Here is a 56,329-nt window from a genome sequence, read left to right on the forward strand (position 1 = left end):
CGAGAAACAGCGGTAGCGCTGCAGGTGATTCGCGTGACCATGCCGGTGCCAGCGCTCGCACTGGCAATGAGGGCAGCGTCGGCCCGCGGACCGGCATTGTTCGATCAGGGCAAGCACCTGGTGCAACCCGGCCGCCGGGCGCAGGGCGTCGAGGACCTGCAGCCGCTGGGGCTGGTTCAGTGCGGGCAAGGCGGCAAACCACTTCGTGAAGCGAGGTGCTTTCATGGTCGACCCGTATCGATGGCGATACGGCTTGGACCGAGAATGAGCTCAGCAGTTCAACCCTCATCCATAGCTAACGGTGACAGCGCCAATAAAAAAGCCGGCGTCGCGAAGACGCCGGCTCTCGCTTGTTCGGCCAGCCGATCAGTAATCGTAGCCGCACATGTCGCGCAGACACGCCGTGCGTTCCGCGGCGCATTCCGCTGCCGGGGTACCGCCGGCAACGCAGACACGGTAGTCAGACGCGCAGTAGAACTCGCAGCTGGCAAAGGCCGGTGCGGCGGCGGCGCCCAGGCCGATGGCAAACAGCAGGGTGGCAAGTTTCTTGTTCATACTCTCTCCTCATTCATGATGCAAGGGTGTTATTGGTGTGAAGCTGCGCCGTTGCGTCGCAGTGGCTGGGGACCGGGAAGGGGCTCAGGCTCCCGCGGTCATGCTTAGAATCAACCTCTGCCGTATGTGTGTCAAACCGGCATGCATATATATGCTTACCTCATAAGAAAAGCGCATTCAGAAGCTGGTCTTGTGATTCATGCAAGCCTTGCGGAACTGCCAGATTTTTGTGTCGTTTGTGCAAAACCACACAGGCCGCCGGGGAATATTGCTGACGATTAAGCTAGCTGAACTGTTATACTGGCGCCCCCCGCGGACACATCGGCTTGCCTGCTCAGGCAGTGCGGTCCGCATGCAGACTGGTATCCCAAATGATCGACACACAGGCGGCCCTCGCCGCGGAACCCCATGGCATTGCACAGGACGAGCTCGATCCGCTCCAGGTGCATTTCCAGAACGGCATCGCGCCGGACGAAATCGAGCAGGTTTTCCACCTCAAGAAGGCCCAGCCCATGCTGTCGGCCTTTTCGGCGCTGTTCCACGGCAGCCAGGACGGCGTGCTGGTGCGCCTCTTGGTGCTGCGCGAACTGGCCGCCGACACCGCCAGCTCGGCTTTCAGCCGCGCCGACATCAACCAGAAGCTGGCCTACCTGATCCCGGAAAGCCTGGAAACGGTGCTGAACCGCCTGCGTACCCATGGCCTCCTGGCCTGGGACGCGCCGAGCGCCGTCTACCGCATCACGCCGCTGGCGAGAAACGTGTTGTCCGCGCTCGATACGCTGCTGGCGCTGGGCAAACCCGAGGACGACGAAGCCGAGATGGGCTTCCTGCTGTCCCAGGTGGCCGGCGCCCAGGCAGTCGGCGGCGTGACGGTCGAACAGCTGAAACACCTGCTGGGCCGCCTGGTCGAACTGACCGAGGAATTCCGCGATGCGATTGCCTCCGGTTCCGAATTCAAGCTGCGCAATTCGCAGGCGAAGTGGCACATGGCCTGCGACTGGGTCGAGAAGGGTTCCGTGATCCTGCGCGCGATCACCTCGGACGAACGCGCCGATTCGGCGACGCACAAGGCGGCGCAGGCCATTGGACGGGCACAGAGCGCGCTGCTGAACATGCAGGGCATGTTCTCGCGCGCGCTGAACCAGATCGAACGCCAGCGCGTGCACCTGGGCCAGTCGGGCCTGTCGACCACCGATGTAAAACGCTGGCTGCTGGCGCACGAGGATCTGGCCAGCCTGGCCGAAGGCGCCATCGACCGCCCGGTGGTGCCGCTGTTCGGCACACCGGCCGAGATGATCGACGTCGCCGAGACCGAGCTCCTGGCGGAACGCGCCGTGGTCGTCGGCCCGAAAGGCCTGCCGAGCGGCCAGGATGCGCCGCTGACCATCGACGACAACCCTGCCATGCAGGCCGAACTCGACGACTGGATCAACAAGCTGGCCGACTTCGCCAACCTCGGCAACTTCCCCGAATTCTCGGACACCGGCCCGAAAAAGGTCCAGCTGCACGAGTCGCTGCTGCCGGCATCGTTCGCCGTGGCGTCCTACCGCGCCTCGCTGCTGCCGCTCCTGGGCGACGCCTCCGAGGCCAGCCTGCAGGGCGCCACCGCCGAACTGGCGCGCCTGCCGGTGCGCTTCGAGGCGCGCGACGAGTTGATCCAGCTCGACGACCCGGAAGTCGCCGCCATGTCCTTTGCAACCCTCTCACTAGATCTCGAAAGCGGCACGCCGAATGAATGACGATGCACAAATCCTGATTGCGCGCCTGCTCACGCACCAGACCCTGCGCCGCGACGACAAGATGGTCAAGCGCGCGCTGTCGGACGAGACCTTCCGCGGCGAAGTCGACAAGCGCCTGCTGGAGTCGGGCCTGAAACTGCTCGACAACGTGTACGCCGACCACGTCACCATCGCCCTGCACCGCAACGTGGAACCGAAGATCTTCGGCGCCAAGGACATCTGGCAGAACAATAACTTCGGCCTGACGCGCGACGGTGTGGCGCTGCTGGTGGTGCTGTGGGCGCAGATCATCCTGCCCAAGCGCGAGCGCCAGGAAACCCATACGAGTTTTGCGGACGACCAGAGCGACATGTTCGACAAGGACGCGCCGATCCCGCGCGCCGAAGATGCGTCGATCGGCATTTCGTACACGGCGCTGCTGTCGGACTTCGGCGACAAGCTGGGCAAGAAGACGCGCATGGACATGAACCTGGGCGTGCTCTCGAAACTCGGGTTCATCGAACGCCGCGGCGACGTGATCCTGGAAGGCCCGCTGCTCGACCTGATGATGGACACCGACCTGCTGAAGGAACGCATCATCAACGGCGCCCTGTCCGACGTGTTCAAGCGCGCGCCGCTGGCCGTGGTGCCGCGTAAAGCGCCCGGGTCTGCCAATGATGCCGCGAACGACGCCGAAGCCGACGCCGAATCCCTCGATAATTGAAGCTGAGCGAACTGAGACACCATGTTCCACATTAAATCACTTGAGCTGGTCCACTGGGATTACTGGCAGCGCATCAAGAACATCCCGCTCGACGCCAAGATCATCACCATCGCCGGCCAGAACGGCTCCGGCAAGACCACGCTGCTCGACGCCCTGCGTACCCTGTTCGGCCTCGACTGCTCGATGGGCCGCACCTATAAGCACTATGCGCGCCACTCGGGCCAGCAAAGCGCCTGGCTGCGCGCCGTGGTCGACAACAAGCCGGTCGGGCGCCAGCTGTCGAACCGCCCGTTCCGCCACTCGGGCTTCTTCGCCGACGACGAAGTGACGCTGTTCTGCCAGGTGCAGAAGAACGGCGGCGACTGGAAGCGCCAGTACCTGATGCGGCCGGGGAATGTGCAGATCGAGGAAGTGACCGAAGCATCGGACTGGCTCGGTGTGGAAAACTACCGCAAGCGTCTGGCCTCTGCCGGCCTGTCGCCGGCCATGTCCAAGGTGCTGGCCCTGGAGCAGGGCGAGACCGACAAGCTGTGCGAATACGCGCCGCGCCAGCTGCTCGACCTGGTGTTCCAGGTCTTCGGCGACAAGGAAGTGCTGGACGCCTACGACGAAGCCAAGCGCCACCAGCGCGACACCGAGACGGAACTCAAGCGCTTCGAGGCCGAGCTGGAAACCTCGCGCATCAATCTGGAAGGCCTGCGCCTGCGCGTGGCCAACTTCCACCAGTGGGAAGACCTGAACAAGGAAAAGGGTAGCCTGCGCGAAGAAGTGCTGCCTAGCCTGGAGTACCACGAGGCGCGCGAAAAGGCGGCCGCCATGAGTCGCCACCTGCGCGAGCAGCGCAAACCCATGCTGCAGGCCGATAGCCAGCTGGCCGAGAAGCGCCAGGCGCTGGCCGCTCAGCAGCGCGCGCTGACCGACTCGCAGGCGCAGGAAACCCAGCTGGAGGGGGAAGGCACGGTATTGGCGTCGCGCCTGACCGCCATCAACCAGAAGCTGAAACCGCTGGAAAACCTGCTGGAGCAGAAGGAACGCCTGCAAAAGCTGTCGGCGGAAGCCGGCGCCGACATGGCCGAAGTGGCCTCGCAGCTGGAAGAAAAAGAAGCCGAGCTGGCGCGCCAGCGCGCCGCGCGTGAGGCGGTATCGAGCAAGATCGCGGTCGAGATGCAGACCATCTCGGCCCTGCAGGGCAAGAGCGCCATGCCGGAGCCGGAAGCCCAGCGCCAGATGCGCCGCGCCCTGCGCGACGAGGGTATTCCACACGCCATGCTGTCGGACATCGTCGAAGTGACGGATCCGAAGTGGCAGGGCGCGGTCGAGGGTGTGCTCGGCGGTTACGCCTCGGTGGTGCTGCTGGAGCGCGCCAAGGATGCGCCGGCGGCCTACCGCCTGGCCGAAAAGGAACGCTATCGCCACTTCATCGTGCCGGACTGCGTCGACGCGCCGAAGATGAAGGACGACAGCCTGCTGTCGGTGGTGAACTTCTCGGCCGCGGCGCCGTCGTGGCTGATCGACCAATTGGCGCGTATCGACCGCGTGGATTCGGTCGATGCCGGCTTCAAGTCGGGTTCCGACGAATGGATCACGCCGGACGCCTACCACCGCGAACGCCGTGGCGGTCGCTCGCTGTACGTCGAGCCATCGCGCTACCGTTTCGGCGCGGCGGGCAAGACCCAGCGCCTGGAAGCGATCCAGAAATCCCTGCCTGCGCTGGAAGCCAAGGAAGATGCGCTGACCCTGGCCATCAGTAAACTCGCCGCCGAAGTGGGCGGCCTGAAGGCGCGCATCGCCGGCGTCGACGCAGCCAAGGAGCTGGCGGCGCGCCAGGCCGAATTCGAGGAAGCGACACGTTCGATCGCACCGCTGAAGGCCGAGCGCCTGGAAGTGGGCGCGCGCCTGGGCGAACTGCAAACCCTGACCAAGAACGCGACGGTGGCGCGCACCCGCGCCGACACCGTGTGGCAGAACGCGCGCATGGCCTTGTCGGAAGCGGAAGCGGGCCTGCGCCTGAACCACCGCCGCCAGATCGAGCAGCGCGCCGAGCACGCCAAGGCCTTGCTGGGCATGCGGCGCGAGTGGCGCACGATCCCGGCCAACTGGAAGAACCCGGTGCGCCGTGCGGCCCTCGTGGCCCAGCACCAGAATGCGCACCAGGTGAATTTGCGCCTGTCGTCGCTGGAGCATGCACTGGCGCGCGACGACTGGGAGCTGGACGCCACCGTCATCGACCAGTACGCGCGTTTGAACGAGCAGCTGTCGGGGCGCCAGACGGAGACCGAGGAGCGCCGCTACCAGAACAACCGCGCCATCGAAGCCACGGGCAACGCGCGCGGCGCCTACATCGAGCGCCTGCGCTATACGATCAAGACCTATTCGAAGAACATCAAGGAGTTGGGCGAGCTGGCGGGCATCGATGTCCAGGCCGATCCGGTGCGCCTGGAGAACGACGACGTGCAGCTGGCACAAGCCGGCCTGCACGTGCGCTTCAAGTTCGACGGCAAGGACCAGATCGGGATGAACGACGGCGAGGCCTCGGGCGGGCAGCAGGTGATGAAGTCGCTGGTGCTCTTGATTGGCTTGCTCAAGTCGGAAGAGGGTTCGGGCGGCTTCGTGTTCATCGACGAACCGTTTGCGCACCTGGATATCCGCAACATCCAGCTGGTGGGCGAGTTCCTGAAGAACACCGATGCGCAGTACCTGATGACCACGCCGCTGACGCACAACACCGACGTGTACGACCCTTCGGAACTGACGCTCATCACGAGCAAGAAGAAGAAGGACACGCAGTGGGCGCAGCCGATTTTCGTGCTGCAGCGACGGAAGGAAGAGGCGAAAGCCGCTTGATCAGTGAAGGGGCCCGGATGGGCCCCTTTTTCGTAGGGTGGACGGGTTCCCCGTCCACCCTACGGTTCCGTGTACGCATCGTTCCGCGTGGGCACGGGGTCCTGCACGGCCCGGCCCACCCTACATTGCATCGGCCGCAGGTACTGGCATTCGTAGGGTGGGCACTCGTGCCCACGCGGTCACCCACCATCAAATCAATCCTGCTTGATCGCTTTGCGCAGCTTGTGCCGCCACACGAGCAAGCCTACCGAATACGCGAGGAAGCAAGCGCCTGTCCGCCCCACATACCATGCTCAGCGCTCTCCCGGTAAATTTTGATCGGGGTGCAAACCTGCTTGTGATGCACTTTGGATAAAGCAGCATCCATATTCCACAGAAACCTGGATTCTTTATTACTATGTGCGTTATCAAGTTGAAAATTAACAACAGTCATTATTAATTGCTTTTTAAATATTTATCTAAGGTAAAATATTCTGCTGCATTACTAATTAGATATATTCCTGAGAGAAAACATGAAAGCATTATTTGCCACAATTTTCGCGACTGTCATTTTGGCAGGCTGCGCTGTTCAAGCCCAGATGGTTCCCACGGGCGGTAGCCGAGCCGATGGCACAGTCAAACTTTCGTACGACTACGGCGCACTGCAGGTTCCAAAAGTCAACCCAGCGCAGGGCATTGCTGCCGCAACGGCGCGTTGCAAAGCGTGGGGCTACACCGGGGCCGAAGCATTTGGTGGCGGTACGCGTGCCTGCGCAGACTTCTCGATGGGCAGCTGCAATGTCTACCGCGTGACGGTCGAATATCAATGCACGGGCAATCCCCCACCACGTAGCTGATACCCTTACCATCCATACCCTCTCATTGCGCCGAAAGCTGTCGAGAGGAACAGATGATGAGACAAGCATTAACGGCCCGGTCGATCGAGACCGGGCCGTTTTTCGTTAAGGGCTATGATGGTTACCAACGCCAGTGCTTATGCCTGGTCGATCGCCTTGCGCAGCTTGCCCCGCCACAGCAGCAAGCCCACCGAATACGCCAGGAAGTACGCCCCCGTCAGCCCCACGCACACCATGCTCAGCGGGCTCTCGGTAAACAGCGGCGCCTCCGCCCCCGACCCCTGCAGCGTGTACAGCTCGAACGCGATGTACAGGATGCGCGCAATCAGCACCATCGCCATCACGATCCCCAGCCGCATCGGCGGCGTGAAGTAGTAACCCTCCTGGGTATCCTCGTAACGCGTACGGCGCAGCCCGAACACGCCCCAGAACACGCCCAGCGCCGCACCGGCGGCCAGCGCCGCCAGCTCCATCGGCCGGGCAAGCACCTGGGCCAGCGGCACCAGCACCAGCCCGCCGAACACCAGCACGCCGGTGTAATGACGCGACATGATCGAGCGCTGGCGCGCCATCTGCGTTTTCAGGCGCGAGTAAATGCGCCAGACGAGGATGGGCGTCAGGGCGAGCAGGGCAAGGGTGGTGATGTTCATCGGGGTCGGAAGCGGCCGGTTGAGTCGAAGCGGCCATTGTAGCCGAGGGTCAGGCGGTGCGCCGCCACCCGGGCGGCGCATGATAAGGTTGTTCATCCACGAATGACAGGAGAACCCGACCATGATCCCAGCCACGCACGTGCCGCTCAAAATGCATCGCGCCCCGGACCCGGCCCCCGCCGAAGAGCCCTTGCAAGACCCTTTCGACGCACCGCATCCCCACCACACGCCTGCTCACGAGAACCAGAACGAGGACCCGGTCCCCGATCCGAAGCCGAGCATTCACTAATCAATCAAACGCCCACGCATACAGCACATCGAGTGCCGTATTCGTCCCGGTCTGGAACTGCAAGGTCCAGCGCGGGTTGAGTTTATAACGCAGGCGCACCAGGCTCGACGCCGTGGTCGCGCCCTGCTCGAAGCTGAGGTAAGCACGCGAGGAAATCCGCTTGCCCACCGTGACCACCGTGTTCGCCAGGCCCTCGGCGTCGCCGTTGCGGCCCTGGCCCACGCCGAGTTCGTCCACGCCCAGCGAATTGGCCAGCTTCGAGGTGATGCCGCCGGCGCCGCCCTTGCCGCCCAACAGGGCGCCGGCCGCCGCACTCAGCACATCCTTCTCGTTGCCGCTCGTGCCTTCCATGCCGTGGCCCAGCACCAGCCACGACAGTTTTTCCGAATCCGGCACCGACGGCGTCGACACCAGCTTCGCCACCGGCGCCTGCGCCGTGCCGGTCACCTGCACGCCGGCTTCGACGTTCGTCTCGCTCAGCTGCGTGCCTTCCGGCTGCTTGCGCACGGCCAGCACGTCGAGCGAGGGGTTGTCGTAGCGGCCGTTGAAGGTCAGCACGCCGCGGTCGATGGTCAGCTTCTGGCCATAGGCCGCATACTGGCCACTGGCCACGCGGATGGTGCCGTTCACGCGCGGGTCGCCGTTGCCCACCATGCGCACGCGCGCGCTGCCGGCCAGGTAGGCATCGATGCCCAGGCCGCGCAGGTGGAAGTCGTCGCCCAGGTCGGCCGCCAGGTTGATCGTGAGCGGCATTTCCGCTTCCTTCTTCTGCGGCGCGACTGGCGCGCCGCGGCCCAGCACGATCACGTCTTCGGAAATCGTCGGGCGGCCCTGCGGCGCAAACTCGATCAGCGCGCGGTCGGCCTTGAAGTTGCCGTCCAGGGCGAAGCGCTGGGCGTTGCGCACCAGGTTGGCTTCGCCGGAAACGACTACCGTGCGGTCCGGGCGCGACAGGGCTTCGAGCTTGTTGGCCACCAGGCGCAGCTGCATGGCGCCGTCGGTCCCGAAGCGCACCGAACCGTCGGCGGTGGCATTGCCCTGCACGCCTTCCAGGTACAGGCGCTGCAGCACCAGGCGGTCGCCTTCCAGTTGCGAGCGCAGCTGGCCGTTGCGCAGGCGCACGCCCTGTTCCGGCCAGCGCACGGCGAGGGCGTCGCCGTTCACGGTGCCGTTCAGCGATGGCGTGCCGATGGTGCCGCCGGCCGTCAGGTTGGCTTTCAGGCTGCCGTCGAGTTCGAGGTCGCGCTGGCCGGCGAGCGGGGCCAGCCAGGCGATCGAGGCCATGTCGGCGACCGCCGTCATGCGCAGCGGGCTGTCGGCGTCGACGCGGCCGTTCAGCATTTGCACGGTGCCGTCGACGCGCGCCGAACCGGTACGGGTGCCGTCGAGCGCCACTTGCGTACGCAGCGAGCTGCCCTGCACGTCGGCACGCAAATCCAGCGTGCGCAGGCCCAGGGCCACCGGCACGTCGGCGCCGACGATCGCATCGCCGCCTTCGCGGAACACGTGCACGCCGCCGGCCAGGGCAGGGGCGCCGTTACCGTTTGCCACGCGCATGTCGAGCGACCAGTCGGCGCCCAGGGTCAGGTTCCCCTTCACGTTTTCGCGCAGCGCCGGCGAGAACTGGGCGAGGTAGTTCAGCGGCACGCCGGCCGCCGCACCGCGGCTGTTCCAGCGCGGGCCCTGCTTGGTGAGCGAGGCGATGTTGATGGTGCCGGTCGGGAGCTTGATCACGGCGCCGTTGAATGCCAGCGACTCGGGCGAAGCCAAACCGGCCACGCCGGCGCCCGGCGCCACGCCGATCTTCAACGGCACTGGCTGGGCCAGGGTCATCGCATAGCGGCCCTTGTTCTGCAGCGTGGCCAGGGTGCCGTTCCAGGCATTCCCGCTCCAGCCGCCACGCACTTCGACCAGGGCGTCGAAGTCGTCGCTGCGGCCGGCGGCGCGCAGGGTGTGCGAGGCGCGGGTGCCGTTCGTCTGCAAGCTGGCGGCGGCGATGCGCGTGTCGCCATTCGCATAGTCCAGTACCTGGATGTCGCTGACCAGCGGGTCGGCGCCGCCACGGCCCGAGCCGAGATTCGCGCTGGCGCGCAGCGAGCGTACCGTGTGCGTGCCGGCGAACTTCAGGTTCTGGCCTTCCAGCGCGGCAGTCAGGGACGGGGTTTCCATGGTGCCGGTCAGGGTACCGTTGCCGCGCAGGGCGCCGCCGAAGTCGGGGCCGAGGGCGGCCAGCTGGCCGGCGTCGATGCGCCAGTCGAGCTGGTCGCGGCCGGCGCCGAAGCTGCCTTTCGCCGCGATCACGTTCGGGCCGATGTGCAGATCGACGTCGGTGTTCGAGATATGGCGGCGGTCGGCGTTCAGACGCGCATAGCCCCAGAACGGCGACTTCGACAGCGTGGAATCTTCCACCTTCAAATCGAGCGCGCCGCGCCAGTCGGCGCCGGAGCGGCCGCTGGCGGCAAAGCTGCCGTTGATGCTGCCCGGGAGCGGGCTGCCAAAGGCGGCCGGGTTGAAGCGATTCATGCTGCCGTTCGCCTTGACCTCGACGAAGCGCGCGTCTTCGCTACCGGCGAGCCAGGCTTCGCCGGTCACGCGCAGCTTGCCGTCGTTGGCCTTGCGCTGGGCCGCGACCCAGCCCAGGCCATTCGCATCGACTTCGAAGGTGGTGCGCGGCGCTTGCATGGTGCCGGTGACGACGCCGCTTGCATTTACTGCGCCATACAAATCGGCGCGCAGGGCGGCCAGCTGGCGGCCATCGAGGCGCCAGCTGAGCTTTTCGCCGGGGGCGCCAAAGGCGCCTTTCAGGTCGACCTTGTTCTGGCCGAGGGCAATCGTGGCATCCACGCCGCTCACGTGTTTGGCGTCGGCGGCGAGCTTGCCGCGGCCGGACAGCGGCTGGTCGAACAGGCGGCTCGGGCGCAGGGCGAAATCGGTGTTGACTTTCCATTCGGGCGCCAGCACGCCGGCGGCGTTGATGTCGGCATTCAGGTCGGCTTGCGGATAATCGCCCAGCGCGGCCGGGTTGAAGCGGCTGGCATTCGCCTTGACGTTGAAGGCCTTGTCGTCGGCCAGCTTGGCGTTGCCGGTGACGGTGATCACGCCCTTGCCGGCCAGCAGGCGTGCTTCCTCGATGTCGACGACGTTGTTTTCCAGCTTGGCGCGCGCGGCCAGGCGCAGGCCGGCATCTGACAGGTTCAGGTTCAGCGATTGCACATTGCCGGCATTCGCCACCGCGATGTCGCCGGCGATCTTGGTCGGCTTCATGCTGCCGTGGATCTGCTTCAAATCGAGGCGGTCGGTGTGCAGGGCGAAGTTGGCGGTGCCCAGGCCCTCTTCGTCTTCACCGCGCTGCACGCTGCCGCTGCCGGTAAAGCTGCCGGCGCCGCCGAGGTCGATCAGCACGTCGCTGATCTTCATTGCATCCAGGTTGCCGCCCAGTGCACCGCGCATCGCGCGCAGCGGCAGGCGTTGCTGGTCGATGGTGCCGGTGGCGCCATCATTGACCAGATTGACGCTGCCGGAGATGTTGCGCTTGTCGTCCAGGCTGGCCTTGACGACCAGGTTCAGGTCCGCCGTCGGCAGCTCGGGATTGAAGAAACCCGGGTCGATGTTCTTCGCATTGAGATCCATGCTGCGCAGCGGGATCTCGGCAAACGGCGACAGGGCGATGCGCGCCTGGCCGCCGGCACGGCCGGCCGAACCGGAGGCGTCGAGCTGGGTCAGGTTCAGGTCGCCGCCGGCATGCAGTTTCAATTGCGCCGGGGTGGCGCCGCCGGTCGGCGTGCCGCTCAAGCTGGCGTTCGCGTCGAGCTTGAACGGACGCTGGGCGCCGATGCTGCCGCCCGCTGCCAGTTGGCCCCAGGGCGTCGTGGCCACCGCATCGCTGAGCTGCCATTTCACTTTATCGCCATGCAGGCGCAGGCGGATGTTCGAGATCTCGGTGTTGCCACCCTTGCTCACGAAGGTCGCTTTCGCCAGGCGCGCATCGTCGAGCGCGATCTTGAACGGCGCTTCCAGCGTGGCCGGCATGGTGGTCGGCTCTTCCGACTCGCGCAGGGTTTCCATGCGCAGGTCGGCGGCGTGCAGTTTGCTGATCTCGATGCCGCGCGACAGCAGCTGGCGTGGCGACCAGTCGATGTCGATGTTGGTGGCGATGACCAGCTGCTCGTCGGTGCGCCAGACCAGGCGGTCGATGTGCATGGCGCCGTAGATCGAGCCGCGGATGCCGGTCATGGTGAGCTTGCCGTCGGTGGCGCGCGCGGCGCGTTCGGCGATCATCTGCAGTGTGGTCTCGCGGCCCAGGTACCAGGCGGCGCTGCCGACCAGCACGCCGGTGACGACCAGGCCGATGGCGACGCGGCGCGGCCAGCGCCGTGGTTTCGGCTGGGGCGCCTGTGGCGGCTGCGCGTGCGCAGACGGAGGGTGGTTGTTGTCGACGCTGTCCATCAGAAGGTAAATCCAAGTGAGAAGTGCAGGCGCACCTTTTTAACGGCGTGCCCATAGGCGACGTCGACGTTGATCGGGCCGACCGGGCTGCGCCAGCGCGCGCCCACGCCGTAGCCCGATTTCGGGTGCAGGTCGCTGAACTTGTCGCCGGCATTGCCGGCATCGTAGAACACGGCCACGCCCCATGGTGGGCGGAACCAGTACTGGTACTCGGCGCCGGCGGTGAGCAGGTAGCGCCCGCCGACGATGGCCTCGCCTTCGCGCACGCCCAATTGCTGGTAGCCGTAGCCGCGCACCGACTGGTCGCCGCCGGCACGGAACAGGAAGCTGCTCGGCACGCCGTCCTTGTCCTTCGAGAAGACGGCGCCGGCTTCGCCGCGCAGGATCAGGGTGCCGGTTTCGCCGACCGGGCGGTAATACACGCCGCGCGTATAGCCGCGGATGAATTTTTCGTCGGTCAGCAGCGGCAGCGGCGCCACGCCCACCTGCCAGTTCAGCGCATAGCCGCGCGTCGGCTGCAGCAGGTTGTCGAGCTTGCGGCGCGTGACGTTGTAGGTGAGCGGGATGCTGCGCGAGTAGGTGGCGTCGAGGCCGGCGACTTCGCGCTTTTCGGCCAGCACTTCCAGGGTCAGGCTGCGTTCGAGTTCCGGCGTGCCCCAGGCACGGCGCGCGGCCACGCTGGCGGTAGTCGTGATCTCGCCGCGCACGTCCTCGCGCTCGACGCCGCCGCCGACGCTGTCGTTATAGCCATCGGGCGTGGTCGGCCAATAGAAATCGGCACGCGCGCTCTGGCGCTTCTGTTCGTAGATGATGTCGCTCTTCATGCGCTTGCCGAACACGCTCAGGTCGTCGTAGCCGATCTGGGCGCGGCCGCCGGTATCGGTGGAGAAACCGAGGCCGACTTCGACGTTCTTTTGCTTGTTCTCGGTCACGCGCACCAGCACCGGCAGCACGGTCGGGCCGGGCGCCGGCGGCTTGACGCCGGTGGCGGCCTGGCCGGGGACGGCGGGGGCGTTCGGGTCGGCAGCCGGGGTGGAGGCAGATGCGGTGGCGGATGCATCGGCGGGTGCGCCCGGTGCGCCCGCAGTTGCGTTCGCAGCTGGCGCATCGTCGTCATCGTCCTTCATTTCCTGGATCTCGGCGTTGAGCACGGCGCGCATGTCGGCGCTCACTTCCACGGTCGAGAAGTAGCCGGTCTCCTGCAGGCGCGACTGCAATGCCTGGAGCGCGGTTTCGCTGTATTCGTCGCCCAGCTTGATCTTGTTCAGGTTGGTGATGATCGTGGATGGATAGCGCTTCAGGCCGCGAATGCGCAGCTCGCCGAAGCGCATTTCCGGGCCGCTGTCCATGACCACGCGCAGCGAAGCCTTGCGGGTTTCCGGGTCGACCGTGGCGCTGGTTTCCACCAGCTGCGCGCGCGGGAAGCGCGACTGCACGACTTCGCGCAGGAGATCGCGCTTGGCGCCTTCCCAGTCGGCCTGGCGGAAGCGGGCGCCGACCGGCAGCGACCAGCGGTTGCGCAGGGCCGCGGCGTCGTAGGGCGCACCGCCTTGTTCGAAGGGCACGAAGCCTTGCAGTACCAGGTCGATGTCGCTCACCAGCGTCGGCTCGCCGGGTTCGACGATGACGCGCGCCACCGGGGTGCCGCCGCTGGTATCCAGACCGGCCGACACTTGCGGCGAGTAATAGCCTTCGGTCGCGATCAGGGCCTTGGCTTGCTCGGGGGTGTCGCGCACCAGGCGCTGCAGTTGTTCGAGGTCGACGCGCGAATTGCCGCGCCAGCGCAACAGGTCGAGGTTATCCTCGAGCAAGTCGTCGAGCTGGCCGGGTGCGTCGATGCGCACGTTGTACTTGATGCCCTGGGTATCCTGGGCAGTGGCGGCCTGGGCGCCCAGGACGGCATACACGGACAGCACGATTTGTGCCAAAATCCGCAATCGCCGTGGCGCCGCTACGGTCCGCCCGGATGGTGCGAGGACCATGTCTCTCCATTCAGTGTCAATGCTGAGATCATCTTAACGGAATTGCAAAAAAGCTGGCGAACGATTAACTTCCCTGAATACCACACATGCTGCCTCCCGATACCGCCCTCGTCCTCTTCAGTGGCGGGCAAGATTCCACCACCTGCCTGGCCTGGGCCCTGCAACGTTATGAACGCGTCGAGACCATCGGCTTCGACTATGGCCAGCGCCACGCCATCGAACTGGAAGTGCGTCCGAACGTGCTGCAACAGATGCGTGCGCTCTCGCCGGAATGGGATGCGCGCCTGGGCGAAGACCACATGATCGACCTCGGCTTGATCGGCAAGATTTCCGATACCGCGCTGACGAGCAACGTCGCCATCGAGATGCAGGCGAATGGCTTGCCGAATACCTTCGTGCCGGGCCGCAACCTGATGTTCATGATGGTGGCGGCCACCGTCGCCTACCGCCGCGGCCTGAACGTGCTGGTGGGCGGCATGTGCGAGACCGATTTCTCGGGCTATCCGGATTGCCGCGACGACACGATGAAGGCGCTGCAAGTGGTGCTGAACCTGGGCATGGCCACGCGCACCAAGGTCGAGACGCCGCTGATGTGGATCGACAAGAAGCAGACCTGGGAACTGGCCGAGCAGGCTGGCGGGCAGGCGCTGGTGGACCTGGTGCGCTTCGAGACCCATACCTGCTACCTGGGCGAGCGCGGTGCGCGGCATGACTGGGGTTATGGCTGCGGTACTTGCCCGGCCTGCGCGCTGCGGGCGCGGGGGTATGAGCAATACGCGGCGGAAAAAGCCGCCCGCGGCGGATAATGATGTCGTTGTAGGGTGGGCACTTGTGCCCACGCGGTACGGCGGTTGATATGTGGTTGCGCATGCAAGTAATCGGTTGGCATACGCATCGCCATGTTTGCAGTAGGCGTTGATCAGCCGGTGAGACAGCGTGGGCACAAGTGCCCACCCTACCAAATCACACTGGCTGCGCGTGCACAACCCGATTCTTGCGCGACCGGCTCACCAGGTACCACACCAGCACCACTGCCAGCAGCGGCAGCATGAAGGGCACGATCGCCGCAGCCACCGCCACGCCCGCCACACCCAGCGCCGCCAGCAGCACCACGCCCACCCCGGCAAACACCACCGCCAGCACCACGCCCACCACGACCGCCACCACCACGCCGAGGATGGCGCCCCCGGCCCCGAACAGCAGCGCCAGCACAGCGCCGATCGGCCCATCGACCGTGTCGCCATCGATGGTGAACGAAGCATCGCCAAAGCTGAACAGCAAATCCCAGAGCAGCAGCGCGCACAGGATCAAAACGATGTAGGGGATGATCTTTTTCATGGTGTTCTCCTCGTGAGGTCAGGTGGTATGGCTCCACTCTAGGCCCGTGCCCGGCGCGCTGCGAGCGGCCTGCGACAAACGGCATGTTTGACAGGCCGGAGTGCAGCAAAGAACGATAAACACGCGCAGCCGCTTGACCATTCGTTAACCACTGCTTAAGTCTTTTGACCTTGCAATGCGCGGCTCGCCATCTATACTGACAGCCTGCTTTTGATGTAGGAGGGCCTCATGCATCCTCTCAGCACCATGATGAACTCGCCGTACCGCCAGGACTGGGCAGGTGGGGGACCGAAGGGACCGCCATCGGCGCCGCCTACCATCCCGCCCATCATCATCAATCCTTTCAATCGCGAAGCGCCGAGGCAGCCGAACATCGACCCGCTGCGCACGCCCTTGCCGCCGCCGGTGCGTCCGCCGCGCCTGCCGGGCATGCGCATCCGTGCAAAAGTCGCCTCGGCCAAGCGCGATCTGCCGCACTCGCTTGCCTGATTTCCTCTATGATCTTGCTTTGGGCGCGAGCCCGGCAAGATGGAAGCAGCGAGCAATGAATGACGATGTAAACGACCTGGAAACCGGCGACGACGACGCGCCCGTACAAGAGCCGCGCCTGTGGCAAGGCAATGGCTGGACCGCAAAGGTCATCAAGAACGAAGACGATGAAGGCTGGGCGGTTGCCATGTACAAGGATGGCGAGCGCGAGCCGGCGCTGGTCGGCCCCTGGACCATGGGCCGCGACAAGAAAAACCCGAAGCCGCTCGACGTGAATGCCTTTAACACGCTGATCAAGACGGCCTCGGAAGTCATCCGCCGCCACGAGCAGCACCTGCACGCGATGCTGCACAAAAGCACCGTGGTCTCGACGGAGCAGGGCGAGCTGAAAGTCACGCTCGACATCGTGCCGGACGATGACGACCCGTACGCGATGCTGGCCGCCACCGACGAGATGGGCGAGGAAGTGGCCAAGGTGCGCGTGGCCCCGACCTTCAAGCTGACGCCGGCCTCGGCCCTGGCCTGGATCGAGAACGATTTCCGCGCCCCGCGCTGAGCCATTCGGCAGCGGCAAAGGCGAATACGGCGCCAGTCCGGGTAATCAGGGTGGCGTCTTGTAGAAAGATCAGATGATTCTGTTCCTGGATTTCGATGGCGTGCTCCATCCCTATCCCCTCGGGCGCGCCGGCAAGCCGCTTTCGGCCTTGCCCCTGCTCTGGCGGATCCTCGATGCGGTTCCCGAGCTGTCTGTCGTGATCTCGTCCACGTGGCGCGAAGAATACGCGTTCGCCGAGTTGGCTGAATGGCTGACCGCAGGCGGGGGAGAACGTTTCGGCGCACGGTTGATCGGCACGACGCCGATCATGGACAGTCCTGACGACTACGTGCCAGGCATACGCCAACGGGAAATCGAGGCCTGGCTGGCGGCACACCATGCCACGGACCACCCCTATGTGATCGTGGACGACATGGCGGCCTACTTCGACTTGTCCTGCGAAAATCTTTATCTGGTCGACGCGGCCACGGGACTGACGCCAGCCGATGCAGACAGCATCATTGCGCGTTGCCGCGCCCTGAAGCGCAGCACCAGCTGACAGCCCCACCGTCCGACCCGGAATCGGCAGTCGGCGTGCCGCAGGCTATGCTTCGGTATCATCGGCGAGATACTGTTCTAGTTGTCTTTCGAACTTCCTGCGATCGTTGGCGTTGATATATAGAATCCAGCCGAGGCCAAGGACCGCAAGAACCGACAACAGGGCGGCAATCATGGCAATTCGACCGGCTCAACCCACCAGCACTTCGCTGATCTGGATGACCGGCTTCTGGTTGGTGTAGTTGGGAATGTCGGCCATGATTTGCTTCGTATGCGGACCGAACCCTGCCTGGAACGCCTCGACCGAATCACAGAACAAATGACCCATGGCGATGTAGGGCGCGTTCGCATCCGACGCACCTGAGGCGAGCGCGCGGTCGACCGTGTAGTACTTGCAGTGCTCGCCCATCAACTCCTTGACCATCGGCATGTGCTGGTCGCGGTAATACGCCTCGTCGAAATGGGCGTCGGGGCCGTTGGGGTACATCACGCTCACCTTGATCATGCTGGTCTCCTTGTCGGTTGGCTGAAGCGGTGAACTCATCCTGCACCCATGTGCACCGCTTTGCAAGGTCGGCACGAACGTTGTCATTCCGTCGCATCCAACACTCCCTTCATCAAAGAGTTCCTTGCCGCTGCATTCTGCTGCTAATATTTCCTCAGTGCATTACTTAGCATCTCCATTAGCCAGGCCAAGGGGAAAACCATGGAACGTCTCGACCGGCTGGAAGCGGTCCAGTCGATGCTGCTCGAAATCGGGCAGACCTCGACCAGTTGCAGCGACATCACCGAATTCATCCGCGCCGTGCACCGCGCGCTGGGCCGCATCATGTACGCGGCCAATTTCTATGTGGCGCTGTCCGATCGTGACGAAGGCACGGTGCGATTCGTCTACTTCGTCGACGAATCCGACGAGGGCCCCGAGCTGAACCAGCCGGTGCGCCTGGCCTCCCCGGACGAGTCGCCCACCGCCTGGGTCATCCTGAACGGCCGCAACCTGGTGGTCACGGCCGACGATTTCCATGCCCGCGAACGCGAAGGATCGAGCTTCGGCGCCGGCAGCGCGGCCGAGCACTGGATCGGCTGCCCGCTGCTGGACCAGCAACACGTGCCGCTGGGCGCCATCGTGATCCAGAGCTATACGCCCGAACACACCTACAGCGACGAAGACCAGGCCCTGTTCTCGGTCATCGCGAACCACGTTTCGGTGGCGCTGCAGAGCCTGCAGAGCATGGACCGCCTCGAGCGCGCCGTACAGGAACGCACCGCGCGCCTGGCGCACGAGGTGGCCGAGCGGCGCCGCGCCGAGCAGGTGCAGCACGCGCTGTACCAGATCGCCGATTTGTCGGCCAGCGCGCTCGATACCGACACGCTGACGGCCAGCCTGCACCGCATCATCGGCGAACTGATGGTGGCGGAGAATTTCCTGATCGGCCTGTATCACCCGGAAACCCAGGACTTCAGCATCCCGTATTTCGTCGACCAGAAGGACAGCGAGGCGCCGGTCAAGCGCTTCCCCTACGGCAAGGCGATGTGCTCTTACCTGCTGCACTCGAAGCAGGCGCAACTGCACGACGCCGGCAGCTTCGCGCGCCTGGTGGCCAGCGGGCAGGTGAATGAGCCGCTGGGCAACGTCGACATCGCCAGCTGGATGGGCGCGCCGATGCTGGTGCACGACAAGCCGCAGGGCGTGCTGATCGTGCAAAGCTACGACCCGTCCGTGGTCTACACCAAGGCCGACCTCGATTTGCTCGCCTTCATGGCCAGCCATGTCGCGGTGGCAATTGCGCGCATGCAGGCCGACCGCAAGCTGCGCGCCACCAAGGAATTGCTGGAAGAACAGAACGCCGCCCTGAACACGGCGCTGACCCAACTCCAGCAGGCGCAGGGCGAACTGGTGCGCCAGGAAAAGCTGGCCTCGCTCGGCGGCCTGGTGGCCGGCGTCGCTCACGAGATCAACACGCCGCTCGGCATTTGCGTCACCGCCACCAGCCACCTGGTGGAAGAACTGCGCCTGACGCGCGAGGAGCTGGCGAATGGCGAAATGACCGAGGATAGCTTGGGCAATTTCTTCGATATCGTCGACCAGTCGCTGCGCATCATGACTACCAACACCCAGCGCGCAGCGGCGCTGGTGCGTTCCTTCAAGCAGGTGGCGGTGGACCAGTCTTCGGGCGACATCCGCAGCTTTAACCTGCGCAATTACCTGAACGAAGTGCTGCTGTCGCTGCAGCCGAAACTGAAGGGCAGGCCGGTGCAGGTGGAGGTCGATTGCGTGCACGACCTGGTGCTGGACAGTTATCCGGGCGCCGTGTCGCAGATCGTTACCAACATGGTGGTCAATTCGCTGGTGCACGGCTTCGAGCGCGAGCAGGCCGGCAAGATTGCGATCCGCGCGGCGCTCGACGGCGACACGGTGACGCTTACCTATGCCGACGATGGCGCCGGCATGGACCAGGAATCGCTCGATAAACTGTTCGACCCCTTCTTCACCACCAAGCGCGGCAGCGGCGGCAGCGGGCTGGGCGCGCACATCCTGTTCAACCTGGTGACCGGGGCGCTGGGCGGCACTGTGCACGTGGAGAGCAGCCCGGGGCAGGGGCTGCGCTATGCGTTGCGTTTCCCGCGCAGCATGCGGGTGGAAAAGGTAGCGGCCTGAACCAGGGTCTACTGAACAAAAAATGGCTTACACTGGGTCCGATAGCTGATCTGGCGGGTGATTGACCTGCTGAGTCCATCTAACTAAAAACGGATAATTTTTAAGGCAAACCGATGTCGCGAGCGCTGCTCTATATCCTTCTTGGCTGCGTATTTGTGCCGCTGAATGCCCTGGCTGTCTGGGATTATCCGCCTTCGGCTCACCTGGCCATGTTTGACGCAATTGAACATCGTTGCGGTGCGTTCGATCCAGCCTTCTTCCGAAAAGAATACGAGAAGATGCTCATGACTTTCACTGACGAGGAACGGTCCGGGATAACCGAGATCCGGCAGTCGGCTGAATACCGCGAAGTGCTCACCGGAACCAATAAGGAGCTCGATGAGATGATCGCTGCGGCTGGCAAGGATGGCGAAGCCATCGTCTGTAAAAGAATGATGGAGCAGTTTTAGGTAGCGAGCGTACTACACGCACGCAGGATGGCGATCGAAGAGCCCCCATCGGCTGGCGCGTGCGCCAAGAAAATTTGTATAAAGCGAACTTTTTTTATATTTCGAGCCAAGGAACCGATTTTTTTTTATAGCCTGGATCCTTCCGCCTGGTCGTCCAGAGACTCGTCGTCCGGCGCGGGCGCATCGTTCGGCACCAGTTCAGCGCGCGCAGTTCGTGCTTCGCTCTCGATCAGGTCCATGGCGGCCTCAGGAACACGTGTCGCATATTGCTTGCGGTGGTGCTTCGACAGCATATTGTCGTTATCGAGGCAGCAGCGGACCAGCGTCGCGAGGTCACTTCCGCGGACGTCAAAGCACTCGTTGACGGCACGCACCACGCGATCATACGCAGCAAGGAATTCCGTCTCCTGGCGCAGTTCGATTTCGAGTGCCTCCTCCGCCATCCGGTAGCCGAACTCGACGCAGGGCGTGGCGTCCCAAGCCCGTTAAAGGCGATGCGCCACTTCGCGTGCCGGACAGGGGGACCGGTCACGTACCGTTCCGGGTCAAAGACGAAATGATAGTTTCCGCCGACCGGAGCGAGCAACGCAAGCTCCTGGTTGGTGAACTGCTCCCAAAGGAAGCACGCCAAGCGGATATATGCCCCATTTTTTTATACACTTCAAAGAAAATTTATATATTTGGTATTTTAGCTATGTTTTTTTGTAGGCGTTCTCAAGGTCGGGAATGGTAAGGGGGCCCCTGAAACACGCCGATTTCGCGTTTTACACAGCGTGGTCGATAGCGGACGCCTTGCTCTTAATCCTGAGTATGCGCACGTGCGATCGATAGTTCCGGAAAACCGGTTTCATCGTCCAGCGTGCGCCGGAAGCGGTGCTGGGGCAATAGCGCAACCAGGATCTCTGCCGTCGTACGCACCGTGCAGCCGGCGCAGGCATGGCCGCCGATGACGCGTCCATCTGCATCGGACACCGACATGTGCAGGTGGGCGCCGTCGGGCGAGAGGGAACCGCCCAGGGTGAGGATTTCGAGATCGCCGCGCAGCTCGCTCGGCGCAGGGCGGCCGGCCAGGCGCAGTTGCGCCACGCTCAGGCTGCCGATGCCTTGCAATACATAGGCGGCGGCGCCATGCTGGCGCAGCAGGGTTTCCAGCGCCAGGCGCAGGTCGGCGCCGGGAGGGAGACGGACGGGAAGCAGTTCCATGAAGTCGCTCGCAGGATGCGTGATCGGATGCCGGCCCAAGGCCTTGAATGGCTGGAGCATGCTAGTACCGGCTGCATGCAAGCGTCAAGCGAACTGCCGGCCGCTACTCAGCAGCGCAGTTCGGTAAAGCGATGGCGCAGGATGAACAGGTCGCGCTGGACTGTCGCCTTGGCGGCCTTGTCGACCGTCTTGTCTGCTGCCTTTTCCATGGCTTCCAGCTGCAGCAGGGATGGATCGAGCTGGCGGCATTCCTGTTTTGCAGCCGTGCTCAGCTTGAAGCGACGGTGGTATACCTCGTATTCCTCCCGCGTCATCCCGGTGATTGGCTGGAAGGCATCCGCCCATATCTCGCGATGCTGCTCAGCACGCACGTCCTTGCCGATGCGCTCCGTCCCGCTAAGCTTGTTGACGCCACGCGTCGGCGTCACGGTCAGCCGTTCGGCGCCGAGGCAGGGCTTGTCCGAATACGACGTCACCTTGTTGGCCGTGCACTTGTACATGGTGCGCGACGGCGCCGGCAGCGACTGGGCCGCGGCCGTGCCGGCCCATCCCGCAAGCAGCAGGCAGGCCAGCGCCGGCTTCAATCTGGCCATTGCCGATTGATCTCCACCGCCTTGTCCATGTTCTTGACGAGCAAATCGACATAGTAGGGATCAAGGTGCTTGCCTGCCACTTCGCGCAGGTAATCCCGCACCTGATCGACCGGCCAGGCTTCCTTGTAGCAGCGTTCGTGGCTGAGGGCGTCGAAGACGTCGGCCACGGCGACGATGCGCGCGTACGGATGGATGTCTTCGCCCTTCAGGCCTTGCGGGTAACCCGTGCCATCGAATTTCTCGTGGTGCTGGTGGGCGATCACGGCGGCGGCCTTCAGGATCGGGCGGGTCGAGCCATCTAAAATCTGCAGGCCCACGGTCGGGTGCTGCTTCATGATTTCCCACTCGTCCGGCGTCAGGCGGCCGGGTTTCAGCAGCACTGCGTCGGGCGTGGCGATCTTGCCGACGTCGTGCATCGGCGCGGCGTGCATCAGGGTTGCTACTTCTTCGTCCGGCATGCCCGAGGCCTGGGCCAGCAGGTGGCACACCTGCGACATGCGGCGCACGTGGTTGCCGGCTTCGTTCGAGCGCGATTCCACCACGTCGCCCAGGCGCAGGATCAGTTCGGCCTGGGTATCGGTGATTTCCTGGTTCAGCAGGATGTTATCGAAGGCGATGGCCACGCCCGAGCAGAACACTTCAAGCAGCTGGGCGTCGATGTCGGAAATCTCTTCCACGCCATGCAGCACCAGCAGGGAGGCCTTGCCGCTGTTGTTCGGGAAATAGCCGACATAGGTGTCGCCGTGCAGCTTGGAGATGCGGTTGCGGCGCGCGTCGTCGAGCTGGGCCAGCAGTTCGGGGCCGATGACGTTGGCCGCATCGTCGGCGCCGCCGTCGCTGCCGAAGTCGCCGATCCGCGCCAGCACTTCGTACTGGCTCTCGCCGGTGATCACGCTCGCGCCCTTCAGGCGCAGCAGCATGCTTTGCTCCAGGCGCAGCAGGGCCACGACCTGCTGCAGCAGGCCGCCGGCGAAGTCTTTCAGGTTACGCTGCTGGAAGATGTGACTGGAGGCGGCGATCACGCGCTCCAGGCCTTCGCGGTAGCTCTGCTGGACGCGGCGCGCGTCTTCCACCTTCATGATGTCGCGGTAGGCGCGCAGGGCGGCGAAGGTGGTCGTAAACAGTTTGGTCCGGTCGAGCTCGGTCTTTTCCTTGTAGTCGTTGATGTCGTAGTCGACGATCACACGCTCTTCGGGCGCCTGGCCCGGCTGGCCGGTGCGCAGCACGATGCGGGTAAACTGGTTGTCCAGGTCTTGCCGCATCCAGCGCGCCACTTCCAGGCCACTGTCCTCGCGCTCCATCACCACGTCGAGGAAGACCAGGGCAATGTTGTCTTCGCGCGCCAGGATTTCCTTGGCCTCGGCGCCGCTGTAGGCATGCAGGAAACTCAGTGCCCGGCCGTCGAGGCGGAAACGGTTCAGCGTCAGCTTGGTGATGTCATGGATGTCCGGTTCGTCATCGACGAGTAGAACTTTCCACGGGGCGAGTTTGGGAGCGGCTGCAGACAGAAAAGACATGGTGTTTCCAATACCGTTGAAAGGCGCTAGAAGATGGCGAACGGGTAAAAAGGAACCAAAAGACATTGCGCTGGATCAACAACCAGGCAATTTGATTGTAGTAGGTCTTTTGTTACTTAACAACAGGCAACGGATGAGCCGATGCGGCAAGGGTCGAAGTGTTGCCCGAAAGTCTCATTCGTAGCGTTTCTGGCAGCGTTCGCAGAAAAAGCTGCGCCGCTTGCTGCGGCCGAGGACCGCCTTCTTGAAGGGGATATCGCAGCGCGGGCAGATGGTTTTCGCGTGGGCCAGCCAGTGCTGCTTCAGTACATACTGTTTTTTCCAGCCCAGGAAATCGAAACTGTACTGGCGCGCTTCCTCGACCAGCGCGCGCAGCTTCGGCGCCGGCAGGGCGCCCATTGTCGACAGCGGGTGCACGCGGATGCGGAACAGCACTTCGTTCTTGATGATGTTGCCCACGCCGGAAAAGATGTCCTGGTCGAGCAAGGCGTCGCAGGCCAGCATGTCGGGTTGGGCACGCAGTTTCTTGCGCGCGCGTTTTGGATCCCAGGCGTCGGACATGACGTCGGCACTCCAGTCGTACAGGCTGTCGAGCTCGCCCTCGATCTCGCGTACCGAGCAGGCATAGAAGTTGAGTTCGCCGCCATCTGCCACACGTATTGACAGCCGAGGCGGCTTGTCGCGCCCCTCGTCAATGCGATAGGTGCCGAACAGCAGGAAGTGGATGCGCACCACCATGCCTGGGGTTTCGATCAGGAAGTGCTTCCCCCAGGTACGCAACGAGACGATGGTCTGGCCAACCAGGCGCGACGAATCGATGGCCCGCACGTTGCCGCCGGCCTCGACGATGGTCTGGCCGACAAAGCGGGTTGTCTGTTCTTTCAAGATGTAGAGCGATGGTCCTTCGGGCACGGTCGACCTCCTTGCGGCCATTCTGGAAGGGTTTGCCGAGCGCGGCTGTGCGCAGCTTCACAATTGGACACAGCTTTTACAGGCGCGAGACGGCAGCGCCTTCCAAACGGGCGTACTATTTGAACAGTGAAAAATCGAGAGAGAAAGGAATCGCCATGAATACCGTGATTCGCCACCTGGCTGCTGCCGGGTTGCTGGCGCTGGCCGCCGGCGGTGCCGCTGCCGGCACGACCGTCAACTACATCGAACCCGACCGCTTCTCCGACGTGCCATTTACCAACTGGGAGCGCGACGAGGTGCTGAAGGACCTGACCGATCATTTCGCGCGCCTGGGTGCGCAATTGCCGCCGGGCCAGGACCTGCGCATCGACGTCAAGGATGTCGACCTGGCCGGACGCGAGTATCCGACCCGCGGTGTACGCGACCTGCGCGTTGTGCGCAGCAACGGCGTGGACTGGCCGCGCATCGACCTGCACTACACGGTCGAGCAGGATGGCAACGTGCTGCGCAGCGGCGACGCCCAGCTGCGTGACATGAGCTTCATGGACCGCATCGGCCGTGCCAATGACAGCGATTCGCTGCGCTACGAAAAGCGCATGATCGACGACTGGTTCTATACCACGATCCTGCCGCGCGACCGGGCGGCGCGCCGCTGATACAGGCTGAGCTGATCGAGCTCAGTCGATCGAGCTCAGTCGATCCAATTCACGCGCTCGAACTTGTTGCGGAAGTCCTCGGGCATGGCCACGACCTGGCTGCTCTTGTAGTTGAAGAAGACGAAGCCGGACTTGGCCATGGCCACCAGGGTCTTGTCGCGCGGGCGGGTGATGCGGAAGGTAATGTCGCCGCCGTACTTGTTGAAATCCATCACGCCGACTTCGAACAGCAGCTGGTCGCGCGCGTGCGCTTCGGCGCGGTAGGTCGTCGCCAGGTCGGTGACGATGATGCCGGTGCCGTCGCGCTCGGTTTCGCCTATGCCGAACTCGAACAGGAAGCGGGCCCGCGCCTCGGAGATCATCGAGATCATCGAGTCGTTGCCGAGGTGGTTGGCGCCGTTGATGTCGGTAACGCGTACCGTCAGCGGCGTGGAATAGTAGTACTGGTCTTCGGGGAAGGAGAGTTGTAGGCGTGCCATCCGACGATTGTACAGCCTCTCAGGCCGATGGCCCTCTCACGATCCGGTAGATGCGCCCGTTCGCACTCACGATGTAGAGCTCGCCCGCGCCGTCGCGCCCGAAGGAGACCACCTGGCCGACGCCGGTGATGTTCCAGTCGCGCGCCTCGCTGACGGTGCTGGCGCCGCCGCCCGTGGCCAGGAAGCTCTTCAGGTAGCCGCCGCAATAATCCGAGTACAGGTAGCGCCCAACCAGCTCGGGCAGGGCGCTGCCGCGGTAGATGTAGCCGCCGGTGATCGAGCAGCCGTTGGCGTTGTTGGCGCCATGCTCGTATTCAAAGGCCGGCAGGACCAGGCCGCTGCGGTTGCAGCTGGCGCTGCCGTAGCAACGCGTGCCTTCCATGATGTCCCAGCCGTAGTTGGCGCCGGCCTGGGCCAGGGCGGCAATGTTCACTTCCTCGCGTTCGTTCTGGCCGACGTCGGCAATATAGAGCCCGCTCGTATCGAAGGCGAAGCGCCAGGGATTGCGCAGGCCCGAGGCCCAGATTTCCGGACGGGTGCCGGGCTGGTTCAGATAGGGATTGCCGGGCGGGATGGTGTAGGGCTGGCCGGCGTTGGCAGTGCGCACGTCCACGCGCAGCAACTTGCCGAGCATGACGGCCAGGTTCTGGGCATTGCCGAGCGGGTCGCCGGCGCCGCCGCCATCGCCCGTCCCAACGTACAGCAGGCCGTCCGGCCCAAAGGCGACCAGCCCGCCGAAATGGTTCGTGTACTGCGAGTGGGGAATGCGCAGGATCACCAGGCCGGAGGTGGCATCGGCCACGTTCGGCAGCTGCGAGGTGCCGAAGCGCTCGACCACGATGTTCTGCTGCAGGTCGGTGTAGTAGACGTAGAAATAGCCGTTGCGGCCGAAGTCGGGGTCGAAGGCCATCGACAGCATGCCGCCTTCGCCGCCGGTGAACACGCGCGTGCGGATGTCGAGCCATGGGACTGTGAGCGGCGTGCCTGCCGTGCCGTTCTGCAGTACGCGGATGATGCCGTCGCGCTCGACCACGAACAGGCGCGCATCGCCGCTCGGCGCGGTAACAAAAGTCGGGCTGTCGAAGGTGTTCCCGACCTGGGTCAGGGCCAGCGTGAAGGTGCCGGCGCTGTAGGCGACGGTGGCGCTGGCCGTGGCGCCGGCGGCGATTGCGACGGTTTGCGTGGCCGGGGTGGCGGTGTAGGTGGCGCTGCCGGCAGTGACGTTCGCGGCGGCCACGGTATAGCTGCCTGGCACGAGGCTGGCCAGCGTGCGCGAGGCGGCCAGGTCTTGGGCAAAGTTGTTCGGGCCGGTAACGCGTACCGCGCCGTTGACGCCGGCGGGCAGGGCATTGATGCTCACTTGCAGGCTGCCGGTGCCGGCGCCCGGGTCGGGCGCGGGATTGCCGCCAGAATTGCCGCCGCCGCCGCCGCAGGCGGCCAGCAAAAGGACGAGCAAAAGCGGCAAGGGCAGAAGGGACAGCAGGAACTTCCGTGCGCGATCGACCAGCATGATGGGTCTCCACAGGAATGGGCATATCCACGTGTTTATCTGCCAGCGTGCGGGCGCATGTAGCGCACGCTAGCGGCAGGGAAATCCCATCAGCGCTGCTTCAGGGCGCAGGCGTCGAAGTCGGTCCCTGGCGTGTCTTGGCGACCACGCCTTGCGGATTGAGCAGGATCACGAATTCGGTAAAACGTCCGTTGCCGGCCGGAGACTGGTAGAGCCAGGCTTCATAGCCGCTGTCGAAGACCACGGTTTTCGTGGCGCCCAGCGTAGCCAGCAGTTCGGCCCGGGTGGTGGCGCCGGGCACGACGGAGGCAGCGATGCGCTCGGCCGCGACCTGGGTGCCGGGCGGAACAGGGCTGGTAGCGCAGCCGGCCAGGGCAGCCAGCAGGGCCAGGGCAGGGAAGACGGAGCGGGCGCTCATGGCTGGGCCTCCGGCAGGTCGTTCATGTACTCGAACTCGACCAGGGTGTCATCCGGCCAGGCCTTGTCCCAGAGCGGCACGTAATAGGTGCGGTCGAGCAGCACCTGGCAGTCGCAGAAGGGCAGTTCCGCGCGCGGCAGGCCGCCGCCGGCATACAGGAAATGGAAGGGCAGCGTTTCGCTGCGTGCGCCGGCGCGCAGGCGCACCGCGAACAGCGGGCGCTCGGCGAAGAACAGGTAATTGCCGTTCGGGCTGGTGCAGACGTCGTCGGCGCTGGTGAGCGCGTTCGAGAGCCAGCCGAACAGCGGCGAGCTGTTCGATACCAGCCCGGCCTCGACGCCGACCCGGCATTCGAGGCGCATGTCGCCCAGGCGCCGCGTACCTGGGGGCAGGCCGGGGGTGACGATGGTGGCGCGCCAGGTCATGCTGCTGGTCTTGCGGTTGGCGAGCACGGCGGCGTCTTCACGGAGTAGCTGCTCGTTGCGCGGGAGCACGAAGCTGTTATCGGGCTCGACCGGCACCTTGACCGACAGCGTGTCGCCGGCCAAGCGCAGGGTGATGCCTGCCATGTTCACGTCGGGCGTGCGCGGCAGCAGCTGGAAACGCAGGCTGGCGGCGGGGGCATAGGCATGCTCGCGCTCGAAGCGTTCCATGCCTTTGATCATCTTGCGGTAGGATTTGTCGACCGGATCGCGCGTGGTGGTGACTTTCACAGTGGCGACGGAGGTGTCAGGAGACGTTTCCTGCGCCTTTGCCGTCACTGCCGTGGCGGTGGCGGCGAAGGCCAGGAAGAAGCTGCACAGGCGCAAGCGTGAACGACAAGGCATGGGCGGCCTCATGGTGCTCACCAGTAGCGCACGCGCCCGGTGTCCATGTGGACGAACTGCGAATCCGGGTAGAAGCCGACCCCGCCACCGTGCATCGCCATGGCGGCCTTGCGCAGTTGCGCCAGGTCCTTGCCGGGCAGGCGGATGTCGATCGCCTTGCCGTCCATGTGCATGCTGTGCTTGGCCACGCCGTTGCTGTTGGCGTGCAGCTTGGCATTCGATTCGGGCGAGCGGTAGCCGGAAATCACGTGGATCAGCGGGTTGTCGCCGAACTTGCTGCTCACTTGATTGAGCAGCACCAGCAGTTGCGGGTCGATCGACGCGACCTGGTTGTTACGGTGGTCGCGCAGGACTTTGTTCAAGTCTTGCAATGCATCGGGAACGAACTGGCCGTCGGCCCAGAACACGCTCTTCACGGTTTCCCCGGTGTGGGTGTTGTACAGGCGCAGCGTGCGTTCGCCAGGTACGGCCTGGGCAGCCTTGGCCAGCATGGGCATGCCGGCAACGGAGGCGAGGGCGAGAGAGGTTTTCAGGAACGAGCGTCGTTGGTTCATCGAAGATCCTTGCGCGAATTCAGAGGAGACCGCCATGATACCCCGGTTTCGATCATTCTGCAGGAAATCGACGCAAATGCGCCACGATGACGGAAAGATAACAACTTTTAAAGGAGAATTGCATGCAATTGCGTCAACTTCACAAAACCGTGCGTTACCTCGTCGGCGCCGCCGCCCTGGCCGGTGCGATTACCCCGGCCATGGCCCAGGTGCAAGCCACCGGCGCACCGCCGGAAGTCAAAGGCTGGCGTGCCGAAACCGTCACCGATGCGCTGCCGCGTGCCTGGGGCATGGCCTGGCTGGCCGACGGCCGCATGCTGGTTACCGGCAAGGCCGGCACCCTGCATCTGGTGCAGGGCAAGCAAGTGACCGAGGTGCCGATCGACAAGCTTCCGACCTTGATGGACAGCGGTCAGGGCGGCCTGCTCGACATCGCCATCCACCCGGCCGATAAAGGAGCCAATCCACGCGTCTACATGACGATGGCGAACGGCAGCAGCAGCGAGAACCGCACCATCCTGGTCCAGGGCATTTTCGACGGCAAGAAAGTGCACAGCGTGAAGACCCTGTTCCAGGCCTCGCCCTCGAAGACTGGCGGCCAGCACTTCGGTTCGCGCATCGCCTGGATGCCTGACGGCACGCTGTTGATGAGCATCGGAGACGGCGGCAATCCGCCCCAGCGCGTAGGCAACATGCTGGCGCGCGACCAGGCCCAGAACCTGGGCAGCCACAACGGTTCCATCCTGCGCCTGACCCTGGACGGCAAGGCAGCACCGGGCAATCCGCTGGCCAGCAAGCCCGGCGCACTGGCGGAGATCTGGTCGTATGGGCACCGCAACGTGCAGGGCATCGTGGTCGATCCCGAGGGCAAGGTCTGGGCCAGCGAACACGGTCCGCGCGGCGGCGACGAGATCAACCGCGTCGAAGGCGGCAAGAACTATGGCTGGCCGCTGCAGAGCTTTGGCCTGGACTACAGCTCGCGCGAGCCGATCGGCAAGCACAGCGTGCCCGGCATGGTCGACCCGGTGGTGGCCTGGGCGCCGTCGCCGGCGCCGTCCGGACTGGCCTGGTACACGGGCCCGGCCTTCCCGCAATGGCGAGGCAGCCTGTTCAGCGGCGGCCTGGCCAGCAAAGACCTGCGCCGCATCGAGCTCGACAAGAACGGCAAGGCCGTGCGCCAGGAAGCGCTCGACATCGGCGCCCGCGTGCGCGATGTGCGCCAGGGGCCGGATGGCCAGCTGTACGTGCTGACCGACGAGGACAAGTCGCGCATCCTGCGTATTGTGCCGACTGTTCCCGAGAAGTCGTAACGAGGAAACGGACGCCGCCGTCCATCGCTTTCGCCGATACTGGCCTCGTTCCCATGTAAAGGAAGGAAGCGTAGCGATGGACGATTTTTCGATAAACCCGGCCAGCACCGCGCTGGTCCTGATTGACCTACAAAACGGCAACATGGCGCGCGAGCTGGCGCCGTATTCGAGCCAGCAGGTGCTGGGCAGCTGTGTCTCGCTGGCCCAGGAAATGCGTGGCCGCGGCGGCATGGTGGTGTTCGTGCGCGTGTTGCTGAACGAATTGCAGATGCCGCCGTCGGATGCGCCGCTGCATGCGCCCGGCGCGCCGCCGCCACCGCCGGATGCCTCGCAATTCGCACCCGAGGCTGGCGTCGAGGCCACCGATGTGGTCATCGTCAAGCGCCAGTGGGGTGCCTTCCATGCCACCGAACTCGACCAGTTGCTGCGGCGGCGCGGTATCCAGACCATCGTGCTGGGCGGGATCGTTACGAACATCGGCGTCGAGTCGACCGCGCGCGCGGCGCACGACCTGGGCTACAGCCTGGTGTTCGTGGAAGATGCGATGAGCGGCATCACGGCCGAGGCGCACGATTTCGCCTGCAAGAACACCTTCCGCATCATGGGCAAGGTGCGCAGCACGGCCCATGTGATCGACGCCTTGCAGGCGGGCACCGGCGACGCCTGATAGAGAAGTAACAGCGCCGCCGGAACGGGTGTCCGGCGGCGGCAGGGCCGCGTCAGTTTGCCGCGTGAATCGCCGCCGTGATCTCGTACGAGCGCAGGCGCGCCGCGTGGTCGAAGATCTGCGAGGTGATCATCAGCTCGTCCGGACGGGTGTGCGCGATAAAGGCCTTCAGCTGGGACGCCACCGTTTCCGGCGAACCGATGGCCGAGCACGACAGCACGCTGTCGAGCATGGCGCGTTCGGCCTGGCCCAGCGCTTCCAGGTAGCCCTTCACCGGCGGCTGCAAACGTGACGGACGGCCGGTGCGCAGGTTGACGAACGCCTGCTGCATCGAGGTCGCCTGGAACTGCGCTTCCTCGTCGCTGTCGGCGGCAAACACGTTAAAGCCGAGCATCACGTAAGGTTTGTCGCGCTGCGCGGACGGACGGAAGTTGGCGCGGTACAGTTCGATCGCCTGCATCATCATCTGCGGCGCGAAGTGCGAGGCGAATGCATAGGGCAAACCGAGGGCGGCGGCCAGTTGCGCGCCGAACAGGCTGGAGCCGAGGATCCACAACGGCACGTCCAGGCCGGCGCCCGGCACCGCTTTGACCTGGCGGCGCGGCGAGTCGGCAAAATAATCCATCAGTTCGACAACGTCCTGCGGGAACGCGTCGGCATCCGAGCTCAGGTTGCGGCGCAGGGCGCGCGCGGTCACGTGGTCCGAACCCGGCGCGCGGCCCAGGCCGAGGTCGATGCGGCCCGGGAACAGCGACTCGAGCGTGCCGAACTGTTCCGCGATCACCAGCGGCGAGTGGTTCGGCAGCATGATGCCGCCGGCGCCGACGCGAATCGTCGAGGTGCCGGCCGCGACATAGCCCATCAGCACCGAGGTGGCGGCGCTGGCGATGCCCGGCATGCCATGGTGCTCCGCCAGCCAGAAGCGGTTGAAACCCCAGCGTTCGCCATGCTGGGCGAGATCGAGGGAGTTGTTGAAAGAAGCGCGCGCATCGCTGCCTTCGGCGATGGGCGAGAGGTCGAGTATGGAAAAGGGAATCATGAGCTGCATGATACGCCGACGAATTTTTTCTCGCTGTCCGGGTCGCAAAAACGGCCGCCGCCCCAGGGAGCGGCAGCTGCCGGCACGCCGCGTCAATATTGACCGAGAGCTTGATCCACGGATAATGCTTGCCTGTTATTCAAGGCTTTTGCGACCCCGTCCGCCGGGCTGGCGCGCGCTGCCGCCAACCAGGATTCCGATGCGTCTTTATTCCACGAATATCTTGCTCCGGCGCCAGGCCGCGCTCGCCGGCGCCTGCCTGGTGCTGCTGGCTGGCTGCGCCGGCCTGCCCGTCAATGTTCCGCCCCCATCCGCTCCCGCGCAGGCGCGGACGGGGCTCGACAGTGCACGCTTCGGCCAGATCGACAGCGCCATCACCGAGGCGATCGGCGAACGCCGCCTGCCGGGCGCCGTTTTCCACCTTGAGCGCGACGGCGCCGTGTACGAGCAGGCCTATGGCCGCTTCCACTACGAGTCCGATGCCGCCACGGTCACGCCCGACACCGTGTTCGACGCCGCTTCGCTGAGCAAGGTGCTGTCCACCGCACCCTCGGTGTTGCTGCTGGCTGAGGAGGGCAGGCTCGATCTCGAAGCGAAGCTCATCGATTACTTTCCCGAATGCGAAGGAGGCGGCAAGGAAGCGATCACTATCCGCCACCTGCTGACCCATACCTCGGGGCTGGCGGCAGGCCTGCCCGCCAGGCCGGCCTGGAGCGGCGACGATGCCGCGCACGCGCTGGCCTGCGCGCAGGCGGTCACGCATGCGCCAGGCAGCTTCTTCCGCTATTCGGACATCAACTACATCCTGCTCGGCCAGCTGGTGCGCAAGGTGTCGGGCATGCCGCTCGACGTGTTCGCGCAGGAACGCATCTTCGGGCCGTTGGGCATGCGCGACACCGGCTACCTGCCGCTGCGCCGGATTCCCGCCGCCGCCATCGCGCCGACGCAGCGCATCGCGGCGGAGGCGGGCGGCTTCCTGCATGGCGACTTGGCCAGCAACTCGGCCAGCAACCCGGCCGGCGGCCTGCTGCAGGGCGTGGTACACGATCCGACGGTGCGCCGCATCGGCGGCGTGGCCGGTTCGGCCGGCGTGTTCACGACCGCGCGCGACGTCGTCCGCTACGCGCGCATGCTGCTGGGCGGCGGCGCCCTGGACGGAGTGCGCATCCTGGGGCCGGACAGCGTGCGCCTCCTGAGCACGGTGCAAAGCCCGCCGGGCATCGCCGCGCTGCGCGGGATGGGCATGGACATCGACTCGCCGTATGCCCTGCGTCCGCGCGGCACGCTGTATCCGGTAGGCAGCTTCGGCCATACGGGCTTTACCGGCTGCATCCTGTGGATCGACCCAGGTTCGCGCAGTTTTTATGTGCTGCTGTCGAACCGCGTCTATCCCGACGACAAGGCGAATGTGCTGCCACTGTATACCCGGCTCGGGACCCTGGCGGCGCAGGCCTCCGGCGTCAGCGCGCAAGGGGCGAAAACGGGCCCGGCGTCACCCTGAAGCACAGCCCGTTTAACTTTCCGGACGGCTACCGCGCGCCCCTCCCTTGTCGACCTCTCTAGACTCGGCCTCCTCAATTATGTCATTGATATTGTTGAGGAATTAAGCCCCCAATACATTAGGAGATTGACATGAAAATGCATAAACTTTTGAAAGGCCTGCTTGGTGCGTCCGTTGCTGCGGCAATGGCGACCTCGTTCAGCGCGCACGCTCAATCGAGCAGCACCGCCGGCAGCAGCGCCGACCAGACCACCTCGCAATCGCGCGGTTCCTCCGCAACGGACGACCAGCGTTCGGGTTCGGACAGCACCAAGCATTCCGGCAAGAAGCAGAAGAAACAAAGCAGCTCCAGCAGCGGCACCAGCGGCAGTGCCGGTTCCTCGTCGGGTTCGTCGGGCAGCAGCACCGGCGGCGCTTCGAGCGGCGGCACCGGCACCTCGGGCAGCGGCTCGATGGGCACCAGCGGCAGCAGCAACTCCAGCGGCAGCGGCTCCTCGGGCACCGGCACCACCGGCACCACCGGTTCCTCGGGCAGCAGTGGCTCGATGGGCACCAGCAGCGGCAGCAGCGGCACCCTGGACAATTCGATGGGCACCAGCGGCACCAGCGGCGCCAGCGGCGCCAGCGGTTCGATGGGCACCAGCGGCACCTCGGGTACGACCGGCACGAGCGGCACCTCAGGTACGACGGGCACCAGCGGCACCTCGGGCACGACCGGCACAACCGGTACTTCGGGCACGACCGGCACGACCGGCACCTCGGGCACCAGCGGCCGCGGTTACTGACCGGCCTCGTCCAAGCCCGACAGGGCTGCCCCCGGTGGGCAGCGCATCCATACGACACCAGCCCGCGGGCTGGTGTTTTTTTGTCATTTATCAAGACAGTTGTTAATTTTTCAAGCGCAAATTTGGCGGAGTCGTGCTTTTTTGATAGCTTCTGCCGGCGTATTGACGCGCTCCAAAACTGTCGCGCCTTTTCCACAATACTCGATTGTTACCGTAAGGTATCACCTGCTGGTCACAAGTTTCCCTTAAAACTGCTATCTGTCATTCTTTTTTCCCATCCCGCAAATCATGTCCAGGCCGCATCGTGCGGCTTGATGCACTGTTGCTTTTTCTATCACAACATGTCCAGCCTCCCACGTATTCCGTTCGCCACGCCCCGCAAACTGACCACCCTGAGCGCAATTGCCGCCGCGGCCATGCTGCTCAGCGCCTGCGGCACCGTCCAGGTGCAGCCGCTCACCGATACCGACGTGCGCCAGCAGGCTGCCGCCGACCGCCAGGCCGCCTTTGCCGATGTGCCGCCGCTGGCCGGCAAACTGTCGATGGATGAAGCCGTCGCGCGCGCCCTCAAATACAACCTGGACCGCCGCACCCGCCTGATGGAAGAAGCGCTGGCCATGAACCAGCTCGATACCGCGAATCTCGACATGCTGCCGCGCGTGATGGCGAATGCCGGCTACACCTGCGCGACGAAGACCTGATCACGCGCAGCGTCGATTCGGTCACCGGCCTGCCGTCGCTGGCCAATCCCTACATCTCGTCCGAGCGCAGCCGTCCTGCCTACAGCCTGGGCACGACCTGGAACATGCTCGACTTCGGCCTGTCCTACTATGGCGCCAAGCAGGCGGCCAGCCGCGTCGGCATCGCCGGCGAGCGCCGCCGCAAGGCCATGCACGTGCTGGTGCAGGACGTGCGTTCCGCCTTCTGGCGCACCGTCAGCGCACAGAAGCTGCGCGACGAAGTGCGCGGCACCATCGACCTGGCCGAAGGCGCGCTGAAGGATGCGCGCAAGGTCGAGGCCGAGCGCCTGCGCTCGCCGGTCGACACCCTGCGCTACCAGCGCCAGTTGCTGGAAAACCTGCGCCTGCTGGAAAGCATCGAGCAGGAACTGGCCAGCGGCCGCATCGAACTGGCAGCCCTGATCAACGTGCCGCAAGACACCGCGTTCGAGGTGGTGGAGCCGGCCGATAGCGCCGACCCGACCATGCTCGAAGTGCCGGCCAGCCAGATGGAAGAACTGGCGGTGACCCAGAACGCCGACCTGCGCGAGCACTTCTACAACACCCGCATCGCGCTCGACGAAACGCGCCGCACCATGGTGCGCATGTTCCCGAACCTGTCGTTCAACTACGACCTGCGCTACGACTCGGACAAGTACCTGATCAACAACCGCTGGAACGAAGCCGGCGTGCACCTGTCGTACAACCTGATGAACCTGTTCACCGGCCCGGCCCAGAAGCGCCTGGCCGAAGCCGGCGTCAAGCTGGCCGACCAGCGCCGCGTCGCATCGCAGATGACGGTCATCACCCAGGTCCACCTGGCGCGCCTGCAATACCAGATCGCCTACCGCCAGTACCTGCGCGCCGACCAGATCTGGCAGGCCGACGCCAAGATTTCCGAGCACGTCAAGAACCGCGAGGCGGCCGAGGCGCAAAGCAAGCTGGAGCAGGTTGCCAACGGCACCACCGCCATCCTGTCGCTGCTGCGCCGCTACCAGTCGCTGGCCCAGCTGCAAAGCGCAGGCAGCCGCCTGCAGGCCACCGTCGGCCTCGAGCCGGTGCTTGGCAGCGTCAGCGAACTGTCGCTCGAGCAGCTGACCGGCGAAGTCGGCAATTCGATGCGCAACTGGAGCAAGGCATTGACCAAGCCGGTCGCCGCCCCGGCCGATGCTCCTGCCGCCGCCCCTGCTAAATAAACCCGGAGAAGTCATGCACACCACTGCCCGCGTGCTGGCGCGAGCGGCCCTTGCGCTGCTCGCCAGCATCAACCTGGCCGCCGTGGCCGCGCCCGCATCTGCACCCGCACCGGCGCGCGCTGCGCTGGAAAAACAGGATATCCGCGCCCAGCTGTCGCCGCGCCGGTACACCACCGTCGCCGCCGAGATCGGCGCCAAGGTCAGCCGCATCGCGGTGGCCGAGGGCGCCGGCTTCCGCGCCGGCCAGACCCTGGTCGCCTTCGATTGCTCGCTGCAGCAGGCGCAGCTGCAAAAGGCGAAAGCGGTGCTGGCCGGGGCCGAGCGCACCTTCAGCGCCAACCAGCGCCTGGAAGAGCTGCGTTCGGTCGGCAAGGTGGAACTCGAAGTCTCGGAAGCCGAGGTCGGCAAGGCCAAGGCCGACGTCGCCGCCAACAACGTGCTGCTGTCGAAGTGCACGATCGCCGCGCCGTTCGCCGGCCGCGTGGCCGAGCAGAAGGTGCGCGAGCAGCAGTACGCGCAGCCCGGCCAGCCGCTGCTGGAAATCCTCGACGATTCCGTCCTCGAACTCGAATTCATCGTGCCGTCGCGCTGGCTGGCCTGGCTGAAGCCCGGCCATGCCTTCCAGGTCCAGATCGACGAAACCGGCAAGAGCTACCCGGCCAAGGTGCAGCGCATCGGCGCGCGCGTCGACCCGGTCAGCCAGTCGGTCAAGCTGTCGGCTGCGATTGCCGGCAAGTTCCCGGAGCTGATCGCCGGGATGAGCGGGCGCGTCGCCATCGCGCCTGCCGGCCAATAAACAAAAAGATAAAGCACTAGTCCAGAATCCACACACGTCCTGCCATGAACAATCTTCGTCCGCTTCCCTTCGCCCTCGACCCGAATCCGCAGGAAACCGCCCGTCCGGCGCGCCGTCCGCTGCAGCGCCGCGCCCCGGCGCCGCTGGCGCTCGAGCAGCGCGTGATGTTCGACGGCGCCGCCGTGGATGCGGTGGTGCGCGCCGCCGCCGATGCCGCGCCCGCAGCCGCCGACGCCGCGCGCGACCACGCGAGCGAAGGCGAGCGTACGCTGGCGCCGGCGGCGCTGGCCGCCCCGTCCGCACGCAGCGTGCAGGCGGAAGCGAAGCGCGAAGTGGTCTTCATCGAGGACAACCTGCCCGACTACCTGAAGCTGGCCGAGAGCGCGCGCCAGGGCGCCGAAGTGGTGGTGCTGGACCACACCCAGGATGGCCTGCAGCAGATGATCGCCGCCCTGCAGGGGCGCCAGGTCGACGCCATCCACCTGGTGACCCACGGCGCCAACGGCCAGGTCGACCTGGGCAGCACCCGCCTGTCGGCCGACAACGTCGACGCCAGGGCGGCCCAGCTGGGCCAGTCGCTGTCGGCCGATGGCGATTTGCTGCTGTACGGCTGCAACGTGGCGGACGGCGGCAGCGGTTTCCTGGACAGCCTTGCCCGCCACATGGGAGCCGACGTTGCTGCCTCGCTTGACACCACCGGTTCGGCCGGCTTCGGCAACTGGACCCTGGAAGCGCACAGCGGCAGCATCGAAACCGCCGAACGCGCCTTCGACAGCGCCGGCTGGCAGGGCGAGTTGCAGACGACCGTGTTCGATGCGGAGCGCCGCGGACTGAACTTCAGCGGCGCGGTCAAGGAAGATCCGCTTTCGAGCGCTACCGGTCGCAATAACGGTGACGTGATGCGCTTCAGTAACGTGATCAGTTTCAACAATGGCGCCGTGGTGATCGACGCCATCGTCACCACGACCCTTAACAGCAACGACATCACCGTCAGCACCTACGACTCGCAGGGTACGCCGGTCCCCGATGCCGACGGTTATTTCCAGCCGCTGACCAGCGTGAAAACCGCCGGCGGCAGCGTCAGCTTCAAGTTCGACTTCGTCCTGCACGGCACCACGACCGCCGTCACGCTGCAGAATTTCGTCGTCAATTCCTACGACATCGACAGCTCGGGCGACAACAAGGTCGACCGCCAGTTCCAGGAATTCAAGGGCTTTTCGCGCTACGAACTGGCGAAGAGCACCCAGCTGAGGGCGGTTCCGCAGGCCGACGGCTCGGTACGCTTCGAATACAACGCGGCCACCTCGCACAACAACGAAACCGATTTCTATGCCGGCGCCTACAGGGTACAGGTGTACTACGATTCGGCCAGTTCGATGACGATCCGCAGCGGCGCCACCGGCTACCAGGGCGCCAGCTTCAGCAGCGCCGCGACTGCCTATTTTTCGCTCGAATTCAAGATACGTAGCTGGGGCGCCGATCAGACCGACATCGTCGGCACCCCGGCGGCCAACCTGGTCTACAGCAACACCACCTTCACCGAGTCGGCCGACGACGACGGCAGCATCACCTCGACCGCGCTGATCACGCTGAACCACGGCACCTTCGCCGGCACCGACGGCCAGACGCTGCTGGGCGTGGACTACGCCAACCTGCCGGCCGGCCTGTCCGCCAGCGTCGTGCGCCAGAGCGACAACACGGCGCTGCTGAGCTTTACCGGGAGTGCCGCCGCCCACGCGAACGCCAACGACGTCAACAACTTCGGCGTCATCTTCGGCAACGCGGCCTTTGCCAGCGGCAACGCCGGCGCCGTCACCGGCGCCACCCGCAACGACCTGGTCATCAACTTCGAAGACGACACCATCGTGCCGGTCATGATCAAGGGCCAGAGCTTCGACTACGCCGAGAACCGCAGCACGAATGCCATCATCGGCAAGGTGGTGGCCACCGACAACGTCGGCGTCACCGGTTTCCGCTTCGCCAACAGCGGCAACAGCCCCGACCTCAGCGCCGACAACCGCTTCCGCATCGAAGCGGACGGCACGATCCGCATGACCGCGATCGGCGCGGCCAGCGCCAGCAACGACTTCGAGGCCGCACCAGACGGCACCTACAGCATCCAGGCACGCGACCGCGCCGGCAACTGGTCGATCGCCCGCGATGTCGTCCTGAACATCACCAACCTCGACGACGGGACCCCGTTGTTCAGCTCGGGCGCGGTCGCGAGCGCGCCGGAAAACCAGAACCTGCTGTACACCGTCCAGGCACGCGACAGCATCGAGGCGACGAATGGCGTCGTGACCTATGCGCTGGCAGGCGGCCCGGATGCCTCTCTCCTGCGCATCGACAGCAGCACCGGCGCCGTGACCCTGATCAGCGGCAACCTTGACTACGAAACCAAGTCCTCCTATTCGTTCCAGGTACAGGCTAGCGACGAGAGCAACAACACGAGCTCGCGCGCCGTCCTCGTCAACGTCAGCAACGTCGACGAAGTCGGCCCGGCCTTTACCTCGCCGGCCAGCGTTGGCGCCAACGAGAACCAGAACCTGCTGTACACGGCCCAGGCCACGGACAGCGTCGACTACACGAACGGCGTGGTCAGCTACACGCTCGACGCCGGCGGCGACGCGGCCCTGCTGCAGATCGACAGCGCCAGCGGCGCCGTGACCCTGAAGGGCGGCAACCTCGACTTCGGCGGCAAGACCGGGTACAGCTTCACCGTGCGCGCCGTCGATGCCAGCGGCAACGCCACCCTGCAGGCGGTCACGGTCAACGTCACCGACCTCGACGACGTGGCGCCGGTGTTCGCTTCCGCCACGAACGTGACCGCGATCGAGAACCAGAACCTGCTGTACACCGCGCAGGCACTGGACAGCATCGAGTCGACCGACGGTGTCGTGCGTTATGCGCTGCGCCCGGGCCTCGATGCCGGCCTGCTGGACATCGACAGCGCCAGCGGCGCCGTGACACTCAAGGACGGCAACCTCGATTACGAAGGCCAGCGCGAATACCGCTTCACCGTCGTTGCCCTCGACGCCAGCGGCAACGCGCGCGAGCAGCAGGTGACCGTCGCCGTCGCCAACGTCGACGAAGTGGCCCCGGCCTTCTTGGACACGAGGACCAGCGCGGACGAAAACCAGAACCTGCTGTACACCGCCCAGGCCACCGACGACGTCGACTACACGAACCGCGTGGTCAGCTACGCGCTGCAGGAAAGCGGCGACGCGGCCCTGCTGCGCATCGACAGCGCCAGCGGCGCCGTGACCCTGGCCGAGGGCAACCTCGACTTCGAAAGCAAGCCGGAGTACACCTTCACCGTCGTCGCACGCGACGAAACGGGCAACGCCAGCACCCGCACCGTGACCGTCCTGGTCGCCGACCTGAACGAGTCGCCGGTTGCCGCCAACGCCAGTGCCACGACCGCGGAAGACACGGTCCTGCGCGGCCAGTTGCCCGGCTATACCGACCCGGAAGGCGACCGCGCCGAATACTTCCATGTCGCGCCGCCGCAGCACGGCAGCGTGGAGATCGCCGCCAACGGCAGCTACGTCTACACCCCGGCGCGCGACTACTTCGGCGCCGACAGCTTCGCCTACAAGATCGACGATGGCCGCGGCGGCTCCAACACCTACCGCGTCGACATCACGGTCACGCCGGTGAACGACGCGCCGGTGGCTGGCCCCGCCACCATCCGCACCCCGGAAGACACGCCCGCCAGCGGCAATCTGCCGCGCGCCGTGGACGCCGAAAACGACCCGGTCAGCTACTCGGTGGCCACCGGCCCGGCCAAGGGCGAACTGGTGCTGGGCAGCGACGGCAGCTACACCTACACCCCGCACGCGAATGCGAACGGCAGCGACAGCTTCGTCTACCGCGTCAGCGACGGCGCCGACAGTACCCTGCACACGGTCACCATCGTCATCGACCCGGTGAACGACGCCCCGGTGGCGCGCGATACCGCCGTCACGACGCAGGAAGACACGCCTTACCGCGGCCAGCTGCCAGCTGCGACCGATGCCGACAACGACCCGGTCAGCTACGCGCTGGCGCGCGGGCCGGCGCACGGCCAGGTCACGGTGGAACGCGACGGCCGCTACGTCTACACCCCGGCGCTCGACTTCAACGGCAGCGACAGCTTTACCTACCGCGTCAGCGACGGCCAGGGCGGCAACAACGTGTACACGGTGGCCATCACGGTGAACCCGGTCAACGATGCGCCGCTCGCCGCCAACGACGCCTTTGTTACCGCCGAAGACCAGGCGCACAGCGGCAACCTGCCGGTGGCGACCGACTTCGACCGCGACCCGGTGGGCTACGCGGTGGCCCAGGGGCCGCAGCACGGCAGCGTGAGCATTGCGCCTGACGGCCGCTACACCTATACCCCGGCCGCCAACTACAACGGCGCCGACCGCTTCACCTATACCGTCAGCGACGGCCAGGGCGGCAGCAATACCTATGCCGTCGAGATCACGGTGACCCCGGTGAACGACGCGCCGGTGGCCGGCCCCGATGTACGCGGCAACGCAACCGTCGGCCTGCCGATGGCGCCGGTGCTTGTGGCGCCGTTCACCGACGTCGACAGCACCGGCATCCGCTACGACGCCAGCCTGCCTGGCGGCGCCGCACTGCCGTCCTGGCTGAGCTTCGACCCGGCCACGCTGACCTTCAGCGGCACGCCGCCGGCTGGCGCGCTCGGCACGGTCGAGGTACTGGTGCGCGGCAGCGACGGCGCGCTGGACGCGACCACCAAGGTGACGATCACGGTCGGCAATCCGGCCGCACCTGGCCAGCACGCCAGCATCGACCTGATGACGCGCGACACCGGCAGCTCGCCGAACGACTTCATCACCGCCGACGGCGGCGCAGGACGCACCGTTACCGGCCGCATCGACGCGCCGCTGGGCAGCAACGAAGTCCTGCAGGTCTCGTTCGACAACGGCGCCAGCTGGACCAGCGCCACCGTCCGCGGCGGCAACTGGACGGCGCAGGACAACGGCGCCCATAACGCCGACTGGACCATCGTCACCCGCGTGACGAATACGGCGGCCGGCCTGTCGGGCCCGGAAACCACGCGCAACGTGACGCTCGACCGCGAAGCGCCAAGCGCGCCGACGGTGGACAGCATCAGCACCAGCAGCACCACGCCGACCCTGACCGGCCAAGCCGCCGTGCGTCCGGGCGAAACCCTGAACGTCAACGTGAACGGCCAGGACTACACCGTGCCTGTGCAGGACGGCCGCTGGAGCCTGGACCTGTCCACGGCCCAGCCGTCGGCGCCGCTGCTGGAAGGCCGCAGCTACGACGTGGTCGCCACCGTGACCGACGCCGCGGGCAACAGCCGCAGCGGCGACACCGCGGGCGTGGTCAGCGTCAGCGCCCCGGTGGTGCCGCAGCTGCCGCCGCCGCAGGTCGTCGTCGCCCCGGTGTTCACGCCGGCAGTGCCGGCGCTGTCCCCGGTATCCGAGCCGGCGCCGCAGATGCTGGTGCGCGAAGCCGTGGCGCCGGGCAGCGTGGTCGGCGGCGATTCGCTGCTGCTGGGCGGCGGCTTCGGCGTGCGCGCCGCGGCGCCGGACTTCGTCGACGCCCTGCGCGGCGCGGCCGAACTGTCGGACGTCTACACCCGTTCGGAAGGCTTCCGTACCGTGGTGGCAAAGGCCGAAGAGCCGGCGCTGGTGCTGTTCCAGGGCGTGCCCGACCAGTTCGTGGACGCCGGCACCAAGCTGTCGATGTCGGTCCCGGCCGATGCCTTTGCCCACACCCAGCCAAAGGCCATCGTGCGCCTGGCCGCGGTGCTGCAGGATGGCCGTCCGCTGCCGACCTGGGTCCAGTTCAATGGCCAGACCGGCCAGTTCACCGGCGAGGTGCCGAAGGGCCTGAACGGCGAACTGAAGATCAAGCTGATCGCACGCGACCTGAACGGCCGCGAAGCGATTGCCCTGTTCCGTATCAACGTGGGCGAAGTGCGCGCGAACGGTGACGCGGCGGCAAGCGGCAAGGCGGGCCTGACGGAACGCCTGAACAAGGCAGGCCAGGGCAAGGCGGCAACGCTGCGCGGCCGGCCATGATGCATAGTTGCAGTAAGCCGGAGTAGATCGGAGTAATTCGGATGGACAGGATGGACAAGGCCCACGATCCGCTGGCGGCGCTGGTCGACCTGGCGCACCGTGCGCGCCACGTGGGAGAAGCGGTCGAACTCGACTTCCTGGCGGTGAACGGCAGCCACGCGCTGGCGCCTTATCGCCAGGCGGCGCTGTGGTTCGCCGACCGTGGGGTCTGCGCTTTATCGGGCGTGGTCCAGATCGAAGCGAATGCGCCTTATGTGCAGTGGCTGGAAAAGCTGTGCGGGGCGCTGGGCGAGGCCGGACCGGCCCAGGTGACTGCACTGGATGCGCCAGGCGGGCAGGGCGCCGAGTGGGGCGAATGGCTGCCGGCCTACGCCCTGTGGCTGCCCATGGCGGGCGACGCGGCGCAGCAGATCGCTCCGGGCGGCCTGCTGCTGGCGCGCGAGACGCCCTGGCGCGACGATGAGCAGGCGCTGCTGGCCGAGTGGGCCGACACCCTGCGCCATGCCTGGCGCGCGCGTCCGGCCGCACCGCGCTACACGCCGGGCGCGCTGCTGGCGCGCCTGCGCCTGCGCCGCGAGCACGAGCGCGCAGTACAACTGCCGTGGTGGCGCCGGCGCGCCGTGCAAGCGGGTGTCGCCGCGCTGCTGGTGCTGTGCTGCCCGGTGCGCCTGAGCATCCTGGCGCCGGGCGAACTGGTGCCGGCCAATCCGGCCGCCGTGCGCGCGCCGCTGGAAGGCGTGATCGAAGGCTTCCACGTGAAGCCGAACCAGCCGGTGAAGAAGGGCGACCCGCTGTTCGACTTCGACCAGGCGCAATTGGCGAGCCGCGCCGCCGTGGCCGAGCAGGCCCTGTCCACGGCCGAAGCCGAATACCGCCAAGCCTTGCAGCAGGCCCTGAACGACGGCAAGTCGAAAGGCATGCTGGCGACCCTGCAAGGCAAGATCGAGGAAAGGCGCGCCGAAACCGGCTTCCTGCAAGGGCAGTCGGAGCGCGCCCGCGTGCTGGCGCCGCGCGACGGCATCGCCCTGTTCGACGACCCCAGCGAATGGATCGGCCGTCCGGTTGCCACCGGCGAGCGCGTGATGCGCATCGCCGCGCCGGGCGACGTCGAGGTCGAGGCCTGGCTGCCGCTGGGCGACGCCATTCCGCTGGAGCCGGGCGCCGGCATCACCCTGTACCTGGCCTCGGATCCGCTCGATCCGGTGGCGGCCACGGTGCGCTATGTCGGCTACGAAGCCCAGCCGCGTCCGGACGGCAGCTATGCCTACCGCGTGCGCGCGGAGCTGGCCGGGAAGACGGCGGCGCGCGTCGGCCTGAAGGGCACGGCCAAGCTGTCCGGCGCCTGGGTGCCGATGGCCTACTGGATGCTGCGCCGCCCGCTGGCGACGATCCGCCAGACGCTGGGCTGGTAAATCATGCACGCCGCGGCACCGACTCCTAGCGCGCATCCGGGCAAGCCTGCCGTGTTCAGGCTGCCCGCGCTGCGCGAGGAACTGAACCTGCATCCGGGGCCGGCCCTCGCCAGCGGCGAGCCCAGCTGGACCCTGGAAGACCCGGTGCGCAACGGCTTCTTCCGCATCGACTGGATGACCTTCGAAATCCTGCGCCGCTGGGAGCTCGGCGCGCCGGACGCCATCGCCCGCAGCGTGGACGAGGAAACGGCGCTGAACGCCACCCTCGAGGACGTGGCCGCCGTGCTCGCGTTCCTGCAGGAGAACCAGCTGCTGCGCCCGGACCCGCTGGCCTCCAGCCGCGCGCTGGCCGAGCGCCACAAGGCGGCGGGCGGCACCCTGGCCACGCGCCTGCTGCACGGCTACCTGTTCTTCCGCATCCCATTGGTAAAGCCCGACGCCTGGCTGAACCGCGTCGCGCCTTCTTTCAACTGGCTGTTCTCAAACGGCTTCCTGCGCCTGACGCTGCTGGCGCTGCTGGTCGGCGGCGTGCTGGTCTGGCGCCAGTGGGACGTGTTCCGCAGCACGCTGGCCGATTCGTTTACGCCGAGCGGCATCCTGGCCTATGCGCTGGCGCTTACTTTCGTAAAGTGCGCGCACGAGCTGGGGCATGCCCTGACGGCCAAGCGCCACGGCTGCCACGTGCCGACCATGGGCCTGGCCTTCCTGGTGCTGTGGCCCGTGCCCTACACCGACACCAACGACGTCTGGCGCCTGCCCGAGAAACGCAAGCGCCTGGGCGTGGCCGCCGCCGGCGTGCGCACCGAACTCCTGATCGCGGTCTGGGCCACGCTGGCCTGGACCCTGCTGCCCGATGGCCTGCTGCGCGCGATGGCCTTCCCGCTGGCGACCACCACCTGGATCGCGACGCTGGCGATCAACGCCAGTCCCTTCATGCGCTTCGACGGCTACTTCGTGCTGTCGGACTGGCTCGACATACCGAACCTGCATGCGCGCGCCTTTGCGCTGGCGCGCTGGGACCTGCGCGAGCGTTTGTTCGGGTTGGGCGAGCCGCCGCCCGAGTATTTCCCGCGGCGCCGGCACTGGGGCCTGATCGCGTTTGCCTGGTCGGTCTGGATCTATCGCCTGGTACTCTTCCTCGGCATCGCCGTGCTGGTCTACCACTTCTTCATCAAACTCCTTGGCATCCTGTTGTTCTGTATCGAGATGAGCTGGTTCGTGATTCGCCCCATTGCCAATGAAATCAAGGTCTGGCGCAGCCTGGCCCCGCCCCTGAAGCGAAGCGGCCGCGCGCGCACCAGCTTCATCGTGCTACTGGCGCTGGTGCTGCTGGCCCTGGTGCCCTGGCCGACCCGCGTGCAGTCGGGCGCACTGCTGCGTCCAACCCAGGTGTTCCCGCTGCACGCACCCGAGCATGCCCAGGTAACAAGCCTGCCGTTCCAGGAAGGCGCGCGCGTGGCGCAGGGCCAGCAGTTGATCGGCTTTGCCGCGCCGGAATCGAAGAGCCGGCGCGAAGCGCTGGACGCCCAGGCCGAGCGCCTGCGCTGGCAGATCGGCGCATCAAGCTTCGACGCCGAGCAGCGCGCCGGCAGCGCCGTGCTGCGCGAGCAGCTGGCCACGCTGGAAGCCCAGCTGGCGCTGCTCGGCGAAGAAGAAGCGCGCTACGCGCCGCGAGCACCGTTTGCCGGCGTGCTGCGCGACGTCGAGCCGGAACTGGCGCCCGGCGTCTGGGTCGGCCGCAACGAGCGCGTGGCAGTGCTGGTGGGCGAGGGCGCGCACGAGGCGAGCAGCTACCTCGACGAGGAAACCGTGCGCCGCGTGGCCGTGGGCGACAGCGCGCATTTCTATCCCGAGGGATTGTCGGGACCGGTGCTGAAGGTGAAGGTGGCGAACATCGACCGCGACGCCACCCGCGTGCTGCCGGGCGGGCCATGGGCCGCGCAATGGGCCACGGCGCAGGGCGGCCCGGTGCAGGCGCGCGAACGCAACGGCGCCTGGTATCCGGAGCATGCCGTGTACCGGGTCAGCTTCACGGTGGAGGAGCCGGCCGGCGCGCTGGCGGGACGCGCCTGGCGCGGCAAGGTCGTCATCGACGGAAATTGGGAAGCGCCAGGTGCGCGCTTCGTGCGCTCGCTGGCGGCGCTGCTCAGGCGCGAGGCCGGGTTCTAACCCGGCCGTAGGGTGGGCACTTCGTGCCCACGCGGAACGATGATCATTGTTGACGGTGCAAACAGCGTCTCGCGAACGCTTCGGTTATACCTTGCGCACGAATTCCGTTTTTAGGCTCATCGCCCCAAAACCATCGATCTTGCAATCGATATCGTGGTCGGCGTCGACCAGGCGGATGTTCTTGACCTTGGTGCCCTGCTTGATGACGCCGCCCGAACCTTTCGGTTTCAGGTCCTTGATGACGGTGACGGTGTCGCCGTCTTGCAGCAGGTTGCCGGAAGCATCGCGCCAGACGCGCGCGGTGTCGGCGTTGGCGTCGGCGGCTTGCGCCGGCCACTCATGGCCGCATTCCGGGCAGACGAGGTTGGCGCCGTCTTCGTAGGTGTAGGTGGACTGGCAGGTGGGGCAGGGAGGCAGGGACATAAGAACAGACGAAAAGCAAAGCGGAGAGTATATACCGTAGGGTGGGCACCCCGTGCCCACGCGGAACGGTGAGCATTGTTGGCCGTGCAAACAGCGTCTCGTTGGCGTTTCCATACATGGCGACGTTTCGGAGCGAATCATCGCGGCCGCCGATTAAAGGAGACGCACGTAACCGCGTGGGCACGGAGTGCCCACCGTACGTCGAAGCCAACAACGAACGGTGACGATCCCGGATCATCGCCCAAAAAAAACGCCGGGCATCGCCCGGCGCTGAAGATGGCACCGGCCGCGCCGGTGCTGGCAAATCATCAGGCCTGCAAGGCCAGGCGCGTAGCCGGCGCCGAGGCGCGTAGCGACTGCACCGCCGCCTGCACGGCACGCTCCTCGAAGCGGAAGGTCGACACCAGCGCCGACAGCGCTTGCGCCTGTTCGCGCATTGCATCCGACGCGGCTGCCGCTTCTTCCACCAGGGCTGCGTTCTGCTGGGTCACCTGGTCCATCTGGGCGACGGCCTGGTTCACCTGCTCGATGCCCGAGGACTGCTCGGCGCTGGCCATGGCGATCTGCGACATGATGGCGGTGACGCGGCCGATGCTGTGCACGATTTCCTGCATCGTCGTGCCGGCGTCCGACACCAGGCGGCTGCCTTCCTCGACCTTGTCGACCGAGTTGCCGATCAGTTCCTTGATCTCTTTCGCGGCGCCGGCCGAACGCTGGGCCAGGTTGCGCACTTCCGAGGCCACGACCGCGAAGCCGCGGCCCTGTTCGCCGGCGCGTGCCGCCTCGACGGCTGCGTTCAGCGCCAGGATGTTGGTCTGGAAGGCGATGCCGTCGATGACGCCGATGATGTCGACGATCTTCTTCGACNGCCCTGTTCGCCGGCGCGTGCCGCCTCGACGGCTGCGTTCAGCGCCAGGATGTTGGTCTGGAAGGCGATGCCGTCGATGACGCCGATGATGTCGACGATCTTCTTCGACGATTCGGTGATCGCGTCCATGGTCTGCACCACGCGGCCGACGGTCTCGCCGCCACGGCCGGCCACCTGCGAGGCGGTCTGCGCCAGGGCATTCGCTTCACGGGCGTTGTCGGCATTCTGGCGCACGGTCGAGGTCAGTTCTTCCATCGACGAAGCGGTTTCTTCCAGCGAGCTGGCCTGCTGCTCGGTGCGCGACGACAGTTCCAGGTTGCCGGCCGAGATCTGGTCGGCGGCTTCGGCGATGGTGCCGGTGCCCACGCGCACCTGGCTGACGATGTCGACCAGGTTGGCGTTCATGTCGCGCAGGGCGCCCATCAGCGCACCGGTTTCGTTGCTGCCTTGCGCGACGATGCGGCTGGTGAGGTCGCCGCGGGCCACGGTCTGGGCCACGTTGACGGCTGCGTCCAGTGGAGCCGAGATGCGGCGGCCGATCCACCAGGCGAAGCCGGCGCCAGCCAGCACGGCGGCAATCGCCAGGCCGATCTGCAGGCGCAGGCTGGCCTTGAATTCGGCTTCGATGCTGTTCGAATCGGCTTCGACCGCGTCCTGCTGGTACTTCACCATGGCCGTGAGGCTGGCGCTGTACGACTTCACGCGCGGCACCATCTCGGTGTCGAGGAAGCGGCGCACGCCTTCCAGGTCGCCGGCGGTCTTCTTCTCGAGGGCGGTCTTGCGCGCCACGCGGTAGGCGTCGCGCTCCTTGTCGACGTTGGTGAACAGGGCCATGGCCTGCGGGTCGCCCTCGATGCTTTTCATGATGTCTTCGCGCAGCACGTCCGAGCGCTTCGACGACACGCTGATCGCGTCCAGGAAGAACTTGGCGTCCGCTTCGTCTGCCAGCTTGATCGCGGCCAGGGTGCGTGCGGCGTTGGTGTCGATGATGGCCTGCCATTCCTGCAGCATCGAGGCGCGGTAGAAGCTTTCCTCGGTCAGCTTCTTGGTCAGGGCGTCCGCCTTGTTCATCTGGGCGATGCCGAGGCCGACGAGGATCACCATCACGGCCAGGATCGCGCCGAAACCGGCCATGAGGAGCGTACGTATTCTGAGATTGTCGAGTTTCATGAAGAGTCTTGATCGGAAAAGAAAGAAGTCGCCTCAGCGGTTTGAAAATTGCTGAGTGGAAATGAGCGCATTCTCGCAGGTTTGCCCTCGCAGGCAAGCCAGAATTATTTTTCCTTCAAGCAATCTTTTGGAAACGTGGCGTGATGTCCACGTTTATTTAACAAATAAGCAGCACTTTTGTCTACAAGGAACGTTATGCTTCCGGCAGCATCGAGCCGGTGCGGCGGTAGCGTTCGTGCCAGGCAAAGGCCTGTTCCAGCACGTGCGGGGTCTGGCCGCCGCGCGCCTGCGCTTCGCGCACGTAATCGCGCAGCATGTCCTGGTAGGGCGCCGGCACGCAGTTGGCGATGATGACGGTGGCCCGTTCGCGCGGCGCCAGGCCGCGCAAGTCGGCCAGGCCCTGCTCGGTGACGATGATGTCGACGTCGTGCTCGGTGTGGTCGACGTGCGAGACCATCGGCACGATCGACGACACCTTGCCGCCCTTGGCGACCGACTTGGTGGCGAAGATCGACAGGTAGGCGTTGCGCGCGAAGTCGCCCGAGCCGCCGATGCCGTTCATCATGTGCGTGCCGCCGACGTGGGTCGAGTTCACGTTGCCGTAGATGTCGGCTTCCAGCGCGGTGTTGATGGCGATGATGCCGAGCCTGCGGATGACTTCCGGATGGTTCGACACTTCCTGCGGGCGCAGCACCAGCCGGCTGGCATAGCGTTCCAGTTCGCCGAACACTTGCCGGCTTTTTTCCGGCGACAGGGTGATCGAGGAGCCGGACGCGAACGCCAGCTTGCCGGCGTCGAACAAATCGAAAGTCGAATCCTGCAGCACTTCCGAATACATGGTCAGGTTCTCGAACGGGCTGTCGACAAAACCTGCCATCACGGCATTCGCAATGGTGCCGATGCCGGCCTGCAGCGGCAGCAGGCTGTTGCCCAGGCGGCCGGCGCCGATCTCGCGGCCGAAGAACTCGATCAGGTGGCGCGCGATGGCGGCCGTCTCGGCGTCCGGCGGCAGTACGCTCGAGGTGCTGTCGGGCTGGTTGGTGAGCACGATGGCGGCGATCTTTTCCGGCGGGATGGCGATGGCGGTGCTGCCGATGCGGTCTTCGGCATGCATCAGCGGGATCGGCTCGCGCATCGGGCGCTTCTTCGGAATCCAGATGTCGTGCAGGCCTTCGAGCGCTTGCGGCTGCGCCAGGTTGATCTCGACGATCACCTTCTCGGCCAGGATCGCGAAGCTGGCGCTGTTGCCGACCGACGTCGTGGGCACGATGGCGCCCGAGTCGAGGATGCGCACCGCCTCGATCACGGCCACATCCACCGGCCCCAGGTGGCCGGCGCGCAGCACTTCGACCGTCTCGGACAAATGCTGGTCGATGTACATCACTTCGCCGCGGTTGATCGCCGCGCGCAGCACCGGGTCGACCTGGAAGGGGGCGCGCCGCGCCAATGCATGCGCTTCGGTGAGCAGTTTATCGGTGTCGTTGCCGAGCGAAGCGCCGGTGAGCAGGGTGATGCGCAGCGGCTCGCGCCGCGCACGCTCGGCCAGCGCGGCCGGCACCAGCTTGACGTCGCCGGCGCGCGTGAAGCCGCTCATGCCGACGGTCATGCCGTCGCGGATGTGGGTGGCGGCTTCGGCGGCGGAGACAATACGTTCGCGCAGCAGGGGACAGCCGATTCGGTCCTGGTAGTCGTCGTTCATCGTGGGTCTTCTTGGTAAGGTTGCTTGAAGGGCCGCTTAGGCTCTTAGCGCAGCCAGTTATTGACCGGCAGCAGAGGCGGCGGCAGGTCGGGGTCGCCGAGCGCATCGCGCAGGTCGATTTCGATGGCGCGGCAAATGGCGTCGAGCGGCAGGTCGTTGGGCGACACGCCGAAGGGTTCCTCGATCTCGTCGCCCAGCGCGTCCAGGCCATAGAAGGTATAGGCGACAATCGCCACCACCAGCGGCGTCAGGTAGCCGATCGAATCGACCAGGCCGAAAGGCAGCAGGAAGCAGTACAAATACGCCGTGCGGTGCAGCAGCAGCGTGTAGGAAAACGGCACCGGGGTGTTCTTGATACGCTCGCAGGAAGCGCCGGTGGCGACCATCGCCGACACGGTGGCATCGAGCGTAACGGCGCGTATGCTGTCGAGCATGCCGGCGTGGCGGCAGCGCGCGAGATCCGCGCCCATCTCCAGCATGATGGCGTTGCCGAGGTGCGGGCGCTGGCGCAGCACGGCCCATTCGGCCTCGGTCAGGTGGGCCGCCACGTCTTCGCTCGGGTCGCTGCGGCGCAAATTGTGGCGAAGCGCGTGAGCAAAGGCGATGGCGCGCCGGATCATGCGTTCGCGGATGTGTTCGTGGCCGGGCGCCGTGTCCACCAGGCTCAGGACCTCGCGCGAGAAATTCCGGCTGCGCAGTACCAGTTCGCCCCAGAGCTTGCGGCCTTCCCAGTAACGGTCGTAGGCCGAGTTGTTGCGAAAACCGAGGAAGATCGCCAGCGGCAGGCCCATCAGCGTAAAGGGGATGATGGTGAGGTGGACCTTGTACTGCCACAGCTGGCCGTGGGTCCAGGTGACGATCACCGCCAGCAAGGTGGTGATGAACAGGCTTTTCCAGATGCTCGGCAAAATCGAGCCGCGCATGGTGAGGAAGAGGCGCAGGCCATTCGGGCGGTCGCGGACGATCATGCCGCCCCCGTGGATGTTGGGTGGGACGGAATACTGCTGGAATCGTTCATGCTGGAGACCGCATCGTGAAGCCGGAAAAGCTGAGAGGCCTATTCTGGCCGCTGTGCTGGCAAATTCCTAATTCACATTTCCCATTCCAGATATTGATGTGGTGAATGTTTGTCGTGCAGTCAACACCAAGGGTGATAGTGATGGGCTGGCTGCGCATGGCTGCGGCGCGTCATTCCTGCGGCGTGTAGACCAGCTTGCGCATGTCGAAACCCTGGCCCGACAGGCGCGCCAGCAAGGCGTCGAGCGTGCGCTTTTCCACCTGCGGCGTGCGCGACAGGATCCACAGGTAGTCGCGCCCCGGTTCGCTGACGGCGGCCAGTTCGTAGTTGCGGTCGATGTCGATCACCCAGTAGTCGCCCCACACCGGCGGCAAAAAGGAGAGCAGGGCCGGCGCGAAGCGCACCTTCAGGCGCGGCGAATCGCTCGGACCGCACTGGCGCGCCACGCCGGTGGCGACGTCGGTGCCGCCGTCCGGCGTGCGGCAGCGGTTTTCTACCTTGACCCTGCCGCTCGGCATGGCGGTGTAGGTGGCGGTGGTGAAGCCGGCGCAGTCGCGCTCGAAGCGGTTGGGGTAGCGGGCGATCTCGTACCAGGCGCCCATGTAGCGCGCCAGGTCGAGGCTGCGAACGGGTTCCAGGTCGCTGGCGGCGGCCTTGCCGGCGGCATAGGCTTTCATGCCGACCACGGCGATAAGGGAGGCGAGCACGGTGCCCTTGACCAGGGTAGGGGCGAGACGACGTTTCATGGAGGTCCTCGTTAAATCGGCGACCTCTTCATGGTAGCTCGCGTCGGCGAACCCGGCCGCACGAATAGCATGCAGGCGTAAACTGGTCGATGGATTGCGATAGCGCCCGGCGCGCATGCAGCCGCCGGGACGCGGCGCCTCGGACACGACAGCGTATCCGGACGCAGGCGGGCAAGCCTCAGGTGCTGCCCGCGCAGGAAGGTCAGGCCTTCTGCTGGTGCGCGGCGATTTGTTCGCGCAACTGGTGCGGTGCAACCTGCGTGTAGTCCTTGTCGAGCTCCACGGTGACCAGCTTGCTCACTTGCGGGTCGAGCAATTTACGCAGCAGGCCCAGGAACTGCGGCGCCGCCGCCAGGGTCAAACGGCTGTAGCGGTTTTGCTGGTGCGCCTGCAGCAGGTAGTCGCACAGGCTGCGCGCAAACAGCTCCGACTGGTGCTCGGCCGGCGTCTGGTGCGGCTCGTACTGCTTGTTCGGCGTCGCGCCGCCAGTATTGTGAATGCTCTGCGTGGCCGAGGTCGGCCCCAAACGGTCGGTTTCCGTGTCCTGCGTGCGCAGGCGAGCGGCGTCGTTGACCATGTCGTTGATTTCTTCGAGTTTGTCTGCGCCTTTTGCATCGGCAAAAATACGCGCGCGTCCAGTGTTCGCGGTGACGATCCAAGTTGCTTCCATAACACCTCCATCACTTGTCGATACGGTGAGATAAAGTCTACGCGAAATACCAACACCGGCGCGCGCACACTGTGCGGCGCTCCGGTGTAGCATGCGCGGCATAAACCTGTTACGACCACCGGAAAGCATCGCCATGCAACGTCTGCTCATCCTTATCGGCGCGCTGTTTCTCGCAGCGGGCCTGGCCTGGCCCTGGCTGCGGCGCCTGCCGTTCGGGCGCCTGCCGGGCGACATCCACGTCGTGCGCGAAGGCTTCGGCTTTCACTTTCCGATCGTGACCTGCATCGTCATTTCGCTCGTCGTCACGCTCATCCTCTGGATCTTCCGGCGCTGAAAGCGGGCCTCTGGCACGCCCCATGTCCGGAATGTGACAGCGCCTCACGCTCAGCAAGATTTGACAAACATGGCCCATCGACTCGCGACACAATGCCCTCCATACGCAACACAGAGGCGCTCCAGCGCCCACCGCATTCGAGACCGGGTTGGCTCGAAACCATGATTGTTTTGGAGAGAACATGAACGAGTTGATGGCACGGCATCACACCACGCACACCGCGATCGCGGCCGCAGTCATGATCCTGGCAACGAGCACTGCATTGCAGGCGCATGCCCAGCAGACGCAGCCGGCGCAGCAGGATGCGCAAGGAACGCAGGACCAGGCCATGCAGACGGTGGTCGTCACCGGCGTGCGCGCGGCGCTGGAACAGTCGCTGCGCCAGAAGCGCAACGCCGACTCGGTGGTCGAGGTGGTCACGGCCGAGGACATCGGCAAGATGCCCGACAAGAACGTGGCCGACGCCATCCAGCGCCTGCCCGGCGTGAACACGCAGTCGTCGGCGGGCGGCGAGGGCGGCTTCGGCGAGAACGACCGCGTCAGCCTGCGCGGCACCAGCCCCAGTCTGCAGCAGACCCTGTTCAACGGCCATGCGATCAGCACCGGCGACTGGTTCCTGCTGAACCAGATCGGCGGCAACGTCGGCCGTTCCAGCAGCTTTTCGCTGCTGCCGTCGGAGCTGGTCGGCTCGATCGTGGTGCAGAAGAGCGCCACCGCCGACCTGGTCGAAGGCGGCGTCTCGGGGGCGATCAACGTCATCACGCGCCGGCCGCTCGACTTCCGCCAGCCGCTCACCTTCGAGGCCTCGGCCCAGGCCAACTACAACGATTTGTCGAGCAAGACCAAGCCGCACGTCTCGGCCCTGGTGGCGATGAAGAACGAGGCAGGCACCGCCGGCTTCCTGCTGCAGGGCTTCTCGGAAAAGGCCGCGGTGCGGCGCGACGGCCAGGAGATCCTCGGCTACTCCCCGATCAGCGCCACCAGCGCGGCGGCCGTCGCCAACCCGGCGCTGGCCGGCGTGATGGTGCCGACCTTTATCGGCGCTTCGCTGTTCGAGCAGACCAAGAAGCGCAGCGGCGGCGCCTTCGACGTCGAGCTGCGTCCGGCGCGCGGCGTGTCGCTCGACGTGAACGGTTTTTATTCGGAACTGAAGGCCGACCACCAGAACACCAACTGGCTGGCTGCGCCCGCCAACTCCATCAACAGCGCCAACCAGATTCCGCAGAACCCGGTCGTGCGCAACAACACCCTGGTCGGCGCCGGCTTCGCGGTGAACAACGGCGAAGTGGACAACATCTACCGCCCGGACGCCGGCGGCGAATCCTGGTACCTCGACGTCAACGGCAAGTTCAAGGTCAACGACGACCTGAGCCTGTCCGGCCGGCTCGGCAAGACCCACGGCGTGGGCTACGACCGCAACGACGTCTACTACCAGAACAACGTCGACGGCGGCATGGTGTACGCGCTGAACGGCCTGTCGCCGGCCACCGTGAGCTACCCCGGCGGGAATACCATGGCGCCGGGCTCCACCGCCTGGGCCGGCGGCGGCGAAGCGCAGTCCGTGGACCAGGAAAAGTATGCGCAGGTCGACGGCGAATGGCGCCTGCGCGATGGCCTGTTCAGCGCAGTGCGCTTCGGCGCCCGCGTCACCGACCACGAACGCACTGCCGAGCACCCGCTGGAAACGCGCCCGGGCCCGGTCGGCTTCAGCAATCCCGGCCCGGCCTGGAGCGGCCAGATGTACCCATCCGACTTCGCCAACGACCTGGGTGGCAACCTGTCCTCGAACTATTTTAAATACGACGGCGCGGCCCTCGGCGCCTGGGGCGCGGTGCCGGGCAACCGCCTGCTCGACTACGTCGTGCGCCACAACTGGATGGACGAATTCCAGGTCGGCGAAAAGACCGCCGCGCTGTACGGCATGCTGGAAGCGGGCGGCGATGGCTGGAGCGGCAACATCGGCCTGCGCGCGGTGCAAACGAAGCAGACCACGGTCGTGAACCTGCCGGGCGGCCCGAACCCGGTGACGGGTTCCGCCTTCGGCCCCTACACGCCGACCACCTTCAAGCGCACCTACCGCGACTATTTGCCGAGCGCGAACGTGAAGTTCGACGTGCGCCCTGATCTGGTGGTGCGCGCCGCCGTGGCCAAGACGATGGCGCGGCCGGACTACTCGGCACTGGGCGGCTCGGTCTCGCTGAACGACGACGCCCTGAGCGGCAGCGGCGGCAACGTGAACCTCGACCCGGTGCGCTCGACCAACTTCGACGTCTCGGCCGAATGGTATTACGCGCCAAAGGCGGCGCTGTCGGCCGGTTTGTTCTACATGGACCTGCGCTCGATCGTGGCCCAGGGCACCAGCACCGGCACCTACTACAACAACAAGCGCAGCGCCCCGGCCGAGTACCAGATCACCTCGCCCTTCAACACGAGCGGCAAGAACAAGGGGATCGAGTTGAGCTGGCAGCAGCCGCTCTACGACAACTTCGGCTTCCTGGCCAACTACACCTGGGCCGACGGCGAGCTCGATGACGGCGGCGAGCTGCTGAATTCCTCGAAGCGCACCTACAACCTGACCGGCTACTTCGAGAACGACCGCTTCAGCGCGCGCCTGGCCTACAGCTTCCGCTCGGCCTACAAGGCGGGCGTGGACCGCGGCGCCAGCCAGCACGTGGACGACATGCCCTCGCTGGCGGCCTCGGTGAACGTCAAGCTCACCGAGCAGCTGACGCTGACCTTCGATGCGCTCAATCTCACCAACGAGACCATCAAGATGTATGCCGAGAACAAGGACCGGCCGCGTGCGTTTTATGCGAATGGGCGGACGTTCTTCCTGGGGCTGCGCGGGAAGCTTTGATTGCGGGTCCTGAATCTCCGGGGCGTTTCGGGCAAGGCCGAGGTCTTGCCCTTTTTTCGGCTGCCGAGAGACTGCTGCGCCATTCTTTTGCTTGCAGTGGCGACCGTATCTATGGACTCCACCCGTTTTGCAAGAAGAAGATTG

At 65.6% G+C, this 56,329-nt stretch carries 47 protein-coding genes and 1 pseudogene; 22 read left to right on the forward strand and 26 right to left on the reverse strand.

The window, feature by feature from the left end; translation table 11 throughout:
- Together QWL29_RS20660 and QWL29_RS20665 are read right to left on the reverse strand one after the other, a co-directional pair.
- Positions 1-225: transposase-like zinc-binding domain-containing protein (locus tag QWL29_RS20660; protein ID WP_441295512.1), on the reverse strand; the 225-nt coding region annotated here is incomplete at its 3' end.
- A 141-nt stretch (positions 226-366) separates the two neighbouring features.
- Positions 367-555 carry a hypothetical protein gene (locus QWL29_RS20665; RefSeq protein WP_305824761.1) on the reverse strand — a complete coding sequence of 63 codons (189 nt, stop codon included), beginning with the start codon at positions 553-555 and terminating at the stop codon, positions 367-369.
- 371 nt (positions 556-926) lie between these two features.
- On the opposite strand from QWL29_RS20665, the gene QWL29_RS20670 reads away from it, so the two are divergent.
- From QWL29_RS20670 to yecR, 4 genes are all read left to right on the forward strand, one after another.
- Positions 927-2,294: a hypothetical protein gene (locus QWL29_RS20670; RefSeq protein WP_305824762.1), complete on the forward strand. Its 1,368-nt coding sequence runs from the start codon at positions 927-929 to the stop codon at positions 2,292-2,294.
- On the forward strand, positions 2,287-2,997 hold the full coding sequence (locus tag QWL29_RS20675) for a hypothetical protein (RefSeq protein WP_305824763.1): 711 nt from the start codon (positions 2,287-2,289) through the stop codon (positions 2,995-2,997). The genes QWL29_RS20670 and QWL29_RS20675 overlap by 8 nt, the downstream gene beginning before the upstream one ends.
- A 21-nt stretch (positions 2,998-3,018) precedes the next feature.
- Positions 3,019-5,841: an ATP-binding protein gene (locus QWL29_RS20680; RefSeq protein ID WP_305824764.1), complete on the forward strand. Its 2,823-nt coding sequence runs from the start codon at positions 3,019-3,021 to the stop codon at positions 5,839-5,841.
- A 512-nt stretch (positions 5,842-6,353) separates the two neighbouring features.
- Entirely contained in the window at positions 6,354-6,677 is a 324-nt protein-coding gene (gene yecR, locus QWL29_RS20685; RefSeq protein ID WP_305824765.1) for a YecR family lipoprotein, read from the forward strand.
- A 137-nt stretch (positions 6,678-6,814) separates the two neighbouring features.
- Here the strand turns inward: yecR and QWL29_RS20690 are convergent, their stop codons facing one another.
- From QWL29_RS20690 to QWL29_RS20700, 3 genes are all read right to left on the reverse strand, one after another.
- Positions 6,815-7,327 carry a CcdC protein domain-containing protein gene (locus QWL29_RS20690; RefSeq protein WP_305824766.1) on the reverse strand — a complete coding sequence of 171 codons (513 nt, stop codon included), beginning with the start codon at positions 7,325-7,327 and terminating at the stop codon, positions 6,815-6,817.
- A gap of 289 nt (positions 7,328-7,616) precedes the next feature.
- Positions 7,617-12,062 (reverse strand): translocation/assembly module TamB domain-containing protein, encoded by a 4,446-nt coding sequence (locus QWL29_RS20695; protein WP_305824767.1) that lies wholly within the window; start codon positions 12,060-12,062, stop codon positions 7,617-7,619.
- Positions 12,062-13,978, reverse strand: a complete 1,917-nt coding sequence (locus QWL29_RS20700; protein WP_370663724.1) for an autotransporter assembly complex protein TamA — start codon at positions 13,976-13,978, stop codon at positions 12,062-12,064. The genes QWL29_RS20695 and QWL29_RS20700 overlap by 1 nt, the downstream gene beginning before the upstream one ends.
- A gap of 152 nt (positions 13,979-14,130) precedes the next feature.
- On the opposite strand from QWL29_RS20700, the gene queC reads away from it, so the two are divergent.
- Positions 14,131-14,850: a 7-cyano-7-deazaguanine synthase QueC gene (gene queC, locus QWL29_RS20705; protein WP_305824769.1), complete on the forward strand. Its 720-nt coding sequence runs from the start codon at positions 14,131-14,133 to the stop codon at positions 14,848-14,850.
- A 157-nt stretch (positions 14,851-15,007) separates the two neighbouring features.
- Here the strand turns inward: queC and QWL29_RS20710 are convergent, their stop codons facing one another.
- The gene (locus QWL29_RS20710) at positions 15,008-15,382 is read right to left on the reverse strand and encodes a hypothetical protein (RefSeq protein WP_305824770.1); all 375 of its coding nucleotides are present in this window, start codon (positions 15,380-15,382) and stop codon (positions 15,008-15,010) included.
- 228 nt (positions 15,383-15,610) lie between these two features.
- On the opposite strand from QWL29_RS20710, the gene QWL29_RS20715 reads away from it, so the two are divergent.
- From QWL29_RS20715 to QWL29_RS20725, 3 genes are all read left to right on the forward strand, one after another.
- Positions 15,611-15,871 carry a hypothetical protein gene (locus tag QWL29_RS20715; protein WP_305824771.1) on the forward strand — a complete coding sequence of 87 codons (261 nt, stop codon included), beginning with the start codon at positions 15,611-15,613 and terminating at the stop codon, positions 15,869-15,871.
- 55 nt (positions 15,872-15,926) lie between these two features.
- Positions 15,927-16,427, forward strand: a complete 501-nt coding sequence (locus QWL29_RS20720; protein WP_305824772.1) for a hypothetical protein — start codon at positions 15,927-15,929, stop codon at positions 16,425-16,427.
- A 73-nt stretch (positions 16,428-16,500) separates the two neighbouring features.
- Positions 16,501-16,965 (forward strand): HAD domain-containing protein, encoded by a 465-nt coding sequence (locus tag QWL29_RS20725; RefSeq protein ID WP_305824773.1) that lies wholly within the window; start codon positions 16,501-16,503, stop codon positions 16,963-16,965.
- 45 nt (positions 16,966-17,010) lie between these two features.
- Here the strand turns inward: QWL29_RS20725 and QWL29_RS20730 are convergent, their stop codons facing one another.
- On the reverse strand, positions 17,011-17,139 hold the full coding sequence (locus QWL29_RS20730) for a hypothetical protein (protein WP_305824774.1): 129 nt from the start codon (positions 17,137-17,139) through the stop codon (positions 17,011-17,013).
- Between the two features lie 15 nt (positions 17,140-17,154).
- Positions 17,155-17,469 carry an EthD family reductase gene (locus QWL29_RS20735; protein WP_305824775.1) on the reverse strand — a complete coding sequence of 105 codons (315 nt, stop codon included), beginning with the start codon at positions 17,467-17,469 and terminating at the stop codon, positions 17,155-17,157.
- Between the two features lie 201 nt (positions 17,470-17,670).
- On the opposite strand from QWL29_RS20735, the gene QWL29_RS20740 reads away from it, so the two are divergent.
- Both QWL29_RS20740 and QWL29_RS20745 read left to right on the forward strand, forming a co-directional pair.
- Complete coding sequence (locus tag QWL29_RS20740; RefSeq protein WP_305824776.1) at positions 17,671-19,623, forward strand: GAF domain-containing sensor histidine kinase; 1,953 nt, start codon at positions 17,671-17,673, stop codon at positions 19,621-19,623.
- Positions 19,624-19,736: 113 nt separating this feature from the next.
- On the forward strand, positions 19,737-20,072 hold the full coding sequence (locus QWL29_RS20745; protein ID WP_305824777.1) for a hypothetical protein: 336 nt from the start codon (positions 19,737-19,739) through the stop codon (positions 20,070-20,072).
- 125 nt (positions 20,073-20,197) lie between these two features.
- Here the strand turns inward: QWL29_RS20745 and QWL29_RS20750 are convergent, their stop codons facing one another.
- The 5 genes from QWL29_RS20750 to QWL29_RS20770 all read right to left on the reverse strand — a co-directional run bounded on the left by QWL29_RS20750 (position 20,198) and on the right by QWL29_RS20770 (position 24,297).
- The gene (locus QWL29_RS20750; protein ID WP_305824778.1) at positions 20,198-20,515 is read right to left on the reverse strand and encodes a hypothetical protein; all 318 of its coding nucleotides are present in this window, start codon (positions 20,513-20,515) and stop codon (positions 20,198-20,200) included.
- A gap of 355 nt (positions 20,516-20,870) precedes the next feature.
- The gene (locus tag QWL29_RS20755; RefSeq protein WP_305824806.1) at positions 20,871-21,275 is read right to left on the reverse strand and encodes a PPC domain-containing DNA-binding protein; all 405 of its coding nucleotides are present in this window, start codon (positions 21,273-21,275) and stop codon (positions 20,871-20,873) included.
- A gap of 107 nt (positions 21,276-21,382) precedes the next feature.
- Positions 21,383-21,868, reverse strand: coding sequence for a hypothetical protein (locus QWL29_RS20760; protein WP_305824779.1), 486 nt, complete (start codon positions 21,866-21,868; stop codon positions 21,383-21,385).
- On the reverse strand, positions 21,856-23,385 hold the full coding sequence (locus tag QWL29_RS20765; RefSeq protein ID WP_305824780.1) for a DUF3369 domain-containing protein: 1,530 nt from the start codon (positions 23,383-23,385) through the stop codon (positions 21,856-21,858). Before QWL29_RS20765 ends, QWL29_RS20760 begins: the two co-directional genes overlap by 13 nt.
- 174 nt (positions 23,386-23,559) lie before the next feature.
- Positions 23,560-24,297: a DNA-formamidopyrimidine glycosylase family protein gene (locus tag QWL29_RS20770; protein WP_305824781.1), complete on the reverse strand. Its 738-nt coding sequence runs from the start codon at positions 24,295-24,297 to the stop codon at positions 23,560-23,562.
- A gap of 155 nt (positions 24,298-24,452) precedes the next feature.
- On the opposite strand from QWL29_RS20770, the gene QWL29_RS20775 reads away from it, so the two are divergent.
- Positions 24,453-24,953 (forward strand): DUF3016 domain-containing protein, encoded by a 501-nt coding sequence (locus tag QWL29_RS20775; RefSeq protein ID WP_305824782.1) that lies wholly within the window; start codon positions 24,453-24,455, stop codon positions 24,951-24,953.
- Between the two features lie 35 nt (positions 24,954-24,988).
- Here QWL29_RS20775 and QWL29_RS20780 read toward each other — a convergent pair whose 3' ends face one another.
- The 5 genes from QWL29_RS20780 to mepK form a co-directional block, all read right to left on the reverse strand.
- Entirely contained in the window at positions 24,989-25,432 is a 444-nt protein-coding gene (locus tag QWL29_RS20780; protein WP_305824783.1) for a thioesterase family protein, read from the reverse strand.
- 19 nt (positions 25,433-25,451) lie between these two features.
- Positions 25,452-26,942 (reverse strand): PQQ-dependent sugar dehydrogenase, encoded by a 1,491-nt coding sequence (locus QWL29_RS20785; RefSeq protein ID WP_305824784.1) that lies wholly within the window; start codon positions 26,940-26,942, stop codon positions 25,452-25,454.
- 100 nt (positions 26,943-27,042) lie between these two features.
- Positions 27,043-27,360, reverse strand: coding sequence for a hypothetical protein (locus tag QWL29_RS20790; protein WP_305824785.1), 318 nt, complete (start codon positions 27,358-27,360; stop codon positions 27,043-27,045).
- The gene (locus QWL29_RS20795) at positions 27,357-28,187 is read right to left on the reverse strand and encodes a hypothetical protein (protein WP_305824786.1); all 831 of its coding nucleotides are present in this window, start codon (positions 28,185-28,187) and stop codon (positions 27,357-27,359) included. Before QWL29_RS20795 ends, QWL29_RS20790 begins: the two co-directional genes overlap by 4 nt.
- 17 nt (positions 28,188-28,204) lie before the next feature.
- A complete protein-coding gene (gene mepK / locus QWL29_RS20800; protein WP_305824787.1) occupies positions 28,205-28,741 on the reverse strand; it encodes a peptidoglycan L,D-endopeptidase MepK in 537 nt (178 codons plus the stop codon).
- A 122-nt stretch (positions 28,742-28,863) separates the two neighbouring features.
- Between mepK and QWL29_RS20805 the strand changes: the two genes are divergently transcribed.
- Complete coding sequence (locus tag QWL29_RS20805; RefSeq protein ID WP_305824788.1) at positions 28,864-30,051, forward strand: PQQ-dependent sugar dehydrogenase; 1,188 nt, start codon at positions 28,864-28,866, stop codon at positions 30,049-30,051.
- Between the two features lie 76 nt (positions 30,052-30,127).
- Positions 30,128-30,718, forward strand: a complete 591-nt coding sequence (locus QWL29_RS20810) for an isochorismatase family protein (protein ID WP_305824789.1) — start codon at positions 30,128-30,130, stop codon at positions 30,716-30,718.
- Positions 30,719-30,770: 52 nt separating this feature from the next.
- Here QWL29_RS20810 and QWL29_RS20815 read toward each other — a convergent pair whose 3' ends face one another.
- Positions 30,771-31,757 carry an LLM class flavin-dependent oxidoreductase gene (locus QWL29_RS20815; RefSeq protein ID WP_305824807.1) on the reverse strand — a complete coding sequence of 329 codons (987 nt, stop codon included), beginning with the start codon at positions 31,755-31,757 and terminating at the stop codon, positions 30,771-30,773.
- A 199-nt stretch (positions 31,758-31,956) separates the two neighbouring features.
- Here QWL29_RS20815 and QWL29_RS20820 point away from each other — a divergent pair, with 199 nt between their 5' ends.
- The gene (locus tag QWL29_RS20820) at positions 31,957-33,258 is read left to right on the forward strand and encodes a serine hydrolase domain-containing protein (protein ID WP_305824790.1); all 1,302 of its coding nucleotides are present in this window, start codon (positions 31,957-31,959) and stop codon (positions 33,256-33,258) included.
- A 211-nt stretch (positions 33,259-33,469) separates the two neighbouring features.
- On the opposite strand, the gene QWL29_RS20825 is transcribed toward QWL29_RS20820, so the two are convergent.
- Positions 33,470-34,006 (reverse strand): hypothetical protein, encoded by a 537-nt coding sequence (locus tag QWL29_RS20825; protein ID WP_305824791.1) that lies wholly within the window; start codon positions 34,004-34,006, stop codon positions 33,470-33,472.
- 378 nt (positions 34,007-34,384) lie between these two features.
- On the opposite strand from QWL29_RS20825, the gene QWL29_RS20830 reads away from it, so the two are divergent.
- The 6 genes from QWL29_RS20830 (at position 34,385) to QWL29_RS20855 (ending at position 46,400) form a co-directional block, all read left to right on the forward strand.
- Positions 34,385-34,744: a hypothetical protein gene (locus QWL29_RS20830; protein WP_305824792.1), complete on the forward strand. Its 360-nt coding sequence runs from the start codon at positions 34,385-34,387 to the stop codon at positions 34,742-34,744.
- A 104-nt stretch (positions 34,745-34,848) separates the two neighbouring features.
- On the forward strand, positions 34,849-35,958 hold the full coding sequence (locus QWL29_RS20835; protein WP_305824793.1) for a TolC family protein: 1,110 nt from the start codon (positions 34,849-34,851) through the stop codon (positions 35,956-35,958).
- 13 nt (positions 35,959-35,971) lie between these two features.
- Positions 35,972-36,754, forward strand: a complete 783-nt coding sequence (locus tag QWL29_RS20840) for an efflux RND transporter periplasmic adaptor subunit (RefSeq protein ID WP_305824794.1) — start codon at positions 35,972-35,974, stop codon at positions 36,752-36,754.
- Between the two features lie 44 nt (positions 36,755-36,798).
- Positions 36,799-42,819: a tandem-95 repeat protein gene (locus tag QWL29_RS20845; RefSeq protein ID WP_305824795.1), complete on the forward strand. Its 6,021-nt coding sequence runs from the start codon at positions 36,799-36,801 to the stop codon at positions 42,817-42,819.
- Between the two features lie 41 nt (positions 42,820-42,860).
- Positions 42,861-44,231, forward strand: coding sequence for an efflux RND transporter periplasmic adaptor subunit (locus QWL29_RS20850; RefSeq protein WP_305824796.1), 1,371 nt, complete (start codon positions 42,861-42,863; stop codon positions 44,229-44,231).
- 3 nt (positions 44,232-44,234) lie between these two features.
- Positions 44,235-46,400: a site-2 protease family protein gene (locus QWL29_RS20855; protein ID WP_305824797.1), complete on the forward strand. Its 2,166-nt coding sequence runs from the start codon at positions 44,235-44,237 to the stop codon at positions 46,398-46,400.
- A gap of 84 nt (positions 46,401-46,484) precedes the next feature.
- Here QWL29_RS20855 and QWL29_RS20860 read toward each other — a convergent pair whose 3' ends face one another.
- The 6 genes and pseudogenes from QWL29_RS20860 to QWL29_RS20890 all read right to left on the reverse strand — a co-directional run bounded on the left by QWL29_RS20860 (position 46,485) and on the right by QWL29_RS20890 (position 52,994).
- Entirely contained in the window at positions 46,485-46,823 is a 339-nt protein-coding gene (locus QWL29_RS20860; protein WP_305824798.1) for a zinc ribbon domain-containing protein YjdM, read from the reverse strand.
- Between the two features lie 308 nt (positions 46,824-47,131).
- A pseudogene (locus QWL29_RS20870) lies at positions 47,132-48,861 on the reverse strand (methyl-accepting chemotaxis protein); the annotation flags it as partial.
- A gap of 193 nt (positions 48,862-49,054) precedes the next feature.
- Positions 49,055-50,560: a succinyl-CoA:acetate CoA-transferase ScpC gene (scpC, locus tag QWL29_RS20875; RefSeq protein ID WP_305824800.1), complete on the reverse strand. Its 1,506-nt coding sequence runs from the start codon at positions 50,558-50,560 to the stop codon at positions 49,055-49,057.
- A 44-nt stretch (positions 50,561-50,604) separates the two neighbouring features.
- Positions 50,605-51,528: a bestrophin family protein gene (locus QWL29_RS20880; RefSeq protein ID WP_305824801.1), complete on the reverse strand. Its 924-nt coding sequence runs from the start codon at positions 51,526-51,528 to the stop codon at positions 50,605-50,607.
- A 220-nt stretch (positions 51,529-51,748) separates the two neighbouring features.
- A complete protein-coding gene (locus QWL29_RS20885; RefSeq protein ID WP_305824802.1) occupies positions 51,749-52,324 on the reverse strand; it encodes a lipocalin family protein in 576 nt (191 codons plus the stop codon).
- A gap of 202 nt (positions 52,325-52,526) precedes the next feature.
- Positions 52,527-52,994 (reverse strand): host attachment protein, encoded by a 468-nt coding sequence (locus tag QWL29_RS20890; protein WP_305824803.1) that lies wholly within the window; start codon positions 52,992-52,994, stop codon positions 52,527-52,529.
- Between the two features lie 133 nt (positions 52,995-53,127).
- On the opposite strand from QWL29_RS20890, the gene QWL29_RS20895 reads away from it, so the two are divergent.
- Complete coding sequence (locus QWL29_RS20895) at positions 53,128-53,328, forward strand: DUF2905 domain-containing protein (protein WP_305824804.1); 201 nt, start codon at positions 53,128-53,130, stop codon at positions 53,326-53,328.
- 181 nt (positions 53,329-53,509) lie between these two features.
- On the forward strand, positions 53,510-56,185 hold the full coding sequence (locus QWL29_RS20900; RefSeq protein ID WP_305824805.1) for a TonB-dependent receptor: 2,676 nt from the start codon (positions 53,510-53,512) through the stop codon (positions 56,183-56,185).
- The last annotated feature ends 144 nt before the right edge of the window (positions 56,186-56,329 follow it).

This window comes from Massilia brevitalea, assembly GCF_030711405.1.
Taxonomy (GTDB): Bacteria; Pseudomonadota; Gammaproteobacteria; order Burkholderiales; family Burkholderiaceae_D; genus Telluria; species Telluria brevitalea.

Excerpts from the sequence above, each read along its gene's own strand:
- QWL29_RS20665 (WP_305824761.1), bottom strand. The coding sequence starts at position 555 with ATGAACAAGAAACTTGCCACCCTGCTGTTTGCCATCGGCCTGGGCGCC.
- QWL29_RS20670 (WP_305824762.1), top strand. The coding sequence starts at position 927 with ATGATCGACACACAGGCGGCCCTCGCCGCGGAACCCCATGGCATTGCA.
- QWL29_RS20675 (WP_305824763.1), top strand. The coding sequence starts at position 2,287 with ATGAATGACGATGCACAAATCCTGATTGCGCGCCTGCTCACGCACCAG.
- QWL29_RS20680 (WP_305824764.1), top strand. The coding sequence starts at position 3,019 with ATGTTCCACATTAAATCACTTGAGCTGGTCCACTGGGATTACTGGCAG.
- yecR (WP_305824765.1), top strand. The coding sequence starts at position 6,354 with ATGAAAGCATTATTTGCCACAATTTTCGCGACTGTCATTTTGGCAGGC.
- QWL29_RS20690 (WP_305824766.1), bottom strand. The coding sequence starts at position 7,327 with ATGAACATCACCACCCTTGCCCTGCTCGCCCTGACGCCCATCCTCGTC.
- QWL29_RS20695 (WP_305824767.1), bottom strand. The coding sequence starts at position 12,062 with ATGGACAGCGTCGACAACAACCACCCTCCGTCTGCGCACGCGCAGCCG.
- queC (WP_305824769.1), top strand. The coding sequence starts at position 14,131 with ATGCTGCCTCCCGATACCGCCCTCGTCCTCTTCAGTGGCGGGCAAGAT.
- QWL29_RS20710 (WP_305824770.1), bottom strand. The coding sequence starts at position 15,382 with ATGAAAAAGATCATCCCCTACATCGTTTTGATCCTGTGCGCGCTGCTG.
- QWL29_RS20715 (WP_305824771.1), top strand. The coding sequence starts at position 15,611 with ATGCATCCTCTCAGCACCATGATGAACTCGCCGTACCGCCAGGACTGG.
- QWL29_RS20720 (WP_305824772.1), top strand. The coding sequence starts at position 15,927 with ATGAATGACGATGTAAACGACCTGGAAACCGGCGACGACGACGCGCCC.
- QWL29_RS20725 (WP_305824773.1), top strand. The coding sequence starts at position 16,501 with ATGATTCTGTTCCTGGATTTCGATGGCGTGCTCCATCCCTATCCCCTC.
- QWL29_RS20730 (WP_305824774.1), bottom strand. The coding sequence starts at position 17,139 with ATGATTGCCGCCCTGTTGTCGGTTCTTGCGGTCCTTGGCCTCGGCTGG.
- QWL29_RS20735 (WP_305824775.1), bottom strand. The coding sequence starts at position 17,469 with ATGATCAAGGTGAGCGTGATGTACCCCAACGGCCCCGACGCCCATTTC.
- QWL29_RS20740 (WP_305824776.1), top strand. The coding sequence starts at position 17,671 with ATGGAACGTCTCGACCGGCTGGAAGCGGTCCAGTCGATGCTGCTCGAA.
- QWL29_RS20745 (WP_305824777.1), top strand. The coding sequence starts at position 19,737 with ATGTCGCGAGCGCTGCTCTATATCCTTCTTGGCTGCGTATTTGTGCCG.
- QWL29_RS20750 (WP_305824778.1), bottom strand. The coding sequence starts at position 20,515 with ATGGCGGAGGAGGCACTCGAAATCGAACTGCGCCAGGAGACGGAATTC.
- QWL29_RS20755 (WP_305824806.1), bottom strand. The coding sequence starts at position 21,275 with ATGGAACTGCTTCCCGTCCGTCTCCCTCCCGGCGCCGACCTGCGCCTG.
- QWL29_RS20760 (WP_305824779.1), bottom strand. The coding sequence starts at position 21,868 with ATGGCCAGATTGAAGCCGGCGCTGGCCTGCCTGCTGCTTGCGGGATGG.
- QWL29_RS20765 (WP_305824780.1), bottom strand. The coding sequence starts at position 23,385 with ATGTCTTTTCTGTCTGCAGCCGCTCCCAAACTCGCCCCGTGGAAAGTT.
- QWL29_RS20775 (WP_305824782.1), top strand. The coding sequence starts at position 24,453 with ATGAATACCGTGATTCGCCACCTGGCTGCTGCCGGGTTGCTGGCGCTG.
- QWL29_RS20780 (WP_305824783.1), bottom strand. The coding sequence starts at position 25,432 with ATGGCACGCCTACAACTCTCCTTCCCCGAAGACCAGTACTACTATTCC.
- QWL29_RS20785 (WP_305824784.1), bottom strand. The coding sequence starts at position 26,942 with ATGCTGGTCGATCGCGCACGGAAGTTCCTGCTGTCCCTTCTGCCCTTG.
- QWL29_RS20790 (WP_305824785.1), bottom strand. The coding sequence starts at position 27,360 with ATGAGCGCCCGCTCCGTCTTCCCTGCCCTGGCCCTGCTGGCTGCCCTG.
- QWL29_RS20795 (WP_305824786.1), bottom strand. The coding sequence starts at position 28,187 with ATGCCTTGTCGTTCACGCTTGCGCCTGTGCAGCTTCTTCCTGGCCTTC.
- mepK (WP_305824787.1), bottom strand. The coding sequence starts at position 28,741 with ATGAACCAACGACGCTCGTTCCTGAAAACCTCTCTCGCCCTCGCCTCC.
- QWL29_RS20805 (WP_305824788.1), top strand. The coding sequence starts at position 28,864 with ATGCAATTGCGTCAACTTCACAAAACCGTGCGTTACCTCGTCGGCGCC.
- QWL29_RS20810 (WP_305824789.1), top strand. The coding sequence starts at position 30,128 with ATGGACGATTTTTCGATAAACCCGGCCAGCACCGCGCTGGTCCTGATT.
- QWL29_RS20815 (WP_305824807.1), bottom strand. The coding sequence starts at position 31,757 with ATGATTCCCTTTTCCATACTCGACCTCTCGCCCATCGCCGAAGGCAGC.
- QWL29_RS20820 (WP_305824790.1), top strand. The coding sequence starts at position 31,957 with ATGCGTCTTTATTCCACGAATATCTTGCTCCGGCGCCAGGCCGCGCTC.
- QWL29_RS20830 (WP_305824792.1), top strand. The coding sequence starts at position 34,385 with ATGTCCAGCCTCCCACGTATTCCGTTCGCCACGCCCCGCAAACTGACC.
- QWL29_RS20835 (WP_305824793.1), top strand. The coding sequence starts at position 34,849 with ATGCTCGACTTCGGCCTGTCCTACTATGGCGCCAAGCAGGCGGCCAGC.
- QWL29_RS20840 (WP_305824794.1), top strand. The coding sequence starts at position 35,972 with ATGCACACCACTGCCCGCGTGCTGGCGCGAGCGGCCCTTGCGCTGCTC.
- QWL29_RS20845 (WP_305824795.1), top strand. The coding sequence starts at position 36,799 with ATGAACAATCTTCGTCCGCTTCCCTTCGCCCTCGACCCGAATCCGCAG.
- QWL29_RS20850 (WP_305824796.1), top strand. The coding sequence starts at position 42,861 with ATGGACAGGATGGACAAGGCCCACGATCCGCTGGCGGCGCTGGTCGAC.
- QWL29_RS20855 (WP_305824797.1), top strand. The coding sequence starts at position 44,235 with ATGCACGCCGCGGCACCGACTCCTAGCGCGCATCCGGGCAAGCCTGCC.
- QWL29_RS20860 (WP_305824798.1), bottom strand. The coding sequence starts at position 46,823 with ATGTCCCTGCCTCCCTGCCCCACCTGCCAGTCCACCTACACCTACGAA.
- scpC (WP_305824800.1), bottom strand. The coding sequence starts at position 50,560 with ATGAACGACGACTACCAGGACCGAATCGGCTGTCCCCTGCTGCGCGAA.
- QWL29_RS20880 (WP_305824801.1), bottom strand. The coding sequence starts at position 51,528 with ATGATCGTCCGCGACCGCCCGAATGGCCTGCGCCTCTTCCTCACCATG.
- QWL29_RS20885 (WP_305824802.1), bottom strand. The coding sequence starts at position 52,324 with ATGAAACGTCGTCTCGCCCCTACCCTGGTCAAGGGCACCGTGCTCGCC.
- QWL29_RS20890 (WP_305824803.1), bottom strand. The coding sequence starts at position 52,994 with ATGGAAGCAACTTGGATCGTCACCGCGAACACTGGACGCGCGCGTATT.
- QWL29_RS20895 (WP_305824804.1), top strand. The coding sequence starts at position 53,128 with ATGCAACGTCTGCTCATCCTTATCGGCGCGCTGTTTCTCGCAGCGGGC.
- QWL29_RS20900 (WP_305824805.1), top strand. The coding sequence starts at position 53,510 with ATGAACGAGTTGATGGCACGGCATCACACCACGCACACCGCGATCGCG.